Genomic DNA, 57,671 nt, shown 5'->3' with positions numbered 1-57,671 from the left:
AAAAGCTTACGGTTGGAACTACGAAGAAAAATTCTTTGTTCCTGAAGAAGTTACAGCTCGCTTTAAAGAAACAATTGGCGAACGTGGTGAAAAAGAAGAAGCTGCATGGAATGAATTATTTGCTTCTTATAAAGCTAAATACCCAGAACTTGCGCAACAATTAGAAGATAGCTTAAATCATAAGTTACCAGCTGATTGGGATGCAGATTTACCAGTTTATGATGATTCCAAAGCGCTTGCTAGTCGTGCTTCAAGTGGGGAAGTTATCAATGCATTAGCGGGGAGAGTTCCAACTATTTTTGGTGGATCAGCTGACCTTGCTGGTTCTAATAATACAACGATTAAAACAGATGGCGAATTTACAAAAGCAACTCCAGCTGAAAGAAACATTTGGTTTGGTGTGCGTGAATTTGCAATGGGTGCTGCATTAAACGGTATGGCACTTCACGGCGGATTACAAGTATACGGCGGAACATTCTTCGTATTCTCTGATTACGTTCGTGCGGCGATTCGTTTATCCGCTATCCAACATTTACCTGTAACGTACGTTATGACACATGATAGTATTGCAGTTGGGGAAGATGGCCCGACACATGAGCCAGTCGAACAACTTGCAAGCTTACGTGCAATGCCAGGACTTTCTGTTATCCGTCCGGCTGATGGAAATGAAGTAGTTGAGGCTTGGAAACTAGCAATCACATCTACATCTACTCCGCACGTACTTGTGCTTACTCGTCAAGGCTTACCAACGTTACCAAATTCTGCTAAATTAACTGCAGAAGGCGTTAAAAAAGGTGCTTATGTTATCTCACCGGCGAAAGGTGACGTTCCAGCTGCGATTATTCTTGCAAGTGGTTCTGAAGTTAACCTAGCTGTGGAAGCGCAAAAAGAACTTCAAGCACAAGGAACAGATGTATCGGTTGTAAGTGTGCCATCATTTGATCTATTTGAACAACAATCTGCAGAATACAAAGAAAGTGTTCTACCAAATGCTGTTAGAAAACGTGTAGCAGTTGAAATGGGAGCTAGCTTTGGATGGGAACGCTATGTTGGTTTAGATGGAAAAGTTATTGGAATCGACAAATTTGGTGCTTCTGCTCCAGGCGAAACAGTAATTAAGAATTACGGCTTTACTGTAGAAAACGTCGTTAATACAGTAAAATCACTTTAATTAAACAATCAGACCGTTGCTAGTTTTTCTAGAGCGGTCTGTTTTTTTATGCTTTTATAGATTGCGCAGTGATGCCATTAATGTTATAATTACGAGGTTGTTTGCAGCTTTTATTGATAAATTGATCTAGATGATATGTTTTCTTGAAAAGTATTGTCTGTTTAATATAAATCAAGTACAATAAAAGAGGATTTTGTTTCAAGGAGGAGAAAAGAGACTATGTGGATTTACATTCTTGTCGGCATTATTTGTTTACTAGCTGGTCTTGCGGGAGGATTCTTTATTGCAAGACGTTACATGATGAGCTATTTAAAAAACAATCCGCCAATTAACGAACAAATGTTACAAATGATGATGGCGCAAATGGGTCAAAAACCATCACAAAAGAAAATCAATCAAATGATGAGCGCAATGAACAAACAGCAAGAAAAAGAAAAACCAAAAAAAGCTAAGAAATAATTTTTTTAACAAAGTAAAGCCCCTTCTAATTAGATAGAAGGGGTTTTTTATTAGTTTTTAGTCGCAGATATAATCAACATCATTGGGCGGCGGTATTCATCCTGCATTTCTGGTAAATCTTTTAACTCAGGAGCTGGTTCTGGTTCGATGACGCTATTAAGTTGGAAGCCATTTTGTAGCAGTGTTTGGATATAGGTGGTGAGGGTGCGATGGTATTTTTGGACATCTTCACCAAGGAAATGACTTGTGCGAATCGATTCGTTAAAATAGCGATCAACTGGCCAGTGCAGTTTGTTACCAGCGTCATCTGTATACCAATCTTGGCGACCATCCGCTGTAAATACGGGATGCTCTACAGAGAAAATAAAGGAGCCACCCGTTTTTAAGTTAGTGTACACCTTTTGACAGATGTCGTTAAAGGAAGCTACGTAGTGAAGGGCAAGGGAGCTTAGGACGATATCGTAAGTTTCTGGTTCGATGTCGATATCTTCCATTGCTTTTTGCGCATAATGGACCACGGGTGAGGTTGTCTTTTGTTTTGCTTCGGCTAGCATTCGTTCGGATAAATCGATGCCGAGGACTTTTTTTGCGCCATGCTCAGCTGCGTAAATACAGTGCCAGCCAAATCCGCAGCCTAAATCAAGGACTACTTTTTGATGGAAATCAGGGAGTAGTTTTTTAAATTCATGCCATTCTCCAGCGGCTTTTAAACCTTCTTTGGAGCGGGGCATTTGGCTATATTGTTCAAAAAAATGTTTGTCATCATATTTATTTTCTTTCATGTTTGTTCCTCTTTTCTTAAATTAATCAGGTGCTTGGCTGAATTCTTTATCTAGGAAGAGGTGAGCAAGTCCGCTCACTTGTTTTAAGCGTAAGATTTCATTGGCATCCATTCCGATATTTTTCATAATCCAACTATCGGACATGCCGCTATCTGTTAGTTCGCTAACGATATTCGACATTAGTTCTACGTTATGAAACCCACGCGCACGATTATGACGGATAGTTGATGCCATTCGGTTCACGGTATCTTTTTCTAAAATGACTACTGGTAGGAACTCATTTTCTCGTTCTCGAATCCGTTTGGAAGTCGTCATAATAGTGTAACGATGAAACCCGTCTATTATTTCATATTTATCTGTATTTTCCAAGGGATAGCAGACAATTGGTTGTGTAAATCCATCTTCCCAAATTGATTTTTCAAGTAATTTAAGTTCGACTACAGGGACGGTATTTGGATTATAGTTATTTGCTTGGAGTTTCGTGTAGTGGACGGGGGTGACGCTGTATACCGGGCTTTTGTAATTCATTATATCACCTCATAAAATATTATTATATTTTTCTAATGCGTTTTTTCTTTTCTCTAATTCTAGCTTTGTTTGGCCGAATCCCATATATTTACACGTATAATCATTTTTTAAAATGGCGATGCACATCCGTTTATAAGTAGGGACACTGGCGAATTCTTTGATTTTTAGGTCATCAGGATATTCTTTAAAACGAACAATTTCCATAGGGTTCGTATATACGCGATTGTTTGTTGGTTTGCCGAGGAAATCTGCTTGGACATCCAAATTTTTCAATTCTTGGACGGTTTCTACTTTTAAAGCGCCACCTTTTTCAGTCCAGTAGGTGATGCTCGTTTTAAATTTTTTTAAGTAACGTTCTCTTGTGTAGCTTGGTAAAGTGGTGAGTAGGAATTCTAAATACGATTTCCAAGTGTGGTTTTTGGGAAGCTTAATTTCTTTCCAAGCCATTGCAGAAGTGCCGCCATATATCGCAGTAAAATTAGCACCGTTTACTCTGCCAACTAGTTTGGACCAAAGATCCGGTTCGATGACGCGGTAAAGTTTAAGACTTTCTTTTGCAGAATCGTTAAAAGGACTGGCAACGCGCATATCGTGTACGGTTAGACCTGCTTGATAAAATAAATCATAAATTTTATTATAGGACCAATTGAATTTGGCGTTCGCAATCCAAACATCTTCTACGCGCCAATCGTGGATGGGATAGGCATTAAAAATGTTTTTGGAGATTTCGGTGGTCCAATTATATGCCTGATACATGCGCTCTTTTTTATGGATAGCATTATAACGATTCAGCGATTCTTGTTGGCGAATTCCAATTAAAGCGATTGTTTTTTTGGCGTTATTTTTAGTATGTAACCATTGAATTATTTTTTTATTAAATTCGTAGTCCCAAAGATGTTTGAAATCAAAATCGAATGGAGCGTTATCTTCATTAATAACGTGCGGAAAAGTAGGCATTTCTCTTACCCAAATATCTTGCTTGGACTTTTCCCACGGTTTCCAGTGATCATTAAACATCGATACGGCGGATTGAGCTGCGATCGGGAGGCAACACCAAAGCGGTTCGATGATATCTAAATTAGAAGTTAACATTTCGGTAACGAAATCTGTCGTAGCGGTGTATTGGCCTTCGTAATCTAAATGATAGACATAAATTTTTCGGCGAATATTATTTTTTCGCATATAATCAATCAGTAGGTGGAGCATGACCCCGCTATCTTTACCACCTGAAAAGGAGACGATTATATTATCAAATTCGGAAAAAATCACTTCCATTCTTTCTTGGGAAGCATCAAAGACTGTTCTAGAAAGCATCCATTATCACCTCAAAAGAATTTTTTTGTGAGAGCTCTTTTTTGAATTCTTGCAAAAGATTCGTTTTTTTAGAAATATTTGTGTCGATAAGTGAGTCTAGACCGACGTTACCACTTAAATCATGATAGTAGCAGTCTTGCGTTTGGCCTGTTCGGTAAATACGTCTTTCGGATTGGTCGCGCTGTGAATAATCAAATGTTTTATCAAAATAAATAATTTGATTATAAAATTGTAAATTGAGCCCGTAAGAAGATTTGGCGAAAGTAGTGATTTTAACATTTGGAAATGCTTTTTGTAATGCTTCTTCTGACCTTTTATATTTACAAAAAATAATCGTGGTTGCTTCTTTGCCGGCTACTAAAGATTCTGTGATAGTGAATTTTTCAGAGGAGAGGCAATAACAATGTTGCATTACTTGAGACATTTCTAAAAAATTTATATTTATCGTGTATGCGGCCGCTTTTTGGAGATAATCGTCTTTTATTTCATAATATAGCTTTAAAAACTTTTCATCGATCGAAAAATCATGGCGAATATAATGCCATTTGATTGCTAATTCATGTGAAGAACTAAAAATAAAAGGGGAGATTAATTCATATAGATAGTCTAAATTATGATATTTTTTAATAATATCCATAGATTGTTGCTTTGTTTGGGTTAGTTGCGTAATGGTGACATATTCACAAAATGTTTTCTTAAACTGTGGAAAGCTAAGGTTCAATATTTTAGGGGACAAAAATTCTAATTGGGACCATAAATCTAAAATATTTCGGCTAAGAGGAGTGCCATTCATAATTAATTTGTATTTCGCAAAACGCGAAAGTTTGATTGCTCGTTGTGTTCGAAGCGCATGGATGTTTTTAATTTTTAAGCTTTCATCCATTATAATGTAGCTATTGGTTGAATTTTTGAGTTTTTCTCGGCAGTAGAGATATAAACGATCTGAGTTAGAAAGGGATTCGATGCCGATAATTTCTTGCGGGAAATCATAACCCCATTTACTTATTTCAGCCGCGAGATTCTCTTTTGTTTGAAAAGGGGTAATCCATAAAACATAATCTGGCTTTACATCACTAATTAATTCGCAAGCTACGCGCGTTTTTCCGCTTCCGGGTCTCATAAATAATGCGCCAACGTTATATTTTTTAAGTTTCGATAAAGCTTGTTTTTGATTATCTAATAAGGTCATGTTGAATTATCACATCTTTTTCTATTTTTTTAGGGATATGTGTACGAACCTGAACAATGCTGTCATTTACTTTTTTTGTATGAAAAAACTGCATTATTTCTTCACTTTCTTGTTTGAAAAGGAGGATCATTTTCGTGGCGCTCATTTCTTTCTTTTCTGTATGTTTTTTTAGAAAGAAGTTCCACGTGTCTGGAAAATAAAAATAACTGTACTCGGCTGAAATCGAAAATACCATTTTTTTAGGAAGTAAGAAGAAATAACCTTGATATTCACTTTCTGATGGCATCTCAATAATTGTTTGTTTATCCCATTGTTCTACGCGTTCACTATATATATAAATTTTGTGCCATTTTGCCATTTAAATCGAATGCTCCTATGTATTTTGTCATTTTCGTTCATTTTTATCTATTTATGCGTTTATTTTATCACAAATTGTGTTGCTGTATAAGGTAAAAACCTTTAAACAAGGGGAGAAAAGAATGAAATACGGGTAGTTTTATCTATATTTATAAATGTTTTTTTATTTTTTGGTAGAAAACACTTTTGTAATAGCCAGCTTTTTAGTAGAATAGATAATGGTGGATGGAAAACTCTTCTATCTATGAATAGAATATGAAATTGGAGGCTATTATGGATACCCCAGATTATAAACGAGTTGTATTAAAATTAAGCGGTGAAGCACTTGCCGGAAATGATGGCTTTGGAATTAACCCGAGCGTGGTCAATTTGATTTCTGCTCAAATCAAAGAAGTAGTAGAATTAGGAGTAGAGGTAGCTATCGTTGTTGGCGGCGGAAATATCTGGCGCGGTAAACTTGGTAGTGAAATGGGAATGGACCGTGCAGCAGCTGACCAAATGGGTATGCTTGCAACAATCATGAATTCCTTGTCTTTACAAGATTCCCTTGAAAATATCGGAGTTGCAACACGTGTGCAAACATCCATCGATATGCGTCAAATTGCGGAGCCGTACATTCGTCGTAAAGCAATTCGCCATCTTGAAAAAGGTCGCGTCGTTATTTTTGCAGGTGGAACAGGTAACCCATACTTCTCCACAGATACAGCGGCAGCACTTAGAGCAGCTGAAATCGAAGCAGATGTAATCTTAATGGCGAAAAATAATGTAGATGGTGTCTACAATGCCGATCCAAAACTAGATGAAAATGCGAAAAAATACGAAGAGCTATCTTACCTTGATGTAATTAAAGAAGGTTTAGAAGTAATGGATACAACTGCATCGTCTCTAAGCATGGACAATGATATCCCATTAATCGTCTTCTCATTTACAGAACAAGGCAACAATATTAAACGCGTTATTTTAGGTGAAAAAATCGGAACTACTGTTAGGGGGAAAAAATAATGAGTAAAGAAGTATTATCTAAATCCAAAGAAAAAATGGAAAAAGCAGAACAAGCGTTAACAAGACAATTAGGTACAATCCGCGCTGGTCGTGCGAATGCATCCCTACTTGACCGTTTATCTGTAGATTATTACGGTGCTGCTACACCAGTTAACCAAATGGCTTCTATCAGTGTTCCAGAAGCTAGAATGCTACTTATTACACCTTACGATAAAACTATTTTAGGCGAAATCGAAAAAGCTATTTTGAAATCAGACTTAGGTTTGACGCCAAATAACGATGGCTCTGTATTACGTTTATCGATTCCACAACTAACAGAAGAACGTCGTAAAGAGTTAGTAAAAGAAGTGAAAAAAGAAGCTGAAGAAGCGAAAGTTGCCGTTCGTAACATTCGTCGTGAAGCTAATGAAGAACTGAAAAAATTAGAAAAAAGCGGCGATATAACAGAAGACGATTTGCGTTCTTATGGTGAAGACGTTCAAAAATTAACGGACGAAAGCATCAAGAATATCGATAGCATCACGAAAGACAAAGAAGCGGAAATCTTAGAAGTTTAATTGATACTTTTACTAATAGTAACAAATAGGGCTAAACACCTTTTAAGTTGAAATGACATTCCTAATTCTTTCCATACGCGTTGGGTTAGGAATGTTTTTTAATGGGCAATTCCATTTCTCTCATGAAAATCTCATCTGTTCACATGGAATTTTTAGTACATTAATTGATTCTTTTTTGTTATTATAGGTATAGACATGCTCTAAGAAGTGTATCAATTGGAGGATTTATGATGTTTAAAAAGCTATTTCGACAAGATGAAAATATATTAAATAGTGAACTTGCAGAAGATTTACCAATCCCGCGCCATGTAGCTATTATCATGGATGGAAATGGGAGATGGGCAAAAAAACGTTTCTTACCTAGAATTGCTGGGCATAAAGAAGGTATGGATGTTGTAAAGCGAGTAACGCGTTATGCTAATGCAATTGGTATTGATGTATTAACGCTCTATGCCTTTTCAACTGAAAACTGGAAACGGCCTACAGATGAAGTGGACTTTTTAATGAAGCTACCTGTAGAATTTTTTGACTCTTTTGTACCAGAGTTGATTGAAGAAAATGTTCGTGTTAATGTGATGGGGTATCGGGAAAATTTACCTGATCATACCATGCGTGCAGTAGAGAAAGCTATTGCTGATACAGCACACTGTACTGGTCTTACTCTTAATTTTGCGCTTAACTACGGTGGACGTTCGGAAATCATCACCGCGGCAAAAGAAGCAATGAAAGAGTTAGCTAGAGAAGGCAAGTCATCAGAGGATTTAACAGAAGAATTGTTGAATGATCATTTGATGAGTAGCGGTTTAGGTGATCCCGATTTATTAATTCGGACTAGCGGCGAGCTGCGCTTAAGTAATTTTATGCTTTGGCAACTTGCGTATAGCGAGTTTTATTTTACAGAAACACATTGGCCTGATTTTTCAAAAGAAGATTTTTTACAGGCGATTATTGAATATCAAAACCGGTCACGTCGTTTCGGAGGGCTCTAGGGAGGAAAAAAGATTGAAAACGAGAATTATTACTGCAGTTGTTGCGCTTATATTTTTTATTCCATTCGTTGTCTACGGGGGAATTCCATTTGAATTATTAAGTATTTTACTTGCGACGATTGCTTTGTATGAAGTACTTATAATGACAAAACAACGAATTTTTTCGATGAATGGAATAATTACTTTACTATTGATGTGGTTAGTTGTCGTGCCAGATAGATATTTGGACTTTTTAGGTACACTGCATATTACAGAAATGGAAGTTATTTTTATTTTAATGGCTCTATTGCTTGCTAATACAGTGTTTTCGCGAAATAAATTCCATTTTGATCAAGTAGGGATTTGTATGGTTGCGGCTTTTTATACAGGGTTTGGTTTCCATTATTTGGCGCTTACTCGTGAAGCTGGATTAATGTATGTACTTTTTGCTTTATTTATTGTTTGGTCAACCGATACGGGGGCTTATTTTATTGGAAGAGCGATTGGGAAGCACAAATTAGCTCCAAATGTTAGCCCTAATAAGACAGTTGAAGGCTTCGTTGGCGGGATTATTTGTGCGCTTGTATTCGCAGGCGGTTTTTATTATTTTGCGGAACTACCAGGGAATATTGCGCTCGTTTTAGCACTTTTAGTATTTCTATCTATTTTTGGGCAGCTTGGAGATTTGGTCGAATCAGCTTTGAAACGCTTCTATGGTGTAAAAGATTCTGGGAAAATCTTACCTGGACACGGTGGTATTTTAGACCGTTTTGATAGCTTGTTATTCGTTTTACCTCTGCTACATATACTTCAAATTATTTAATTGGAGATGGGATAATGAAGAAAATTATTTTACTAGGTGCAACTGGTTCGATTGGAACACAGACGCTTGCGATTATTCGTGAAAACCCGGAAAAGTTTCAACTGGTTGCGCTTAGTTTTGGGCGTAATATGGAACGGGGTAGAGCGATTATTCAAGAGTTCAAACCAAAAGTGGTCGCAGTTTGGCACACGAGAGATCGTGTTACTCTAGAAGCAGAATTTCCAAATGTGAAATTTTATAATGGTTTAGAAGGACTTAGAGAAGTTGCGACTTATTTAGATGGCGATGTATTGTTAAACGCGGTTATGGGGAGTGTTGGGTTACTTCCAACTTTGGATGCGATTGAAGCGGGCAAAGCGATTGCGATTGCAAATAAGGAAACACTTGTCACAGCTGGTCATTTAGTCATGCGTGCGGCGAAAGAAAAAAACGTTTCGCTATTACCTGTTGATAGTGAACATTCTGCTATTTTACAAGCATTAAACGGAGAAAATCCAGAAAGAATAGAGAAATTAGTTTTAACAGCGAGCGGTGGGAGTTTCCGAGATAAAACGCGGGAACAACTAAGCGAAGTTACAGTGAAAGAGGCTTTAAAACATCCTAATTGGAACATGGGAAATAAATTGACGATTGATTCCGCAACGATGTTTAATAAAGGCTTAGAAGTAATGGAAGCTCACTGGCTGTTTGGGGTAAGTTATGATGATATTGAAGTAGTTATTCAGCGCGAAAGTATTATTCATTCGATGGTGCAGTTCGTGGATGGAAGTTTCATTGCGCAACTCGGCACGCCGGATATGCGGATGCCGATTCAATACGCGTTAACCTATCCTGATAGACTCTTTATACCGTATGAAAAAGAATTCCGGATTACCGATTTTTCCGCACTTCATTTTGAAAAAGTGGATTATGAAAGATTTCCGGCATTGAAACTCGCGTATAATGCTGGTAAAATAGGTGGAACAATGCCGACAGTTTTAAATGCGGCAAATGAAATTGCTGTTGCTGGCTTTTTAAATGGACAGGTAGCTTTTTATAATATCGAAGCACTTGTTGAAAATGCAATGAATCGTCATACTAGCATTTCTAATCCTGACTTGGATACGATTTTACAAGTCGATCAAGAAACACGCGCGTATGTAAAGACACTTTTATAGAGGTGAAGCTATTTTGACAACTATTATTGCTTTTATTTTCGTATTCGGACTGATTGTGTTTTTCCATGAACTAGGACATTTCCTTTTTGCAAAACGTGCTGGCATTATGGTAAAAGATTTTTCAATTGGGTTTGGACCGAAAATTTTTGCTTATCGTAAAAAAGAAACACAATATACGATTCGCTTGCTGCCGATTGGTGGTTATGTTCGGATGGCTGGGGAAGATGGCGAAGAAATTGAGCTGAAACCTGGTTACCGAGTGGGGCTTGAATTAACCCCGGAAGAAACGGTTAGCAAAATTATCGTTAATGGTAAAGATCAATATGTCAACGCACAACCTATCGAAGTATCGCTCTGTGATTTAGAGAAAGAGCTTTTCATCGAAGGTTACGAAGACTACGACGATACGAAAAAAGTCCGTTATCAAGTAGAGCGTGACGCGCTTGTTATTGATGGCAAGATTGAAACAATGATTACGCCATTTGACCGTTCTTTTAATGCAAAATCATTAGGAAATCGGGCAATGACTATTTTTGCTGGACCACTTTTTAACTTTATTCTAGCTATTTTAATTTTTACTGCATTAGCTTTTGTTCAAGGAGGCGTTCCGAGCTCGGACAATACGCTTGGTAATGTTCTGCCGGACGGGGCTGCTGCAGAAGCTGGTCTAAAAAAAGGGGACGAGGTTCTTTCTATCGACGGAAAAGACATGAAATCTTGGACAGATATTGTGCAAAGTGTTTCAGAAAATCCGGGAAAAACACTTGATTTCAAAGTGGACCGCGATGGAAAAACGCAAGATATTGATGTAAAACCAGCAACACAAGAAGAAAATGGCAAAAAAGTAGGGAAAATCGGGGTAGAAACGCCGATGGATACTTCATTTACTGCTAAAATAACCAATGGATTTACGCAAACATGGAATTGGATCGTTCAAATATTTACGATTCTTGGAAATATGTTTACAGGCGGATTTTCACTTGATATGCTAAATGGCCCAGTGGGGATTTACACAAGTACACAACAAGTCGTTCAATATGGCTTTATGACTGTACTGAACTGGACTGCTGTTTTAAGTATTAACTTAGGAATTGTTAATTTGCTGCCGTTACCAGCACTTGATGGCGGACGTTTGATGTTCTTCTTATATGAACTCGTTCGCGGTAAACCAATCGATCCTAAAAAAGAAGGCATTATCCATTTTGCTGGATTTGCACTTTTAATGGTTCTGATGATTCTTGTGACATGGAACGATATTCAACGAGCATTTTTCTAAAAAGAGAAAGACTAATAAAGGGAAAAAGGGGTGTTTTAAATGCGTCAAACGATGACATTTATACCAACATTAAAAGAAGTTCCAGCGGATGCAGAAGTAAAGAGTCACCAATTACTTCTTCGCGCTGGTTTTATAAGACAAACGGCTAGTGGGATTTATAGTTATTTACCACTTGCAACATTGATGCTACGCAAAATCGAAACAATTATCCGTGAAGAATTAGAAGCAATTGGTGCGGCAGAATTATTAATGCCTGCGCTTCAACCTGCGGAACTTTGGCAAGAGTCTGGTCGTTGGAATGATTACGGCCCAGAATTGATGCGCCTAAAAGACCGGGCTTCTCGTGACTTTGCGCTTGGACCAACCCACGAGGAAGTTATTACGGCACTTTTACGTGATGAAGTAAAATCATATAAACGTTTGCCACTTACGCTATACCAAATTCAAACGAAATTCCGTGATGAAAAACGTCCGCGCTTCGGTCTATTACGTGGTCGCGAATTCATTATGAAAGATGCTTATTCTTTCCATGCTACAAGTGAAAGTTTGGATGAAGTGTATAACCTGATGCACCAAGCTTATTCGAATATCTTTACTCGTTGTGGTCTTGAATTCCGTTCTGTTATTGCGGATTCTGGTTCTATCGGCGGAAATGAATCAAAAGAATTTATGGCGTTATCTGATATTGGTGAAGATACGATTGCTTATAGTGATGCTTCCGATTATGCAGCTAACACAGAAATGGCTCCAGTTTTATATATGGAGAAAAAATCGCATGAGTTAGAGAAAGACTTAGAAAAAGTTGCCACTCCTGATCAAAAATCGATTGGAGATATTGTTGAGTTTTTAGAAGTTCCAATTGAAAAAACGATGAAGTCGATGCTTTATCAAGTAGATGAAGAAGTCATTATGGTACTCGTTCGCGGTGACCATGAAGTAAATGATATTAAAATCAAAAATGCATTAGATGCAACAAATGTAGAATTAGTAGACCCAGCTGTTGCAGTCGAACTACTAGGAGCTAACTTTGGTTCACTAGGGCCAATCGGCGTTCCTGAAAATACACGTGTATTTGCGGATAATGCTGTTAAAGATATCGTCAACGCGGTAGCTGGCGCAAACGAAGATGGTTTCCATTATATCAATGTAAATCCAGATCGTGATTTCACTGTAACTAGCTATTTTGATTTACGTATGATCCAAGTAGGCGATTTATCTCCTGATGGTCAAGGCGTAATCAAATTTGCAGAAGGTATCGAAGTTGGTCATATTTTCAAACTTGGAACGAAATATAGCCAAGCGATGAATGCGACAATTTTGGATGAAAACGGTCGTGCGCAACCAATTATTATGGGTTGTTATGGAATCGGCGTGTCCCGTATTCTATCTGCCATTGCGGAACAATCGAATGACGAAAATGGTTTTGTATGGGATAAGCAAATCAGCCCATTTGATTTACATTTAATTCCTGTTAACATGAAGAGCGAAGAGCAAGTTGCTTTTGCAGAAACACTGTATACATCATTACAGGGTGCTGGCTTTAGTGTGTTAATTGATGATCGTGCGGAGCGTGCGGGTGTTAAATTTGCAGACGCAGATTTAATTGGCTTACCAATCCGTATTACAGTTGGGAAAAAAGCAGCAGAAGGTGTCGTTGAAGTGAAAATTAGAAAAACTGGCGAAATGATCGAAGTTCGTCAAGATGAACTTCTAAACACGCTACCTATTCTCTTTGGAGATAAATAATTTATTGAGCTATTCGTGCCAGATGAAACTCCACTCGTTCCTATAAAAAACGGGTCATGAGGGACATCTGGCTTTTATAAATTTGAATGAAGGGGTGTTATTCGGAATGACTGCAAAAGAGGAAGAAAAACAAGAACGATTTCAGCTGTTAATGACACAAATCGGTTTACAAGATGTAACGACATATGAAGAATTCACGAAAGAAGCTAAAATCGAAAAACTCGTTGCCGATAAGAAAAATAAAACATGGCAATTTCATTTACATGTTCCGCAAATTTTTCCAGCAGCACTTTTCCATATGATGGATGTAGGGATGAAGCGCGCATTTAGTCAAATTGCGGAAACCGAAATGCAAATAGTTCCAGAAAACCAAACAATCAATGAAACACTCATTCAAGATTATTGGAACTTAATCGTAGAGCCAATTGGAAAGCAGTCACCGATGATTGGGAAACTTCTAATGGAGCAAAAACCTACGTTTAAAGCGCCACATTTTATTGAATTAGCTGTTCATAATGATATGGAAGAAGCAACTATCCAACAACGTTTTCAAGCGAAAATTATTGAAAGCTATGGAAAAGCTGGTTTTCCACGTCTAGCAATGAAAATGCATATGCTCGACCAATCGGAAACAGAAGAATATAAAGCTTTTGCTCAGGCTAAACAAGAAGAAGATCAGAAAAAAGCGGCAGAAGCTGTTCAAGTTATGCAAAAACGCCAAGCAGAAGGGCAAAGCGGCGGTGGGGCAGCTCCACTTACGGGTCCATTCCAAATTGGTTATAAAATTAAAGACGACGAAGAAGTCAAACGTCTTGGCGATATTTATGATGAAGAACGTCGTATTACCGTCCAAGGTTTAATTTTCGCGACGGAAATTAGAGAGCTTCGCAGTGGTCGTAGCTTATTACAATTTAAAATTACCGACTATACAAGTTCGATGATTATAAAAATGTTTTCTCGCGATAACGAAGATGCCGCGATGTTCCAGAATTTGAAAAAAGGCATGTGGGTTAAAGTACGAGGAAGCGTTCAAAATGATACTTTCGTGCGTGACTTAATTATGATGGCGCAAGATGTTAACGAGATTGCTGGAGTGAAGCGTCTTGATACAGCCGAAGAAAAACGGGCAGAACTACACCTTCATTCTCCAATGAGTCAAATGGATGCGACTTCATCCGTTGATGCGCTATTCAAACAAGCAGCTGATTGGGGCCATAAAGCGATTGCTATTACCGATCACTCTGTTGCCCAATCTTTCCCAGAAGCATACGGAGCAGGTCAAAAATACGGTTTAAAAGTTATTTTTGGCATTGAAGCCAATCTAATAGATGACGGTGTTCCAATTGCGTATAACGACCAACATATCGCCTTACAAGATGCAACCTATTGCGTATTTGACGTTGAGACCACTGGTTTATCGGCCGTTTATGATACGATTATCGAGCTTGCGGGCGTAAAAATGAAAAACGGGGAAATCATTGATAAATTTGAAGCATTTATCGATCCAGGCCATCCGCTTTCTGCAACGACCATCAATTTAACAGGGATTACAGATGATATGGTCAAAGGGTCCGATCCAATTGATGTTGTTTTAAAACGATTCAAGGAATGGAGCGGCGACGATATTCTTGTAGCCCACAACGCTTCCTTTGATATGGGCTTTATTAACACTGCATACGAAAAAGTTGGTCTGGAAAAAGCAGAAAATGCAGTTGTCGATACGTTAGAATTGGCGCGCTTTTTATACCCGCATTTTAAAAATCACCGCTTAAATACTTTAACGAAAAAATTCAATATTATTCTTGAGCAACATCACCGGGCTGTTTTTGATGCCGAAGCAACGGCGTATTTAGCTTGGAAATTAATTAAAGATGCGAAAGAGATGCATGACATCGATTTCCATGATTCTTTAAATGATTATATGGGAGAAGGCGACGCATATAAACGTGCGCGACCATTCCATGCAACGATTTATGCTCAGACAGCTGTCGGGTTAAAAAATCTATTTAAATTAATTACGATGTCTAACATCAATTACTTTTATCGTGTGCCGCGTATTCCGCGCTCACAACTAAAGAAATTGCGTGAAGGCTTAATTATCGGGACAGCATGTAGCCAAGGGGAATTGTTTGAAGCAATGATGCAAAAAGGGATGCAAGCTGCGGAAAAAGTAGCGGAATTCTATGATTTCATTGAAGTACAACCAAAACCAGTATACGCGCCGCTTATTGAGCGTGAACTCGTTCGTGATGAAAAAGCGTTAGAAGAAATTTTGAAAAATATTGTCCGCGTCGGTGAAAAAACAGGCAAACCAGTCGTAGCGACCGGAAATGTACATTACAAAGACCCAGTCGATAAAATTTATCGCAAAATCTTAATTCATTCGCAAGGTGGCGCTAATCCGCTGAACCGCGCTGAATTACCAGATGTCCATTTCCGCACAACAGATGAAATGTTAAAAGAATTTGCTTTCCTTGGTGAAGAAAAAGCGAAAGAAATTGTTGTGACAAATCCTAATGTTGTTGTTGATTGGATAGAAGATTTAAAACCAATCAAAGACGAGCTATACACACCAAAAATTGAAGGGGCAGAAGATGAAGTTCGCGATATGAGTTATGCGATGGCTCACCAATTATATGGTGAAAATCTTCCTGAAATCGTAGAAGCTCGCTTAGAAAAAGAACTGAAAAGTATTATTGGACACGGGTTTGCGGTTATTTATCTTATTTCGCATAAACTCGTTAAGAAATCACTTGTGGACGGCTATCTAGTAGGATCGCGGGGATCAGTTGGTTCTTCTTTTGTTGCGACAATGACCGAAATTACCGAAGTGAATCCATTGCCACCGCATTATCTTTGCCCGAATTGTAAGGATTCTGAGTTCTTTGATGATGGTTCGATTGGTTCTGGTTTTGACTTACCAGACAAAGATTGCCCACACTGCGGAACAGCTTATCGAAAAGAAGGACAAGATATTCCGTTTGAAACTTTCTTAGGATTTAAAGGGGATAAAGTACCCGATATCGATTTAAACTTCTCAGGTGATTATCAACCAGTAGCCCATGCGTACACGAAAGAAATTTTTGGTGAAGATTACGTTTTCCGGGCAGGTACGATTGGTACAGTAGCCGAGAAAACAGCCTTTGGTTATGTTCGGAATTATGAACGTGATATGAATATGACTATTCGCGGGGCGGAAATTGACCGGCTTGTTGCTGGATGTACCGGTGTTAAGCGAACTACTGGGCAACATCCAGGTGGTATTATCGTTATTCCAGATTATATGGACGTTTACGATTTCACACCCGTGCAATTCCCGGCCGATGCGACAGATTCAGAGTGGAAAACAACCCATTTTGACTTCCACTCCATCCATGATAACGTGCTAAAACTCGATATACTTGGGCACGATGATCCGACCGCTATCCGGATGTTACAGGATTTAAGCGGTATCGATCCAAAAACAATCCCAACCGACGATCCAGATGTAATGAAGCTATTCGGTTCTACAGAGTCGCTTGGTGTAAAACCAGCAGATATCGACTCCAAAACCGGAACACTTGGAATTCCAGAGTTTGGGACACGTTTCGTACGACAAATGTTAGAACAAACCAAACCAACAACATTTTCTGAGCTAGTGCAAATTTCTGGTCTTTCCCACGGGACGGACGTTTGGCTTGGTAATGCCGAAGAGTTAATCAAAAATAAAACATGCGAACTACCAGACGTAATTGGTTGTCGTGATGATATTATGGTATTTCTAATTTATCAAGGATTAGAAAGCTCCTTAGCCTTTAAAATTATGGAATCTGTGCGTAAAGGGAAAGGCTTAACAGATGAAATGGAAGAAGCAATGATGGCGAATAAAGTGCCACTTTGGTACATTGAATCTTGTAAAAAAATTAAGTACATGTTCCCGAAAGCCCATGCTGCAGCTTACGTTTTAATGGCAGTGCGGATTGCTTATTTCAAAGTACATCATCCACTATTTTTCTACGCGACTTATTTCACCGTTCGTGCCGATGACTTCGATTTGACGTCCATGGTAAACGGAAAAGAAGCCGTGAAAGCAACTATGAAAGAAGTGAATGATAAAGGTTTAGAAGCCTCCACAAAAGAGAAAAACTTATTAACCGTTTTAGAAATTGCGAACGAAATGCTTGCGCGTGGCTACCATTTCCAAAAAGTCGATTTATATAAATCGTCTGCGGATGAATTTTTAATTGATGGTGATTCACTTATTCCGCCATTTAATGCGATTCCGAGTCTTGGGACAAACGTAGCAAAACAAATTGTTGCCGCTCGTGAAAACGGGGAATTTTTATCCAAAGAAGACTTACAACAACGCGGAAAAGTATCGAAAACGATTATTCAGTACATGGATGATCAAGGATGCTTAGAAGGATTGCCTGATCAAAATCAACTGTCACTGTTCTAAAAATGGGCAAAACTTGCTTGTAGTCACAATTTGTGATAAACTTATTTAAGAAATACTACGATAACTCAGCCAAGCGTGGGCCAATGCCCACGCTTTCGTTTTGCAAATCTGTCAAAGAGTCACCTGTGGCAGAAGTAGGGGACGAATTAGCTGGAAAAGCGTATCTCTTAAGGAGGCTGAAATGAGTAAAGTACTAGAACAAGTAGAAGCAATTGTTGCGCCAATCACGGATGAACTTCAATTGGAACTCGTAGACATTGCCTTTGAAAAAGAAGGGCCAAATTGGTTTTTACGAATTTTTATTGATAAAGATGGTGGCGTAGATATTGATGAATGCGCAGCCGTGAGCGAAAAAGTTAGTGAAAAAATGGATGAAAATGATCCGATTACACAAAACTACTTTTTAGAAGTTTCATCACCAGGGGCTGAACGTCCACTGAAGAAAGAGCAAGATTTTGAAAATGCGGTTAGTAAATATGTCCACGTTACTTCTTATGAGCCAATTGATGGTCGTAAAATGTGGGAAGGCACGCTCGTTAGTTATGACGGAACGACACTTGTCATTACTATTACGGACAAAACACGCAAAATCACTTGTGAAATTCCTAAAGACAAAGTAGCAAAAGCAAGACTCGCAATTCAATTTTAAAAAGCAAAGAATAAGGAGCTGAATAAAAAATGAGCACAGAATTATTAGATGCTCTTCATGTGTTAGAACATGATAAAGGTATTTCAAGAGAGGTTTTAGTGGAAGCAATTGAAGCTGCTCTTACATCTGCATATAAAAGAAACTTCAAAGATGCACAAAACGTACGCGTAGATTTAAATATGGAAAACGGTTCTATCCGTGTTTTAGCTAGAAAAGAAGCGGTAGAACAAGTATTTGACTCTCGCCTTGAAATTTCGATGGAAGAAGCACACAAACTGAACCCTGTATATCAACCTGGTGACGTTGTTGAGCTTGAAGTAACTCCAAAAGATTTCGGACGTATTGCTGCTCAAACAGCGAAACAAGTTGTAACTCAACGTGTTCGTGAAGCAGAACGTGGCATCATTTACGATGAGTTTATTGACCGTGAAGATGACATTATGACAGGTATCGTTGAACGTCAAGATTCTCGATTTATCTATGTAAACTTAGGTAAAATCGAAGCTATTTTGTCTCAAAACGAGCAAATGCCAAACGAAACATACCATGCACATGACCGCATCAAGGTATATTTAACAAAAGTAGAGAAGACGACAAAAGGGCCACAAATTTTTGTATCCCGTACACATCCTGGCTTACTTAAACGTCTTTTTGAAATGGAAGTTCCTGAAATCTATGACGGTGTTGTAGAAATCAAATCCGTTGCACGTGAAGCAGGAGACCGTTCGAAAATCTCTGTTTACACAGCAAACGAAGAAGTTGACCCAGTTGGCGCATGTGTTGGACCAAAAGGCGCACGTGTACAAACTATCGTTAACGAACTTAAAGGTGAAAAAATCGATATCGTTGAGTGGTCAGATGATCCTTTCACATTCGTTGCTAATGCACTTAGCCCTTCTAAAGTGTTAGATGTTATTGTTAACGAAGCAGACCAAGCAACCACTGTAATCGTACCAGACTATCAGTTATCACTAGCAATTGGTAAACGTGGTCAAAATGCCCGTTTAGCAGCGAAATTAACTGGTTGGAAAATTGATATTAAAAGTGAAACAGTTGCAACTGAACTAGGCATCTATCCTCGTAATGGTGTAGAAGCACCCGAAGTAGAAGAAGCAGAGAGCGAAACTTTTACAGAAGATGAAGAGTAAAAAGGAGAATTATCATGCGTAATAAAAAAATCCCCCTTCGAAAATGTATTATTACCGGCGAACGCTTGCCAAAAGGCGAACTTCTTCGTATTGCGTATTCGAAAGACGGAGCGCTTACGATAGATCCTACAGGTAAAGCACCTGGACGCGGTTTCTACATTGTTAAAAGTGTGGAAGCATGTGAAAAAGCGAAAAAGAAAAACGCTATTTTTCATCAACTAAAAATGCCAGAACAAGAGTCCTTTTACGATGAGTTAATCGCTTATGTGAAGTCTCTCGAGGAACCAACTAATGGATAAAAAAGCACTTTCCTTATTAGGCCTCGCGAACCGAGCACGTAAAATTACTACTGGTGAAGAATTAGTATTAAAAGCAGTTAGAAATGGGAAAGCAAAAATGGTTCTCATTTCAGAAGATATATCCGAAAAAACCGAGAAAACAATCCGCAACAAGTGTGAATATTATAATGTTGTCGTGAAAAAAGCCGGCACCCGGGAAATGATAGGGGGTGCAATCGGCAAAGATACACGTGCAATCGTTGCAATACTTGATAAAGGATTTGCTGTTAAATTAGCAGAATTACTCGGTTGAATCTTATACGGAGGTGTACGACATGAGTAAAGTTCGTGTATATGAATACGCAAAAGAACATCAAGTATCAAGCAAAAAAGTCATTGAAGCATTAAAAGACTTAGGTATTGAAGTGGCCAATCATATGTCCACTATTAATGAAAATGCATTAAGACAATTAGATAATGCCGTTGATGGCACAAATAAAAAAGCCGAAGCACCAAAGAAAGAAACTACTAGCAACGAAAATGGAAATAGTAAGGGGCCAAACAAACCGAATATGACAAATAGTAATGAAAAGTCGAATAAACCAAATAAACCAGCAGGACAAGCTAATAAACCAGCCACTGCAAACAAAAGCCAAGGTGCAAAACCAGCAACAAACAAACCAGCAAACACAGGAAACCAAACGCAATCGAGCGGTAACCAACAACAAGCTGGCGGACAAAAACGTAACAACAATAACAACAGCAATCGTCCAGGTGGCGGCAACTCAAACCGTCCAGGCGGTAACAATCGTCCGAATCGTGGCGGCAATTTTAACAATAAAGGCCGTAACACGAAGAAAAAAGGTAAGTTAAACCACAGTACGGTTCCGCCAACTCCGCCGAAACCAAAAGAACTTCCTGAAAAAATCGTTTTCAGCGAATCTTTAACAGTAGCGGAATTAGCGAAAAAATTATACAGAGAACCATCTGAACTTATCAAAAAATTATTTATGCTTGGCGTTGTTGCGACAATCAACCAATCATTAGATAAAGATGCAATCGAACTAATTTGTGACGACTACGGTGTGCAAGTAGAAGAAGAAATTAAAGTCGATGTAACTGACTTAGATGTGTACTTTGAAAATGAACTAAATGAAGCGGTTGACGAGTCTAAACTTGTTGAACGCCCACCAGTTGTTACTATCATGGGACACGTTGACCATGGTAAAACAACATTACTAGATTCCCTTCGTAATACAAAAGTTACTTTAGGAGAAGCTGGTGGTATCACGCAACATATCGGTGCTTACCAATTAGAAATTCATGACAAAAAAATCACTTTCCTTGATACACCGGGACATGCTGCCTTTACAGCGATGCGTGCTCGTGGTGCGCAAATCACGGATATTACGATTTTAGTTGTTGCAGCAGATGATGGCGTTATGCCACAAACAATTGAAGCAATCAACCATGCGAAAGCTGCGGGAATGCCGATTATTGTTGCTGTCAACAAAATTGATAAACCACAAGCCAACCCAGACCGCGTAATGCAAGAATTAACTGAGTATGAATTAGTTCCAGAAGCATGGGGCGGCGATACAATTTTCGCACCAATCTCAGCTAAATTCGGTGAAGGTCTTGAAAACTTGTTAGATATGATTTTACTTGTTTCTGAAGTAGAAGAATTAAAAGCAAATCCAGACCGTCGTGCTATCGGTTCTGTTATTGAAGCAGAACTTGATAAAGGCCGTGGCCCGGTTGCGACTTTACTAGTACAAGACGGAACACTTAATATCGGAGACCCAATTGTTGTAGGTAACACATTTGGTCGTGTCCGTGCAATGGTCAATGATTTAGGCCGTCGTGTGAAAAAAGTGGGACCTAGTACACCAGTTGAAATCACTGGACTAAACGATGTACCACAAGCCGGCGATCGCTTTGTTGTTTTTGAAGATGAAAAAACAGCAAGAAATATCGGGGAAACTCGTGCAAGTCGTGCGCTAGTAGCTCAACGTTCTGCAACAAACCGCGTAAGTTTAGACAACTTATTTGAACATATGAAAGCTGGCGAAATGAAAGAAGTTAACGTTATTATTAAAGCAGACGTTCAAGGTTCTGTAGAGGCTCTTGCCGCATCTCTTCGTAAAATTGATGTAGAAGGCGTTAACGTAAAAATCATTCATACTGCCGTTGGTGCAATCAATGAATCAGATATTACTTTAGCAGCAGCTTCAAATGCAATTGTTATTGGATTTAACGTTCGTCCAACAGCACAAGCGCGTGAAGCAGCAGAAAACGAAAGTGTAGATATTCGTTTACACCGTGTTATCTATAAAGCAATTGATGAAATTGAAGCAGCGATGAAAGGGATGCTTGATCCAGAATTCCAAGAAAAAATTATCGGTCAAGCGCAAGTTCGTCAAACAATCAATGTTTCTAAAGTGGGTACAATTGCCGGCTGTTACGTAACAGATGGTAAAATTACTCGTGATAGCGGCGTTCGTATTATCCGTGACGGAATCGTAGTCTTTGAAGGCGAAATTGCTACACTTAAACGCTTTAAAGATGATGCGAAAGAAGTTGCAAAAGGTTACGAATGTGGTATCACTGTACAAAACTTCAACGATATCAAAGAAGATGATGTAATTGAAGCGTACGTTATGGAAGAAATAGAAAGAAAATGATTCAATCAGTCATTAGTGAATTTTTCATGCAGGAGCCACAAAACCTCAAAGAAAAACGCGCTATACTGAAACGAATTTTAACGAGAGCAAAACAAAAATTCAATATCTCCATTGCTGAAACGGATTATCAGGATTTATGGCAGCGAGCTGAAATAAGCTTTGCTGTCGTATCTTCCTCGCACATCCAAGCTGAAAAAGAAGCTAGAGAAGTACTTGCTTTTCTTGACTCTTTTCCAGAGTGGGAGCGTGCCGAGACGGTTACGGAGAAGTTATAAAAGAGGTGAATACACTTGAACGTACGAGCAAATCGTGTCAGTGAGCAAATGAAAAAAGAATTGGGCGATATTTTAAATCGTAAAATTAAAGACCCGCGCTTAGGTTTTGTAACCGTAACTGGAGTAGATGTTACTGGTGACTTACAAGAAGCTAAGGTGTTCATTTCCATTCTTGGTACCGATAAGGAAAAAGAAAATACGTTACTCGCACTTGCGAAAGCGCATGGCTTTATCCGCTCTGAAATCGGTCGCCGTATTCGACTTCGTAAAGTTCCAGAAATGTCTTTTGAAATAGATAATTCCATCGCTTACGGAAATCGAATCGATGAATTGCTTCGCGACTTAAATAACGATCAATAATAAATAAAAGTTTAAGGCAATCCCTTTATCTTCTCAGTCAAACGGGATGTAAGTGGGTCATTGTCTTAAACTTTTTTTCTTAGAAGGAGGAGCTTGATGAACGGCATTATCCCACTGTGGAAAGAACGCGGGATGACAAGTCATGATTGCGTTTTTAAATTAAGAAAAATTTTACATACAAAAAAAGTAGGACACACTGGTACACTTGATCCAGAAGTAGAAGGTGTGCTCCCAATTTGTATTGGCCGCGCCACAAAACTCGCGGAATATGTAACTGACGAAGGCAAAGTCTATGTAGCGGAAATAACGCTAGGCAAATCGACTACAACAGAAGATGCGACTGGTGAAACAGTTATGACTAAAGAACTAGCCGAAATTTCCGCAGCAGAACTTCAAGCTGCACTTGTAAAACTCACAGGGAAAATCACCCAAATCCCACCAATGTTTTCTGCCGTAAAAGTCAACGGTAAGAAATTGTATGAATATGCAAGAGCTGGAATAGAGGTAGAACGCCCATCCAGACAAGTGGATATTTATTCGTTAACCCGTTTAGATGGCGACACAGCACTAAATGCAACGAATCCAACGTTCCAATTAGAAATCGCTTGCGGAAAAGGAACTTACATCCGCACACTTGCAGTCATGATTGGCGAATTACTAGGCTACCCAGCGCACATGTCCAAACTAGAACGAACTCGTAGCGGCTTTTTCCAAAAAGAAGATTGCTTGACACTCGCAGAAATTGACGAAATGATGCAAGCGAATGACAGCGGCTTTTTATATCCACTTGAAAAAGGCATCGAATCGATGGCAAAATTAGTAATCGATGAAGAAACTCACGCAAAAGTGCTGAATGGCGGGTTATTACCAAACACGTTATTTACAACAGTAGAAAATGAACCGCGTGCAGCGCTCATTTTTAACGATAAATTAACAGCAATATATAAACCACATCCAGAGAAAAAAGACCTTTGGAAACCAGAGAAGGTCATCGAGTTACATCAAGCATAGTTATTGCGACTGCAACGTTCTTATATTATGATATGAGAGGAATTCGAATTTAGAGGAGAAGTGGCAAAAAAATGAAGACGATATACTTACATCATCCGATTACAACGGACGAGTGGACAGACGTGAAAAAAGTAATGGCGCTTGGCTTTTTCGATGGTGTTCATTTAGGGCATCAATCAGTAATTAAACAAGCGAAACAACTTGCTGAACAAAAAGGATTGCAAACCGCAGTATTAACTTTTGATCCGCATCCATCTGTCGTTTTAAGCAATATCCGCAAACAAGTAAAATATCTCACACCACTGGAAGATAAAGCTGAAAAAATGGCGGAACTTGGCGTAGATATTATGTATGTAGTTCGCTTTACAACACAGTTTTCCGAGCTATCCCCGCAAGACTTTGTCGATAATTACTTAGTCGCTTTAAATGTAGAACACGTCGTAGCAGGTTTCGACTATTCTTACGGCAAAAAAGGTGAAGGCAAAATGAACGATTTGGCCGACTATGCCAAGGGTCGTTTTGAAGTGACTGTTGTTGATAAACAAACGGCTGCTAGTGATAAAATAAGCTCGACCAACATTAGACGCGCCATTACAGAAGGCGAACTAGAAGTAGCGAATCAATTACTAGGCTATCCGTACACAACAAAAGGTACTGTCATTCACGGCGATAAGCGCGGGAGAACAATTGGGTTTCCAACAGCGAACATCCGCGTAAATGAAGATTATTTGATTCCGAAGCTTGGTGTCTACGCAGTGAAATTCCGTGTAAATGGAGAAACTCATTTGGGTATGGCAAGCATTGGTTACAACATCACGTTTAAAGATGACCAAGCATTATCCATTGAAGTGTACATTCTAGATTTTCACCGCGAAATTTACGGTGAAGAAGCAGAAATTGAATGGTATCAATTTTTCCGTCCAGAACTTAAATTTAATGGTGTAGAAGGTCTGATTGCTCAGTTAGAAAAAGACGAACAAGATACAAGAGCTTTTTTTGCTAAATTAGAAGATTAAAAGACTATTTCTGCTTGCTTTTAGAGCCTAAATAGTGTATCTTTAAATCTGTACGAACAGAACCATTACTTGGCTTTTGCGACTCACCGACGCTTGGCTCAGTAATTGGGGATATTTTAGAAGGAGGTGGAAAGAAATGGCTTTAACTCAAGAACGCAAAAATGAAATTATTGCAGAGTACCGTGTCCATGATACAGATACTGGTTCACCAGAAGTACAAATCGCTGTATTAACTGCTGAAATCAATAGCTTAAATGAACACGTTCGCGTACACAAAAAAGATCATCACTCTTACCGTGGATTAATGAAAATGGTAGGTCACCGTCGTAACCTATTAACTTACCTACGTAAAAAAGATGTTCAACGTTACCGCGAACTTATCAAACGTTTAGGTTTACGTCGATAAAAACCAGACGAAAGCGGGATACCAAAAGTTCCCGCTTTTTTTTGAGTATTAAGTATACTAAATTTCGGAAAACACGACGAAGAAATGAAACTTTATCGCATGAATCCAAAAACGTGCTTCAGAAAATCGCTATTCGTAGTAGGTTTTTGGATTCATGTGTGCTTTAGAAAATCTAAAGTGTGCGTGAACATTCTTATGCATGGTAAAGTTTCTGGTTCGTGTTTCCTAATCAAAGGAGATTAAAATATGTCTGAAAAACAAGTGTTTTCAACAGAATGGGCAGGTAAAACATTATCTGTTGAAGTAGGTCAATTAGCAAAACAAGCAAGTGGGGCAGCATTAATTCGTTACGGTGATACAGTCGTTTTAACAGCGGCAGTAGGTTCTAAAAAACCACGTCCAGGCGACTTTTTTCCACTAACAGTTAACTATGAAGAAAAAATGTATTCCGTTGGTAAAGTTCCCGGTGGATTCTTAAAACGTGAAGGACGTCCAAGCGACCGTGCTACATTAACAGCGCGTCTTATTGACCGTCCAATCCGTCCATTATTTGCAGAAGGTTTCCGTAATGAAGTACAAATTACTTCTACTGTTTTCAGTGTGGATCAAGATTGTTCTCCAGAAATGGCAGCAATGCTTGGATCTTCTGTAGCATTAGTTATTTCTGATATTCCATTTGAAGGACCAATCGCTGGTGTTGATGTTGGCCGTATCGATGGAAAATACGTTATTAACCCAACAATCGAACAAGCCGAAAAAAGTGATATTAGCTTAACAGTTGCAGGAACTTATGATGCAATCAACATGGTAGAAGCTGGAGCGAAAGAAGTTTCAGAAGAAGCAATGCTTGAAGCAATCATGTTTGGTCACGAAGAAATTAAACGTCTTTGTGAATTCCAACAACAAATCATCGCTGCAGTTGGTAAAGAAAAACGCGAAATCGAACTTTTTGTAAGTGATCCTGAACTTGAAGCAGAAGTAAAAGCAGCAAGTGAAGGCAAAATGAAAACAGCTATCAAAACAGAAGAGAAAAAAGCGCGTGAAGCTGCAATTGATGATGTAAAAGAAGAAATTTTAGAAAGCTATAAAGCGAAAGAATTAGAAAATGAATCTGAAATTCTTAGCGAAGTAGCTCATATTCTTGAAATGATTGAAAAAGACGAAATGCGTCGCCTCATTTCTCAAGACAAAATCCGTCCAGATGGCCGTAAAGTAAACGAAATTCGCCCGCTTTCTTCTGAAGTTGGCATGCTTCCACGTGTCCATGGTTCTGGTTTATTCACTCGTGGCCAAACACAAGCTCTAAGCGTATGTACTTTGGCACCGCTTCGTGAACACCAAATCATTGATGGTCTAGGAACGGAAGAATACAAACGCTTCATGCACCATTACAATTTCCCGCAATTCAGTGTTGGAGAAACTGGTCCTCGTCGTGCCCCAGGTCGTCGTGAAATCGGTCACGGTGCATTAGGTGAACGTGCGTTACAATATGTTATTCCTTCCGAAGAGGAATTCCCATACACAATCCGTTTAGTATCAGAAGTTCTTGAATCTAACGGATCTAGCTCTCAAGCCAGTATTTGTGGTTCTACACTTGCAATGCTTGACGCTGGTGTTCCAATTAAAGCGCCAGTTGCAGGTATCGCGATGGGCCTTGTAAAACTTGGCGATGACTACACAATCCTTTCTGATATCCAAGGTATGGAAGATCACTTTGGCGATATGGACTTTAAAGTTGCTGGAACGAAAGACGGTATTACAGCACTTCAAATGGACATCAAAATCGATGGCTTAAGCCGTCAAATTTTGGACGAAGCATTAACACAAGCAAAAGAAGGACGCTTACACATTCTAGAACACTTAACTAGCACGATTAGCGCACCTCGTGAAGAACTTTCTGCTTATGCTCCAAAAATTATTACGCTTAATATCAAACCAGAGAAAATCAAAGACGTTATCGGACCTGGTGGGAAACAAATCAATGCAATCATTGATGAAACTGGCGTGAAAATCGATATCGAACAAGATGGCACAGTATACATTGCTTCTCAAGATCAAGCGATGAACCGTAAAGCAATTGCTATCATTGAAGACATTGTTCGTGAAGTAGAAGTGGGAGAAGTTTACACTGGTAAAGTTCGTCGTATCGAAAAATTTGGCGCATTTGTTGAATTATTCAAAGGTACAGACGGTCTAGTTCATATTTCTGAATTAGCGCATGAACGCGTTGGAAAAGTAGAAGATATCCTAAAACTTGGTGATGAAGTTACTGTTAAAGTTATCGAAGTAGACCAACAAGGTCGCGTTAACTTATCACGTAAAGCTTTGCTTGAGAAAAAAGAACAACCAGAAGGCGACAAAAAACCACAAGCAGAGAAAAAATTCTATCCAAAAACGAAAAAACCAGAATCTAAATAATACAAAAAGCAAGTAGCCTAAGCTACTTGCTTTTTTTAAACTATTTTTTTGGACGGGTTTTAATATGTTTTCGCATTGATTTTTGAATAACTTTCCTACGATCAAGTTCTTGTTTAGCAAGAGCAGGGCTGTTTTTTCGCGCATGGTAAGACATTTCACGCTGTAATTTCAACCAGTTTTCGTAGTGTTGCATAGATAAACTACCATCATCTAAAGCCGCTTGTACAGCACAACCGGGTTCTTGTGTATGGGAGCAATCATGAAAACGACATCCTTCAGCCAGTTCTTCCACATCAGAAAAAGTTGTTTCTAATCCAGCTTGATTCAAACCGATGCCAAATTCGCGCATTCCTGGCGTATCAATCACAATCCAACCATTATCAAGCAAATGCATTTCTCTGTGTGTAGTCGTATGTTTTCCTTTACTATCATCTTCGCGAATACCAGCAGTTTTCATTAAATCAGCGCCTGCAAGTGAATTAATAAAAGAAGATTTACCAACACCAGAAGATCCAAGTAAGACAAGGGTGCTATTCGGCTTCAAATCGCGTTCTAGTGCTTCAAAACCATTGTGTGATAAATTATCCACATAATACGCTGGGACGCCGTATGCGACAGTTTCGAGCTGCTGAGCATAGGAAGTTAAATCCTCGGCTAAATCTGCTTTCGTCAAAATAATAATCGGCGTGGCGCCGCTATCCCAAGCAACCGTTAAATAGCGTTCTAAGCGATTTAAATTAAAGTCATGATTCAAACTCATCACAATAAGCGCATAGTCGAAATTCGCCGCAATCAATTGTTCCTCAGAATCTTTATTCATTCGAGAAAAGACCGTTTTCCGCTCTAACACGGATAAGATTTGCGCGTCACTGCTCACTTCGACAAAATCGCCAACAGCAGGAAGGGCAGTAGTGGATAATTCATAAAAATTCCCACGTTTAAGGGAAGTTAAAAATTCTCCATTTTCAGTAACCACTCGGTAATAATCTCTAAAAACCGCAGTAACTCTGCCGTAAGAAGAAGTAGTAGCTATTTCTTGTTCGTTAAAAAAACTTGTGAAACCATAATTTTCTAATATCAATTTTTCCGCTCCTTTGTTGTTGGGAGCATTCTATAGGTAAAATACCCCCGTTTTAATTATGAGGTTATTCATTTTTACATTCTCCATAGTTCATCATCCTTTCTTTCTTAAATAATAACATAAAAAAGGAAACAAGCTCTATACTTGTTTCCTTTTTTTGATTAATTTTTATGTGCTAAAATTTTAGCGATTGTTTCGTAGCTCATATCACTTTTGAGAGTATAGCTACCATCACGAATGTATTTTTCGTAATTATTATCTCGTAAGTATTTATCAAAATCTGAAGAACTCTTAACAATACCATTTGCTTGAAGTTCGTCACCAGCTTTAGAAGACGGATCTCCACTAGAAATTGTTAAAGTATAACTTTTAACTTTTTTAGCTTCTTCTGCTTTCTTTTTAGCAGCTTCGTCCGCTTTTTTCTTCGCTTCAGTTTCTTTTGCTTTCGCTACTTCTTGTTCAGCTAATAATTTTTCGTATTTTGTTTTCCATGTGCTTGAATTTTCATCAGAACCAGCTTTTGTTGATGCGGCTTTTGTTTCATCTGCTTTGGTCTGAGTTGAGAAAAACTGATTATAAACCAGTAAGACAACGGCAGATATTAAGAAACCTAGCGCCAACATCCGTAAGTTTTTCTTCACAGATAGGCTCCTCCTTTAAAATTTAAATCAATGTTTTAAATATTCTTCAATGATTTGTTCCACTTCTTCTTTAGGCAAGGATGACTGTTCAGCAATCTCTGATGTTACGATTCCAGAAGTATAAAGTGTAATCACTTGTTTTTTCATCAATTCGCGAACTTTAGGGCTGTCAGGTACTTGTTCAGCCTCAACGATTGGAGTATCCATTTTCATTGCTTTTTCTAGTTCAGTGACGCGTTGTTTTAGTTCAAAGTTTTCTTGCATCCACTGAGCAGCAACATCTTCCAGTTCTTTTTCTAATTGTTTATTGTCGCCTTTTTGAAGAAATGAGATAACAAACAGCGCAATAGCAGCAATTAGTAAGATAATTATGACTGTGGTCATGGGTTTTATACACACCTCTCTTCCATAAACTCTACTACTAGTTATAGCATAATTTACCTTAAAACACCATCCGAAATAAGGTTTTGTAAAGAAAATAAAAAGAAAATGCATAGAGTCCTTGCAACAACTCTCTAAAAATGATATTATTATACAGGTTTAGTAAATAAATTCGTCAGTCGGAGTTGGAGGGAAAAATAATGCGCGTTAATATTACTTTAGAATGCACTGAATGCGGTGATCGTAATTATATCACTACTAAAAATAAGCGTGAAAATCCGGAACGTATTGAATTAAAAAAATATTGTCCAAGATTGCGCCGTGTAACTTTACACCGCGAAACTAAGTAAGCAGCAGGATCTCCATTCTGTTGCTTTTTTTATTATCCGAAAGGGGGAAGTCAAGATGGAAGACAAACGCCTAATTCGAGAGAAAATTTTACGGAATCTAAATAGCATCGATAAAGTAGAACATCGCGAACGTTCTATTAAATTAGCAGAAAAACTATTCTTATTACCGGAATGGAAAAATGCAAAGATAATTGGTATAACTTTAGCGAGACATCCTGAAATTGAAACTGAAACAATTATTCTCCAAGCTAAAAAAGAAGGAAAGACTGTCTTAATTCCAAAAACATATTATCCAAGCAGAAAAATGGAATTTAAAAAGATGAATTCCGCACATCCACTTGCAAAATCTAAGTTTGGAATTTTGGAACCTAATGAACTAGCAGAAACGGTCGATAAGGAAGCAATAGATTTACTAATTGTACCTGGAGTTGCATTTAATAAAGAGCATTATCGAATCGGCTTTGGTGGCGGTTTTTATGATCGGTTCTTAGCGGATTTTCATGGTCCAACTGTATCTTTATACTTGTACGAACAAAAAATGGAGTTTGTACCTGAAAGTCATGATAAACCAGTTTCTATTCTAATTGAAGGATAAGGAAAAATAATTCTATAGAAAATAGGGTGGATTGTTTACAACACCCTTTTTTTTGCGTATAGTAGTAAATATAATTTGTAATGAAAGCAGGGATTTTTTGAGCTTCCAAGAACAATATGTCTTCTGGCGCCTAACTAATTATTTCTTGGGTGTTGAAAAATACCGTTTAATCCATCTTCATGAGGAAAAACAAGAACTTTGGTTGGAAAATACAAGCCAGAAAAAAAGACCAGTCATCCGTATCCAGATGAAAGAACTAAGTTGGGCTAATGTAGTGGAACGCGATGTGACACATACTTTACATGTTACTGAAAATCTTCGTAAGCAAATGGGGCGCTTAAAACTGCCCCTTGTGAATATTTATATAGCACCATTTGAACCAATGGGTGATATTTCGCCTTTTTTTGGACAGGCCATTGCATCTCCAAATGAAAAAGTGAAACTAGAAAATATTTTACTAGCGAACGAACAGATGAGAGAGCATCTAGATATACTTATAGAAACTTTAGAATTACCCGAAGAAGCTTTTGTTCTTCCAAATGAAATAACAAAAGAGCTAGTGGCAAAAGAGCGCGAGCAAGTAATCACGTACATTACGACGAAAGTAAATGAAGAACAAAAAGTTGCCAGAAATTCCAAACCAATTGTTACGTATACGTTCATCGGTCTTTTAATTGCAGCGTATTTATGGCTTGCTTTTCAAGGCGGAACAACGAATTCATTTAACTTAATTAAATGGGGCGGGAAGTTCAATCCACTTATTTATGCCGGCGAATGGTGGCGCTTTATTTCGCCAATCTTTCTCCACGGTGGATTAATGCACTTAGCCTCCAATGCGGTTATGTTATACATTGTTGGGGCATGGGCAGAGCGTATTTATGGAAAATCGCGTTATATCCTGATTCTACTGCTAGGTGGAATTTGCGGGAATATAGCCAGTTTTGCGCTAAATATGAATTTATCTGTTGGTGCTAGTACTGCTGTGTTCGCAGTAATGGGTGCGTTACTTTATTTAGTAGTATTAAAACCCAATCTTTATGCAAAAACTATTGGTGTTAGTATCGCATCACTTGTTGCAATCAATTTGCTTATTGATGTGTTTTCTACGCAAATTGATATCGCTGGACACATTGGTGGATTAGTTGGTGGTTTCTTACTCGCAGGAGCGTTATCGCTGCCGAAGCAATTTTTCCATTGGCGCCGACTTGCATATGGCATCTCCTTGTTGGCGGTAGCTATTTTATTTCTGTATTTTGGCTATCAAAAAGGAGAGAAACCATACGATCCAATGCAAGCTAACGTAGCTGTACAACAATATCTACAAGAACAAAATGAAAAAGAAGCAACAAAAATCACTGATACATTAATTGCAAGCGGAAGCGCTGATGGCTATTCCTATACGTATGCTGCATCGATGGCTTTGCAGAATAAGCAAGTAGATAAAGCGGAAGTGCTGGCTAAAGAAGCAATTAGTATGGATAAAGACATCCCAGAGGCTCATTATTATTTATCTGTCTGTTATAGAATAAAAGGCGATATGCCTAATGCAATCAAAGAAGCAAACAGCGCCAGACAATTATCAAGCAATCCATTTTTTGATTCTTATTACGATGAGTTAGAAAAAATCAAAGAATAAGAGGTTTTTAATGTGAAAACAGTTTATGATGTTGCCCAATTACTAAGAAAGCATGGCATTATTGTTTATTTAGGAAAGCGACAATACGACATCGAAATGATGGAATATGAGATTACAGAACTTTTTAAACATAATATTTTAGATAGAGAAGTATTTGCTAGAGCTAGAAGTATATTGAAGGAAGAATTAATCAAAGAACAACGTAAAAATAGTAGTTTAAATTAAATTGATTATAAGGAGAACAGCAGAATGAACAAAAAATTAATTGGTGTAGATTTAGGCGGGACAACAGCAAAATTAGCTATTTTAACAAAAGAAGGCGACATTGAAGAAAAATGGACTATTGATACTGACATTGCAGATAAAGGCGCCCATATCGTAAAAAATATCGGGGACTCTATCAATCAAAAATTAACGGATTTACAACTGGATAATGATACTTTTTATGGTATTGGCATGGGTACACCTGGAACAGTTAATTATGAAACAGGCACAGTTAAAGGTGCATACAACTTGGGCTGGGCAGAAGAACAAAACGTTAGTGAAGATTTAGAAAATATTACTGGCTTAAAAATAGTATTAGATAATGATGCGAATGTTGCTGCACTTGGCGAACGTTGGAAAGGCGCTGGTGAAGGTGGTGCGAATGTTGTTTTCGTAACACTTGGAACAGGCGTTGGCGGCGGAATTTTTGCAGAAGGTAAAATTTTACACGGTGTCCGCGGAGCAGCTGGTGAAATCGGCCACGTAACTGTAGTTCCAGAAAATGGTTACGATTGTACATGTGGTAAAACAGGTTGTCTAGAAACAGTGGCTTCTGCGACTGGTATTGTTCGAGTAGCGAAGGATTTAGCGAAAGAATTCACTGGCAAATCTGCACTTAAAGAGGCTATTGATAAAAACGAAACGATTACTTCTAAATTGATTTTTGAGCTAGGTGCAGAAGATGATGCTCTAGCAAATGAAACAATTGATAAAATCTCTTTCTATTTAGCTTTAGCGCTTAGCCATATTGGAAACATGTTAAACCCTGAGAAAATTATTATCGGCGGGGGGGTTTCAGCGGCAGGCGACCAATTATTAACACCGGTTAAAGATTATTTTGAAACAATGGTTTTCCCGGCAGTGAAGGAATCTACTAAATTATCTATTGCGACAAAAGGGAATGACGCAGGGATAATTGGAGCTGCATGGTTAGCATTACCAAATGAAGATTAATATTCATTTTTATAAGCTACAATAACACTCCATTATTGTAGCTTGTTTTATCAAGATATCTTTCTATAAAGCATTGTTTTAGCTTCCTATGAAAAGGGTAAAATTTTAGCATAGAGAGATTGGAGGCCAGAGATGAAAAAATCAAATGCTTTTTTGCTGATTACCTTATTGATGGGATTGGTTTTTATCTCTTTTGGTTGCTCGGAGGAAAAAGAAACACCAAAAAAGACTACAAAAGAAGTGCAAGGTGTTCAAATTAAAACAAAAGAATTCCAGCGAGTGGTTGGTTGGCTGTCAAAAGATTCTGTTTTGCTGCAAACAAAAAAGTCTGGAATTACCTATTTTGACGAATTGAATATTTATAACAAAAAGAAACGAGCTATCTTTAATACAAAAGAGTCTATTTCTGAAGTCCAAATTAGTCCGGATTATCGAAATGTCTTGCTTTATTCCGCAGAATCAGATAAAAAAGCGACAATGCGAATAATTGCTTTAGATGATGGGTCAACAGTTGCTTCTCGAGCAACAAAGCCCTTAACGACCACGTTCTATTGGAATGACGAATCACCTGAGAAAATAATGTTTGTAACTTATAGTCCGGAATGGGATTTTCAAATAGAGAATTGGGACTATACGCTAGATCAACTAGACAAAATCGATTTAGCATCTCCTTTTATTTCGTGGTATGGCGATAATTTGGTAATCTCGAATAACAAGGATAAGCGAGACGATGAAACAGGCAACCTTTATTTACAAGATATTAGAGATGAAGCAACTAAAAATTTAATTGTAGCTAATATTATGCAATTTGCTGTACACGATAATGTGCTCTTAACGATTGAGAAATCCTCTGATGAAAAATTATTGTACGATTTTAGAACGATTGGATTCCAGAATTTTTATTCTTATAATGCGGCGCGTGAGTATGACGAATTAGGCACATTTGTCCCGTATTTTGACATGAATTTTGATAAGAATACATTTTTGACTTTTGTTCCATATAAAAATGCCAAAATTAGCGGTGGGCCAAAAGAATATAAATTAGTAAAAATTGATCCAACGAATAAAAAAGAATCGACAGTGTTAGATTTAATGGATAACCAACCTATTTTATCGTACGAAACAGGAGATTTAGTTCTCTATGGTTATTTATTTGACAAAGTTATCGATACAAAAACAGGTAAAATGTATAATTTAATTAACACCCCAACTAAATCTTTTTAAAGCAACGAATTCCTGTATTTTAGGGATTCGTTGTTTTTGTTAATGTGTAACCGTTTTGTAAGATGATTTTGCAGTTAAACTCAGATAAATTGCTATTAGTAGCCTGGCAACTAATATCCGCATCGCTATAGTTGATTTCCAGTTGCTGGGAAAGTTTCGCTGTTTCCTTAGCTTCTAGTAATGCTAGGTTTAACTTGGTGGAAGCTAAATAATAATTTTGAATCATCTTTTCGTATTGGATTTGTGTTTTGAAAATAGAGGCACTACCAGTAACGATTAAAATAGTAATGAACGCAATGAAAATTGTAAATGGGAGTGTAAAAGCATTTCTCCTCATGGGATTTGTTTCGCTTCCGGTAATGGGAATACAGAGGTGTATGTCTTTGCCTGAAAATCTTGCACTTTTAGATGTAATTGACGTTCATTTTTCGTCAGTTGGTAGTCTTTTATTTTAGTGAGTAGCGGCTCGTGGCCTCTTCCGTTTACTTGGCGTCGAATCAAATCATTGTATTTGGAGTAGGTGATTAAATCATTCCCATTAGTGAAAGAAAGTGTATTATCATTCACTTGAATATTGCTGGCTTTCTCTAATTCTAATCGAGTTTGAATTAAAAAAAGTTGCCATTCTGTTGTCTGATCAATATTACTAAGTTGAATGGTTTTGTTATAGCATTCAAAAAATAAAGGAATGAGCGAACTAATACTTAAAATAATTGTGATGGATAATATTGTTTCAAGAAGAGTAAACGCCGAGGAGCCATTTCTATAAGATACATTTTTCTGCCGATTTATTTTTAGCACAGATTTGAATACCTCCTTGATAATGAAAACTTTTAATGTAATCTTCCTCATAGTTTATAGGAATGCTTTTGTGACGAAGTAGTTCGCTATGCTCGAAGATTTGCTGATAGAGCTTACTAGTTTCTTTTTGCTGATCCAATTTTTCAAAAATAGTCATAGCGGTAGGCAATAAAAAACTACATACCATGGAAAATAATAGCAATGAAACCATACTTTCAACTAAAGAGAATCCATTAATTTTATTCAATTCTAAAACGCCCCTTTCCAATTTGGAAGATTAATTTGTAATTATTAGCTGAGCTTGCTAAACGAATAGTTGAAAAACGATTAATGGATCCATCTGAACTGGAAAAACGGAAATTTTCTGTTTTAGAATGCGTTAATTTTATTGTGTCTGCAAAAGAAATAGTGTTTAGTAGTTGTGAGTTAGTTGAAGCGGTAAGCTGATTTTTCACTGGATCAAATGAAATAATGGTAACCTGTTTAGTTGTTACAGCATTTATTTGCGCCAAGTAGATGGTAGCTTTGACTTCTTCTAAAAGTTGTTTTTCCGCAAGTGTGGAAAGGGTGTTGGCGATAGGGAAGATGGTTAAAGTGATGAGCATGAAGCTAATAGATAACACGAGTAACATTTCTAGTAAAGTGAAGCCATTCGTTTTCATTTTTTCTCAGAAACGTTTCCAGAACTATCTATTTTAATGCTATTACCATTAGGGCATGACTTTTGATTTGCTTTTAAATAACCACCGCTTACTAAATCGCCAACAGAAGGAATCGCATTTTTATCTAATTGATAGGACTGAACTTGGCCTTGTACCATCGAAATAAACGCTTCGCAGCCTTTGTTATTGATGGACTTGCTTTGTGTTACGATATTTGGAATGGTTAAAAGTAGTAAAACACTTACAACTAATAACACAATTAACATTTCCACTAAGGTAAAGCCGCTTTCATCTCGCCAATCTATTTTTAGTTTAAACATTCAAACTCCTCCTCTAAATTTGGTTTACCATTGAAAACATCGGATATAAAATGGACAGGTAAATAGATACAATTAAAATGCCGATAATGATAAAAACAATCGGTTGAATAAATGAGAATAATTTTTCTGTCTTTTGAAGTGATTTCTGATGACATAAATTATAATAAAATAAGAATTCTTCTGCTAAATTACCATTTTTCTCTCCATGAATTGCAATATAATAAAGCTCTTTTTCAAATATCGGCATTTTTTCAAGGGCTTTTGTCAGTGATAGGCCTTGCTCCAATATTGGGAGAATCCGCTGAGCAATCGCCTGAAAAAATGGGGGAGATTCCTCTTGCGCGAATAGTTGCATAATATGCGTTATCGATAGCCCACTTTTTAGTAGATAACCTAGTTCTCGTGAAAAGTATTGCGAATAATGAATTCTTAAAAATTGTCGAATATATGGAATACGACAATAAAAATAAGCACGCTCGTAGGCATTTTTTTGATTTTGCTTTCTAATAATAAAACTAATAATAAGAAAAAGGCTGAGTAAAAACAGACCTAGTAAAATCGGAACTTTTTCAAGTAAGAAATAAGTGAAATTAGTTCCCAGCGATCCGCTAGTTGAGAGTTGCGAAAATAAAAGTTCGAATTTGGGTAAGAGGAAAATTCGAAGCAAGAAAAATACAACGATAACGGTGGAGAATAAGACTAAAGGATATTGAAAAGTTTTCAGTAACGCACTTTTTTCTTCGGCTCTTCTTTTCATATGGATACCAGTTTCATGAATTGTTTGCGTAAAGTAACCATGATTAGAAGCATAATGAAGTTGTGTACAAATAAATTCAGGAAATCCGCTTTGCGAAAGTGCATAAGAAAAAGAATTGCCAAGCGCGAGAGAACTGATAATTTGTTCATATCTTTTGCTATATTTTGGTGACGTAATACTTAAATAGCTAATAGATGCATCTAACGAGAACCCCTTTCCGAGCAAACTGGCAATTCTAATTAAAAATTCACCATCGTCTTTCCAATTAATGCGTTGAAAAAAAGCCATATGCAACTCCTTTCTGATAAATAGATGCTACAGGTGATTTTGGTTGAATGGGTTGTTTACTCGTGCGAAAATAGTTGGTTATATCTTGTTTAGTCAACACTTCATACAGTGCCGTTCTTTTTCGCTCTAAATGTGTGCAAAGTGGATGGCATTTTGCGCCACAAAAGGTACAATGAAGATGAACTAGTTGCTGAAAGCTGATTGCAAGCAAGCATTGTGCTAATTCTTCCGAGCTAATACCAAATTCAAGCAATCTTAATAAAACACCATAAGCATCTCCAGCGTGAACGGTGCTCAATACTAAATGGCCAGTTAGAGCGGCACGTGTAACTATTTTGGCAGTTTCTGAATCGCGGATTTCTCCGATGATTAGAATGTCAGGATCATGGCGCAACACAGAACGAATGAGCGGTGCATAGGTAATATTTGCTTTTTCGTTGATTTCAATTTGAAGGAAACCAGGCGAATAATGTTCGACGGGGTCTTCAATGGTAATGATTTGCAAGTCGTTCTTATTTTCTATAGAAGAAACTAAACTATACATCGAGCTTGATTTACCACTACCAGTACTGCCTGAAAAGAGAAATAAACCAGTTTGATTTTTACACTGTTGCACAATTTGCTTTACAGACGTAGGGAATACGCTAGATTTTAAAAATGGAATAGGAAACTTATAACGGAAGATCCGAATGACCATACTTTCATGGAAATCTTTGCTTGGCATCGTAGAAAGTCGTAAAGCGATTTTTTCTGAAGCAGTCGTTTTTTCAAAACTGCCAGATTGAGGTCTTCTTTTTTCGCTTATATCCAAAGCTGCTTGGAATTTAAGGAAAGATATTAATTTCCCACCTACATCTAATGGAAGGTATAGAAGGGGAATTAGCGTTCCATTTACTCTAAGACGAAGCAAATAGCGGTTGGGTAATGGATGAATATGGACATCACTTGCATTAACGCGGAGAGCTTGAGCTATAATATGATCTGTCATTTTTTGTGGCATATGAACCTCCTTACAAGTCATATTCTACACAACTCTCAAAAATCCTTTGAACCGTAGAATTTCACAAAAATGAAAATAGGTTTTTGCTAGCTAAAAAGGAGTAAATCTAACCTAAATTTGGACCAAAAAAAGATTTCTAACTATTTAAAGCCTCCAAAAATCTTTTTTTCGAATTCTCCACTTTTCACAATCTATGTGCAATTAGTAACAAACGTATAATAGAGCATAAATTATTCATTAAAGCCCTTACATTCCGAACCAATAGTAAAAATATCAAAATAATTAGCTTTAAAACTAATTATTTGCCGAACAATACAACTCATGATAAGCTATAGAAAAGGCAAATACATAAAAGAATTAGCGGGTGAATGTAAACAGAGAGACTGCGAAAAGCAGCGCCGACGGGGAAAGCATATTTTATGTGAAACTCTCAGGCAAAAGGATGTTTACGGGACGCAACTCTGGAGTCATTTTTTATGTCACGACAGGGCTTATGAATCAAATAAGCCTTTTTGTTATGTGAAAAAGGAGGATATAATAATGACAGAATTACTAAAAACACCAATTCATCCACTTTATGCAAAATATGGTGCGAAAACCATTGATTTTGGTGGATGGGATTTACCAGTGCAATTTGCTGGGATAAAAGCAGAACATGAAGCCGTGCGAACGGATGCAGGGTTATTTGACGTGTCTCATATGGGAGAAATTTTGGTGAAAGGCCCTGACAGTACTTCTTATTTACAGTATTTGTTATCGAATGACATAGAGAAAATCAAAGTAGGTAAAGCGCAATATAATATCATGTGCTATGAAACAGGCGGAACGGTAGACGATTTAGTGGTTTATAAGAAAGCAGAAACGGAATACATACTTGTCGTTAATGCGGCAAACACGGAAAAAGATTTTGAATGGATGGTAAAGAATGTTCGCGGAGATGTGACTGTTACCAACGTATCTTCAGAATTTGGACAACTAGCTCTTCAAGGACCAAATGCGGAAAAAATTCTTTCCAAGTTAACCGATGTTGATTTGAGTGCGATAAGTTTCTTTGGTTTTGTGGAGGATGCGGATGTAGCGGGTGTAAAAACGATCATTTCGAGAAGTGGTTATACCGGGGAAGATGGATTTGAAATTTACATGCAAAGTGCTGATGCTGGCAAAGTTTTTGAAGCAATTTTAGCTGAAGGTGTAGCGCCGATTGGTCTGGGTGCTCGTGATACGCTTCGTCTTGAAGCCGTACTTGCGCTTTATGGACAAGAATTGAGTAAAGATATTACGCCGCTCGAAGCTGGGTTGAATTTTGCTGTGAAATTGAAAAAAGAAGCAGATTTTATTGGTAAAGAAGCACTTATCGACCAAAAAGAAGCAGGATTAGCAAGGAAATTGGTTGGTATTGAATTAATCGAGCGAGGCATACCACGTCACGATTATCCAGTATTTTTAAATGAGCAAGAGATTGGTGTCGTTACTTCAGGTACGCAATCACCCACGCTTGGAACGAATATTGGTTTAGCTTTAATTGATACGGCATATACAGAATTAGATCAAGAATTAGAAGTAGGGATACGAAATAAAAAAATAAAAGCAAAAGTAGTCCCAATACCATTTTATAAACGCGCAAAGTAAAAAGGAGGAAATAATATGGCAAAACATCGTTATTTACCAATGACGGAACAAGATGAAAAGGAAATGCTTGATGTGATAGGGGTTAAGTCGATTGATGACTTATTTCAAGATATTCCAGAAAAAATTAGATTTAAGCGGGATTATGATTTAAAACCAGCGAAATCAGAACCAGCTCTTTTACGAGAATTGTCTAAACTTGCTTCTAAAAATGCCAATACAACAGAATATGCGTCCTTTTTAGGAGCGGGTGTGTATAGTCACTATATTCCGACTGTGGTAGATCATGTCATTTCACGTTCGGAATTTTATACAGCTTATACGCCTTATCAGCCGGAAATTTCGCAAGGGGAATTACAAGCGATTTTTGAATTCCAAACGATGATTGCGGAATTAACGGGGATGGATTTAGCGAATTCTTCGATGTATGACGGCGGGACAGCACTTGCGGAAGCGGCGATGCTAGCAAGTGGGCATACCAAACGCAAAAAAATTCTTATTTCAGGTGCCGTTCATCCAGAAAGTACGAATGTGTTAAAAACCTATGCAACTGGCCAACATATTGAAGTGGAAGTTATCCCAGAAGTGGATGGCAAAACGGATATCGAAGCTTTGAAAAAAGCTCTTTCGGATGATATCGCAGGTTTTGTTGTGCAATATCCGAACTTTTATGGTCAAGTAGAACCTTTAGCAGAATTAGAAAAATTAGTTCATGAAAATGATTCTTTACTACTCGTTTCTAGTAATCCGCTATCTCTTGGTTTACTCACGCCGCCGGGAGAATTTGGCGCGGATATCGTTGTTGGCGATTCACAAGTATTTGGTATTCCAGAATCATTTGGCGGACCGCACTGTGGTTTCTTTGCTGTAACAACTAAATTAATGCGTAAAGTTCCAGGGCGTTTAGTTGGGGAAACGGTAGATGAAAACGGGAAGCGTGGTTACGTACTAACACTGCAAGCGCGCGAACAACATATTCGCCGCGACAAAGCGACTTCTAATATCTGTTCCAACCAAGCCTTAAATGCGCTAGCTTCTTCTGTTGCTATGGCGACACTCGGAAAAACAGGTCTAGTAGAAATGGCGAAACAAAATCTAGATAAATCTCATTACGCGAAACAAAAATTCCGTGACCATGGTTTTGAAGTGCTGTTTTCTGACGGATTTTTCAATGAGTTTGTTGTGAAACTTTCCAAATCAATCAAAGAAGTGAATGAATCGCTTTTAGATGAAGGAATTATTGGCGGGTATGATCTTGGATTTTATGATGCTAAATACGACCAACATATGCTTATAGCAGTAACAGAAATGCGTACAAAAGAGGAAATTGATGCCTTTGTGGCGAGCTTGGAGGGTGTAAAATGAATTTAGAAGAAACAATGCCGTTAGTATTTGAACGCTCGATTCCGGGAAGAATTGGTTTTAGTTTGCCAGAAAGTGATGTTCCCGAAACAAACGCCTCCGATTATTTTGATCAAGCCTATATTCGTTCCACTCCAGCAGATTTGCCTGAATTGAGCGAACTGGAAATTATGCGTCATTATACGAATTTATCCAACCATAATTTCGGAGTAGACTCTGGTTTTTATCCGCTTGGTTCTTGTACGATGAAATATAATCCGAAAATCAATGAAAAAGTAGCGCGATTCCCCGGATTTGCCAATATTCATCCGAACCAACCAGAAAGCTCTGTTCAAGGCGCACTGGAGTTGCTATATGATTTACAAACAAGCTTAGTTGAAATTACAGGCATGGATGAAGTAACCTTGCAACCAGCCGCTGGAGCACACGGCGAATGGACTGGCTTAATGCTCATTCGTGCTTTCCATGAAAAAAATGGCGATACAAAACGAACCAAAGTAATCATCCCGGACTCAGCGCACGGAACAAACCCAGCGTCCGCAGCAGTTGCCGGATTTGATGTTGTCACGGTTAAATCCAATGAAAAGGGACTTGTCGATGTTGCTGATTTGAAAAAAGTAGTAGGCGAGGATACTGCCGCGCTAATGTTAACAAATCCAAATACACTAGGTCTTTTCGAAAAAGATATTGTTGAAATGGCAGAAATTGTCCATGCGGCAGGTGGTAAATTGTATTACGATGGCGCTAACTTAAATGCAATCATGGCTAAGGTTAGACCTGGAGACATGGGCTTTGACGTTGTACATTTAAATTTACACAAAACATTCACTGGTCCTCATGGCGGCGGTGGTCCGGGTTCTGGCCCAATCGGCGTAAAAAAAGAATTAATTCCATTTTTACCAACACCAGTTCTTACGAAAAAAGAAGAAGTGTACACATTTGATTACAATTATCCTGATTCTATCGGTCGTGTGAAACCTTATTATGGTAACTTCGGCATCAATGTTCGCGCATATACGTACATTCGCACAATGGGGCCAGATGGCTTGAAATTAGTAACAGAGTATGCCGTTTTAAATGCCAACTATATGATGCGCAAACTGCAAGAAGCGTATGATTTACCATTTGAGCAAGTTTGCAAACACGAATTTGTTTTAAGCGGTAATAGACAGAAGAAACTTGGCGTCCGCACCGTTGATATCGCGAAACGTTTGTTAGACCATAATTTCCACCCGCCGACAGTTTATTTCCCATTAATCGTTGGCGAAGCAATCATGATTGAACCAACCGAAACAGAATCGAAAGAAACGCTAGATTCATTTATAGATACGATGCTAAAAATTGCTAAAGAAGCAGAAGAAAACCCTGAGATCGTTCAAGAAGCGCCGCATAGCACGTATGTGAAACGCTTAGATGAGACAAGGGCTGCGAGAAAACCAATTTTACGTTATCAAAAAGAAGTTTAAAAAAAGCCTTGCTGTGAAATATCACGGCAAGGCTTTTTCTTATTTAGATTTAGTTTTTCCTGTCCATCTACGGTAACCGCCTTTAAGCTGATACACTTGTTTGTAGCCGCGTTTATAAAGCATAATTGCTGCGCGGTTACTACGTTGTGCAGTTTGGCAGTACAAGTAAACTGGTAAATCTTGACGAATTTCTGTTGTACGGTTTTTCATTTGTGTAACTGGAATATTTCTAGCTCCAAGAATATGTCCAGCATCGAATTCATTTGGCTCGCGAACATCAATTAACTGTGCTTTACGATAACCTTTTTTAAATTCTTCTTCTGTTAAAACTTTTAGTGCTTTGCGTCGCATTACAAACTGGTAAATTTCGTATCCTAAAAGAATAACCAGAATGATAATTGCTATAATCCAACTAATCAATTGTGTAAACCCCTTTCATCCTGAAAACTGCTTTTTCTAAAGCATCCTTTTCTATTATAACTTATTTTTTGCCACCATCAATCACTTTGAAAGAAGATTTTCGTTTTTTCTTTGTTTTTTTCTTCGGATCATGTAAGTTTTTGGATTGTTTCACCGCTTTTTGATAATTGCTATCTGTTTTTCTATTAGCAAAAAGTCGTAGCAGTAGGGTGAAAATCAGTGTTCCGACTAAAACGGAAATAATCAATACGAGAAATGATTTAAAACCACCCATCAAAAGTCCGATACCAACGAGCGCAAGTAAAACGATAACAATAAGAGGATATTTCTTCAAATCAATTCACTCCTATTCTAAAAGTTCCAGATTCTCCGGTTCAGTTGCATTTACTGGTGCACCTTCTTTTTCAACGCGTAAAAGTTCATTAAATGATGCGATGGCAACTTCTACTTGATCATCAGATGGCTCTTTGGTTGTAAGAAGTTGTAGCCATAACCCTGGAACACCTAAATATTTAAGCACAGGAATATTACGACATTTATTCGTTAATTGTAACACTTCGAACGCTACGCCAAGCACGACAGGAATAAGTAAAATCCGGTCGACAACGCGAAGCCAAAGCGGATCTGTCGGTACGAGTAAATAAATAAACATACCAACAATAACCGTAAATAAAATAAAACTACTACCACAACGATAATGCAATCGCGATTGTTTTTGTACATTTTCAACTGTTAACGGTAAATTTTCTTCATAACAATTGATTACTTTATGCTCAGAACCGTGATATTGAAAAACTCGCTTAATAATTGGAGTCTGAGAAACAGCGAAAATATAAGTTAATAGAAGAATTAATTTGAAAAAGCTTTCTAAAAATACTTGTGCTGTATCCCCAGGAACGATTGGACGGAATAACTCTGCTAAGAACACAGGGATGAGCGTCATCACAAATTTAGCAAAAACGAACGATAAGATACCAATGACCGCAACGCCTAACCACATCGCGACTTTTGATTCTTTCTTTTCAATTTTTTCTTCTTCTACGGGATTGTTTGGATCTTCATCATATCGGTCTGTCGCAAAAGCGAGATGTTTGGAACCGATGGCGCTAGATTCAATTAATGCAACAATACCTCTTAAAAAAGGAATTTTTTTCATTCGCATAACCCAAACTGGACTATGTTTTTCTAAATAAAAATATTCTAATGAACCATCTATACGTCTAACTGCTGTTACTGTCTGTTTTCTGCCGCCAAACATGACGCCTTCTACTACAGCTTGTCCACCATAAGATGGTACGTTTTGTTTGCTCAAAGTTTTCACCAGCCTATTCATGTTTACTAATATGTTATTTTACGCTAAAAACAGTTTTTCGTATAGCGCAAAACGTCTAAAAAAAGTTATTTTTTCTAAATTGTGATAAAATAGTTTCGAACGCGTCTAATAATGCGATTTTTGCGCGCCGAAAATTTTAAAAAAGTGGGGGAATAGAAATGTCTAATTTAACTAAAATTCAAGAAACACTAGGCAAGGAAAAGATAGAAGCGGCTCTTGTCACAAGTGAATTTAATAGAAGGTATGTATCAGGTTTCACTGGAACGAGCGGTGTAGCACTTATTTTACCGGAAAAAGCTTATTTTGTAACAGATTTCAGATATACAGAACAAGCAGCGAAACAAGCAGAAGGATATGAAATTGTTCAACACGCGGGTCCGATTTTTGATACGGTAGAAGAGTTATTAATTAAACACGATACAAAAACACTTCATTTTGAAGCAGATTATGTGACTGTATCTGAATTCAAACAAATGGAGCGTGTATTTAACCGCCAACTGATTCCGCTAACTGGCTTCTTTGAAGAAATGCGTAAAGTAAAAACGGCGAGTGAACTTAAAGCAATTCGCACAGCTTGTGATATTGCTGATGCTGCTTTTGCGCACATCATTAAATTCATCAAACCAGGCATGGCAGAAATCGAAGTATCGAATGAGTTAGAATTCTTCATGAGACGTGCCGGAGCTACTTCCTCTTCTTTTGATACAATCGTTGCCTCAGGTGTTCGTTCTGCGTTACCTCATGGTGTTGCATCAGATAAAAAAATTGAAGTTGGCGATTTTGTCACAATGGATTATGGTTGTTACTATGATGGTTATTGCTCAGACATGACTAGAACTATCGCGATTGGTGAACCTGCTGAAAAACTAAAAGAAATCTATCAAATCACTTTAGATGCACAATTAAAAGTAATTGATAGCTTAAAACCAGGTATGACTGGAATTGAAGCTGATGCGATTGCACGTGATTATATCGCTTCTTTCGGATACGGCGATGCGTTTGGCCACTCATTAGGTCATGGTATTGGACTAGAAATTCACGAAGGACCAAACTTATCATTCAAAAGCCCGCAAAAATTAGAAGTTGGCCACGTAGTTACGGATGAACCAGGTATTTATTTACCAGGAATCGGCGGCGTTAGAATTGAAGACGATCTATTAATCACAGAAACAGGTAATGAGATTCTTACCCATTCATCAAAAGAATTAATTATTTTATAAAATTCCTTTGTAACTTTGCTTATTTTATGGTTAAATAAGGAAGAATGAGCGTATTTTTAAGCTCCCAAATAAAAGATATTTTTCAAATTACAGGAGGATAAACATGATTTCAGTAAATGATTTTCGGACAGGTTTAACGATAGAAGTAGACAACGGTATTTGGCGCGTGCTAGATTTCCAACATGTAAAACCAGGTAAAGGCGCAGCATTCGTGCGTTCCAAACTACGTAATCTTCGTACTGGGGCAATCCAAGAAAAAACATTCCGTGGCGGCGAAAAAGTAGCAAAAGCACAAATCGATAACCGCAAAATGGCTTACTTATATGCTGATGGAACGAATCATGTTTTCATGGATAACGAATCTTATGAACAAATTGAACTTCCAGAAACACAAATTGCACACGAACTTAAATTCCTAAAAGAAAATATGGAAATTAATATCGTTATGTACCAAGGCGAAACAATCGGAATCGACTTACCTAACACAGTAGAATTAGTTGTTGCGGCAACTGATCCTGGAATTAAAGGTGATACATCTTCAGGTGGTTCTAAACCAGCTACACTTGAAACAGGACTTGTTGTACAAGTACCATTTTTCGTTAATGAAGGTGACAAACTAGTTATCAATACAACCGAAGCATCGTATGTTTCTCGGGCGTAAGAAAGAATCATTTACTACAGCTGGAGTTAATTCTTCAGCTGTTTTTCTATTTATGAGCGCTTCTGGTACACCTTTTGAATAAAAAGTATGGTACAATAAGGACAATGCGTGATTAATGCAATTTTTTATTTTTAGTATTATTAAGGAGTGTAAATGGTATGTTATCAATAGATGAAATTAAACAGCTAATTGAGCTGATTGACGAATCAACCCTAGATGAATTTGAGTTAGAAACGAAAGATAGTAAGATTTTGCTTAAAAAGAATAAAACAGTTGTTACCCAAGCTGTTCAAGAAGCGGCAGTTATTGCCCAAGCACCAATTCAAGCAGCAGTGGCTCCTGTTCAAGCAGCAGCTCCTCAAGCAGAAGCTAGTGCAGCAGAAGATGCGAATCTAGAAGTAATTACATCTCCAATGGTTGGGACTTTTTATGCGTCTGCTTCACCAGAAGATGCTAATTTTGTTAGCGTTGGGTCTAAAGTATCCGCACAATCTGTTGTATGTATTGTAGAAGCAATGAAATTATTCAATGAAATTACTGCTGATATCGACGGAGAAATTGCAGAAGTGCTTGTTTCAAGTGGCGAATTAGTCGAATTTGGACAACCACTTTTCAAAGTTAGAAAAAAATAAGGGGTCGAAAAACATGATTAAAAAAGTACTGGTAGCGAACCGTGGAGAAATCGCTGTCCGTATCATTCGCGCTGCAAAAGAACTTGGAGTGGAGACAGTGGCGATTTATTCGGAAGCAGATAGAGAAGCGCTACATATTCAGCTAGCGGATGAAGCTTATTGTGTAGGTCCTGCGGCAACAAAAGATAGTTATTTAAATATGTCAAACATTATTAGCCTTGCTGTTTTAACAAACTGTGACGCTATTCATCCTGGCTATGGTTTCTTAGCCGAAAATGCAGATTTCGCCGAACTGTGCGAAGACTGCAATATTACTTTTATCGGACCAAGTGCTGCCGCTATTTCGCAAATGGGTACAAAAGACGTTGCCCGCGAAACAATGCGCAAAGCAGGCGTTCCAATCGTTCCTGGTTCACAAGGGATTGTTGCGGATGTGGAAGACGGTAAAAAAATCGCCAAGAAAATCGGTTATCCGGTAATCATTAAAGCAACAGCTGGCGGTGGCGGTAAAGGTATTCGTGTAGCTGAAAATGAAGAGAAATTAGTCTCTGGTATTCATACGACGCAACAAGAAGCCGAAGCAGCATTTGGTGATCCAGGTGTTTACCTTGAAAAATATATTCAAGATTTCCGCCATGTCGAAATTCAAGTGCTTGCCGATAACCATGGTAATGTTATCCATCTAGGGGAACGTGATTGTAGTATTCAACGTCGCTTACAAAAGCTAATTGAAGAATCACCATCACCTGCCATTGATGAAAAAACACGCCAAAAAATGGGTAAAGCAGCCGTTAAAGCTGCCAAAGCCGTGAATTATTCTGGTGCAGGAACAATCGAATTTATTTACGATCATCACGAAAATAACTTCTACTTTATGGAAATGAATACTCGTATCCAAGTAGAGCATCCTGTAACTGAGCTTGTAACTGGAATTGATTTAGTTAAACAACAATTTTTAGTTGCTTCAGGCGAAGAGCTTGAAATTAAGCAAGCAGATGTGAAATTAACAGGTTGGGCAATGGAATGTCGGATTAACGCTGAAAATCCGGAGAAAAACTTTATGCCAGCTCCAGGAGAAATTAAATTTTATCTTCCTCCAGGTGGCTTAGGTGTCCGAATTGATTCCGCAGCTTATCCAAACTACAAAATCCCGCCATATTATGATTCGATGATTGCTAAAGTAATTTGTTACGCAGAAACACGTGAAGAAGTTATTCAAAAAATGAAACGTGCATTGTCGGAATTTGCTATTGATGGTATTCCTTCGACAATTCCATTCCATTTACGCGTGTTAGATAATGATGTATTTTTATCAGGCGATTTCAATACAAAATTCTTGGAGCAAAACGATGTAATGAATCTTTCTAAGGAGGGCTAAATAATGGCTTATACAAAAGATTTGCGAAAACAAAATGATGCACCGCTTGGCAAAATTGAGATTGCACCAGAAGTAATCGGCGTAATCGCTGGACTGGCTGCAAGTGAAATTGAAAACGTTGCTTATATGCAAGGTGGCTTCGCGACAGAAATGCGCGAAAAATTCAGTGGTGCTGTAAACTACCGTAAAGGCGTAAAAGTAGAACTAACCGAAGAAGGAATTCTAATCGAACTTTATTGTTCAGTCTTATTTGGCGCAACAATTCCACTTGTTGCTCAAAATATTCAAGATGCTGTCAGAGATACCATTTTTAATATGACTGGTTTAAATGTACTCGAAATCAACGTTCACATCGTTGGAGTACAATTTGAAAAAACAGAAACACTTTCCTTCGATGATTTTGAGCTATAAAATTCAAGGAACAAAAGGAGCAGCTTTAACATGAAAAGAAGAGAGGCGCGCGAGAAAGCACTTCAAGCACTATTCCAAATAGAGCTAAACGAAATGTCGCTAGATCAAGCAATTAAAAACATCATGGAAGACGAACAAGACGACTATATGGAAAAATTAGTCGAAGGTGTTATGGCTAATAAAGCAGAAATTGATGCTATCATTGAGCCTAACTTAGACAATTGGCGTATGGATCGTTTGAGTAAAGTCGATTTATCTTTACTTCGCGTGAGTGTTTATGAAATTAAGTACTTGGATGATGTGCCAAATAGAGTTAGTTTGAATGAGTCCATCGAAATTGCAAAAATTTACAGTGATGAAAAATCAAGTAAATTTATTAATGGCGTACTTGCTAATATTGCACCTGAAGATAAATAAGCTTGACTGAGTGCAAGGGGATTCTCTTGCACTCCCTTATTTCGTGATTTTTTAAGGATAATTACGTTAAAAGTATTTTTAAGGGGGCAATACTCATGGGAGAAATTATTGACGGCAAAAAGTTAGCAAAAGAAATTCAAGAAAAAGTTACGAGTGAAGTAGCTGAATTAGCAAAAACAGGTAAAAAACCAGGCCTTGCAGTCGTGCTCGTAGGCGACAATCAAGCATCACGTACATATGTAAGAAATAAACAAAAACGCACAGAAGAAGCAGGAATGAAATCCGTTTTAATTGAACTTCCAGAAAATGTAACAGAAGAGAAATTATTATCTGTAGTGGAAGAATTAAACGAAGACAAAACAATCCACGGTATTCTCGTGCAGTTACCATTACCAAAACATATCTCAGAAGAAAAAGTAATTGATACAATTAGCTATGACAAAGATGTTGACGGTTTCCATCCAGTGAATGTAGGTAACTTATTCATCGGAAAAGATTCTTTTGTTCCTTGCACACCAGCAGGAATTATTGAGTTAATAAAATCGACCGGCACTCAAATAGAAGGTAAACGCGCGGTAGTTATTGGTAGAAGTAACATTGTAGGTAAACCAGTAGCACAATTACTGTTAAATGAAAATGCGACAGTAACGATTGCGCACAGCCGCACAAAAGATTTACCACAAGTAGCGAAAGAAGCGGATATTCTTGTTGTTGCAACAGGTTTAGCTAAATTCGTGAAAAAAGATTACATCAAACCAGGTGCGATTGTTATTGATGTTGGCATGGACCGAGATGAAAACAATAAATTATGCGGTGATGTTGATTTTGATGAAGTTGTGGAAGAAGCGGGATTCATTACGCCGGTACCAGGTGGTGTTGGCCCAATGACAATCACGATGTTACTTGCTAACACATTAAAAGCAGCGAAACGCATTTGGAAAACGAATTGATTAATTGGATGTGAAATGATGGAGCAAGATAAATATTTGACGGTAGCAGCAATAACCAAATATATTGAAAAAAAGTTTGAAGTAGATCCTTACATGAAACAAGTTTTTGTGCGCGGAGAAATTTCGAATTTAAAACAACCGGCGAGTGGACATCTATATTTTACGGTAAAAGATGAATTTGCGATGCTTCGTTCTGTCATGTTTCACAAAGCAGTTCAAAAGATTGGTTTTGTCCCAGAAGATGGTATGAATGTACTTATCACAGGGCGAATTGGCGTATTCAACAAAGCTGGACGTTATCAGTTTTACGCAGAACATATGGAACCAGATGGCGTTGGCGCGCTTTATATTCAATTCGAGCAATTAAAAGCACAATTAGAAAAGGAAGGGCTTTTTGCGGAAACGCATAAAAAAGTGCTTCCTTCTTTCCCGTCCAAAGTCGCTGTAGTTACATCAAAAACTGGTGCAGCTGTTCGCGATATACTGACGACGATTCACCGCAGAATGCCTTCCGTAGAAGTGATTGTCTACCCGACGATTGTTCAAGGGGAGAAAGCAGCTCAAAAAATTGTCGAAAACATTGGCCGTATTAATCAACGGAATGATATAGATGTCATGATTATTGGGCGTGGTGGTGGCTCACTGGAAGAACTATGGGCTTTTAATGAAGAACCAGTTGTTCGAGCAGTATATGATTCCGATGTACCAGTTATCTCGGCAGTAGGACATGAAACCGATTTTGCTTTAAGTGATTTTTCTGCCGATGTCCGGGCGGCAACACCAACTGCAGCAGCTGAACTTGCTGTTCCTGACTATCGTGATTTAGAAGAGCGGTTAGCAGAACGCAAATACCGATTACGCGCAGTAACAAGACAACTATTAGAAAGAAAAGAACGTTCATTAGAGCAACTGAAACAACATTTAATGCTAAATGGTCCCAAGCATCAATTAGAGCAACAAATGGAACGAACAGATTATTTTGCCGAACGATTAAATAATGCTTTTTCCAAACAAATATTTGTCAAACAAACAGCGTTCCAGCGATTAAATGACCGGTTACATTATTACCATCCGAAAAAAGAAATCGAACTTCAAAAAGAACAGATCGCGTTACGCCAACAAGCTTTAGATAAAGCAATGAAACAACTTTTGAAAGATAAACAACAAACTTTCTTTAGGCAAGTCGATGCGCTAGAACATCTAAGTCCTCTTTCTTTATTGAAGCGGGGATTTGGTGTAACGTATAAAGAAAATATACTGGTTAAATCGGTGAAAGAGCTGGAAGTTGGCGATAATATCCAAGTGAAAATGCAAGGCGGACACATAGATGCACTCATTACCGCAAAGGAGGAAGATACAAGTGGCAACTAAAAAGAAAACTTTTGAAGAAGCAATTGCAGAACTAGAAACAATCGTAGAAGCGCTCGAAAATGGTAGTGCCTCACTCGAAGATTCTCTCGACATGTATCAAAAAGGAATCGAATTAACGAAATTGTGCCAAGATAAATTACAAGCAGCAGAAAAACGAATGGCAAAAGTAGTCACAGATGCAGGAGAAGAAATTCCTTTTGAAGCGGATGGTGAATAAATTTGCAGGATTTAACAGTTTTTCTAGAACATTATAAGAAAGTAATCGATGAGTCGCTTTTTAAAGAAATAAGCGCACGTAATATCGAGCCGAAATTAAAAGAGTCGATGTTGTATTCAGTTCAGGCAGGTGGAAAGCGAATACGGCCGATGCTTGTTTTCGCAACGCTACAGGCTTTAAATGCAGATCCACTTTTAGGCGTAAGAACGGCAACTGCATTAGAAATGATTCATACGTATAGCTTAATTCATGATGATTTACCAGCAATGGACAATGATGATTATCGTCGCGGAAAATGGACCAATCATAAAATTTTTGGCGATGCGACAGCCATTTTAGCGGGGGATGCTTTGCTTACGCTGGCATTTTCCATTTTGGCTGAAGATGAAAATCTATCTTTTGAAACGCGTCTATCTTTAATTAAGGAAATTAGTTTTAGCAGCGGGGCAGAAGGAATGGTTGGCGGACAGCAAGCGGATATGGAAGCCGAAAACAAACAAGTGACGCTAGAAGAGCTATCATCTATTCATGCACGGAAAACGGGTGAATTATTAATTTTTGCAGTAACTTCTGCTGCGAAAATTGCGGAAGCGGATCCGGAACAAACAAAACGATTACGGATTTTTGCAGAAAATATCGGGATTGGTTTTCAAATTAGCGACGATATTTTAGATGTAATTGGCGATGAAACAAAAATGGGTAAAAAGACAGGGGTGGATGCTTTTCTGAATAAAAGTACCTATCCCGGATTACTCACGTTAGATGGTGCCAAAAGGGCATTAAATGACCATATGTCAATTGCAAAGTCAGCGCTTTCAGGCCATGATTTTGATGATGAAATTCTCTTGCAACTTGCTGATTTAATCGCACTTAGAGAAAATTAATCATAATTATCTAGTAATTTCAAAAAAATTTCACATATATAATTCAATTTGATTTGCTTTTCCTAAAATACCGTGTTATACTAATGTAAGATTATTTTTGTGGGTGAAAGATACGATTGTGAACAACTTTCCATCTCGTGCCGTTAAGCAAGAATAGTAAATAATTAGTGTGCATAACACACGAGGAGGAACATGAACATGGAACAAGGTACAGTAAAATGGTTTAACGCAGAAAAAGGATTTGGTTTTATCGAACGCGAAAACGGTGACGATGTATTCGTACATTTCAGCGCTATCCAAGGCGACGGATTCAAATCTTTAGACGAAGGTCAAGCAGTAACTTTCGACGTTGAAGAAGGCCAACGCGGACCTCAAGCAGCTAACGTTCAAAAAGCGTAATTCTATTTTTTGAATAAGAAAAAGCAAATCATTTCGGTGATTTGCTTTTTTATTTGCCTAAAATTACTTTACCTTGTTTGGTTTAACTGCAATTGTTTGCTATAATAAGAACAATTAATTGAGAAAAAAGACCTTGCACGTATTCATGCGAGTGGCTCTTTGGAAAGTGAGTTGTTTTTATTTGGATCTTTTAAAGATAAAGGATCCCTCCTTTATTAAACAGTTGGATATACAAGAATTAGAAGCACTTGCGGCAGATATACGCACTTTTTTAATTACTTCTACTTCCAAATCAGGTGGGCATATTGGCCCGAATCTTGGTGTGGTAGAACTAACGATTGCGCTGCATTACACTTTTAATAGTCCAACAGATAAATTTATTTGGGATGTTGGCCACCAGTCTTACGTGCATAAAATTTTAACTGGAAGGGCGAATCAATTTGATACATTACGCCAGCACGGTGGTTTAGACGGATTTCCGAAGCGAAAAGAATCTGTTCATGATGTATTTGAAACAGGCCACAGCTCGACTTCTTTGTCTGCAGCGGCCGGAATGGTCATTGCGAGAGATATAAAAAAAGAGGATTTTTATGTAATTCCGATAATTGGTGATGGCGCGCTAACTGGCGGCATGGCCCTGGAGGCTTTGAATCATATAGGCGATATGGACAAAGATATGATTGTGATTTTAAATGATAATGATATGTCGATTGCGCCGAATGTGGGTGCGCTCCATAACGTACTTGGAAAACTAAGAACATCCGATAAACCCCAACGGACAGAAACGAATGTTGGTAGTACTTTTTTTGAAGAATTAGGATTTATGTACCTCGGGCCAATTGATGGGCATAATGTAGAAGATATTATTACTAACTTAGAATTTGCTAAACGCACGAAAGGGCCTGTACTCCTCCATGTCGTTACGAAAAAAGGAAAAGGGTATCAACCGGCCGAATTGGATTCTCGTGGAACCTGGCACGGTACAGGGCCATATAAAGTGGAAACAGGTAGTTTTATTAAGCCGGTTAAGCGAGCACCGTCATGGAGTTCAATTATTAGTAATGAATTAATACGTTTAGCGGAAAGCGACGAACGGATTGTTGCGATAACTCCAGCGATGCCAGTCGGCTCCAAACTAGAAAAATTTGCGCAAGCTTTTCCAGAGCGGTTTTTTGATGTCGGAATTGCCGAACAGCATGCGACAACGATGGCGGCTGGTTTAGCTACCCAAGGAATGAAACCGTTCCTCGCAATCTATTCCACTTTTTTGCAAAGAGCTTATGACCAATTAGTTCATGATGTTAGTCGGCAAAAATTGAATGTTGTCATTGGCATCGATCGAGCTGGTCTCGTTGGTGCTGATGGCGAAACACATCAAGGTATTTTTGATATTTCATTTTTGAATAGTATTCCGAATATGACGATTACGATGCCGAAAGATGAAGTCGAAGCGAGGCAGTTAATGGATACAGCTTTTGCTTATGATGATGGGCCGTTTGCGATTCGTTATCCGCGTGGAAATGGACCTGGCGAAGCATTTACTGGAGCTAGCAAGCTTATACCAATTGGACAGTGGGAAACGCTCATTCAGCCTGTTGATGCCGTTATTGTAACTTTTGGACCAACCATTCAACTAGCGCTTAAAGCGGCGAAACAGTTAGAGGCAGAAGGACGTCACGTTGGAGTAATTAATGCGCGTTACATTAAACCGCTAGACGAAGCACTCCTACACCAAATTTTAAAGCGAAAAATCCCTATTTTAACAGTGGAGGAATCGTTATTAAAAGGCGGATTTGGCGCGAGTGTGTTAGAATTTATTGAAGCAAATAATTATACGGATGTAGCGATACACCGAATTGGATTACCAGACGAATTTATTAGCCATGGTTCAGTGCCGTTAATATTGGAATCGTTTGGCATATCGGATGCTGGAATTGTATTAAAAATAAAAGAAATGCTCGCACAAAGCGAGAAGTTAAGGGCGAAGAAACTATGACAATAAAAAAAGAACGCGCAGATATTCTGCTAGTAGAACAAGGACTATTTGAAACAAGAGAAAAAGCAAAACGCGCTATTATGGCGGGGATTGTTTATCGAAAAGAAGAGCGTGTAGATAAACCGGGAGAAAAAATCCCTGTTGATAGCGAACTTCAAGTAAAAGGAAAGCAAATGCCTTATGTGAGTCGCGGCGGCTTAAAGCTAGAAAAAGCCTTACAAGTATTTGATTTCGATGTAAAAGACAAACTAATGCTGGATATTGGGGCTTCAACAGGTGGCTTTACGGACTGTGCTTTGCAAAATGGAGCAAGACATTCGTATGCATTAGATGTTGGTTATAATCAGCTTGCATGGAAACTACGTAATGATGACCGTGTGACTGTGATGGAACGAACCAATTTCCGTCATGTAACGCCAGCTGATTTTGGAGAAGGTTTAGCTGATTTTGCGACAATTGATGTTTCCTTTATTTCGCTCAAACTGATTTTACCGGTACTTAGAACGGTGCTTGTGACGGGTGGCGATGTGATGACGCTTATCAAACCGCAATTTGAAGCCGGACGGGAACAAGTTGGCAAAAAAGGGATTATTCGCGATCCAGCAGTACACACATCTGTTGTGGAAAATATCGTTCAATTTGCGCTAGATAATGGCTATGACTTGATGGGACTTGATTTCTCACCTATTACAGGCGGCGAAGGAAACATCGAATTTATCGCACATCTTAAGTGGACTGGCGAAGAAACTGGAACAAGTCATTTGGAACCAGATGCGATTGCAAAACTTATCACAAAAGCACATACAAAATTAGATAAATAATGTATACCGGAAAGCAGCGATGTTTTCCGGTTTTTGCTTTTACCATGCTATTTCGGCTCGTTTCGCAATGTATTTCTTATGTATAAAGTATTAAAGAAACTTTTCTTGCATAAATTTGCACTAATTCCGTGACTTTATGCGTTTTTTCGGATAAGATGTAAGTAGAAAATTATCGTGAGGTGAAGAAGGAATGAATAAAGGTCATCGTCATATTATTATTCGAGAATTGATTACATCTAATGAGATTGACACGCAGGAAGATTTAGTAGAACTTCTATTAGAACGCGATGTTAAAGTCACCCAAGCAACCGTTTCCCGTGATATTAAAGAACTTCATCTTGTCAAAGTTCCAACACAAACAGGCGGATATAAATATAGTCTACCTGCCGATAATAGTTTCAACCCACATCAAAAACTAAAACGCGCTTTGATTGATTGCTTTATTGGCATTGATAATGTGCAATTTATGATTATTTTAAAAGTAATGCCGGGAAATGGGAACTCTGTTGGTGCGCTAATAGATAACCTCGACTGGCCAGAAAAAGCTGGAACTATTTGTGGAGACGACACGTGTTTAATTATTTGTCGCTCAGAAGAAAATGCGAAAACATTAACAGATCGTTTTATAGATATGCTTTAAAATTTGTTGGAGGTGAAAGATTTTGCTTCAAGAAATGACAATTAAAAACTTTGCTATCATCGAATCGCTTTCATTAACTTTTCAAGAAGGGATGACGGTATTAACAGGGGAGACCGGCGCTGGTAAATCAATTATTATTGATGCGCTTGGTCTTCTTGTTGGCGGACGTGGTTCGGCAGACTTTATCCGTCACGGCGAGGAACGCTTGGAACTTCAAGGGCTATTCGGATTAGCTGAGGATAATCTCGCTTGCCGCAATGCACTTTTAGAAAATGGGATAGATGCTTCAGATGATATGGTCGTTTTGGAACGTAGCTTGTTTCGCTCAGGGAAAAATAGTTGCCGAATTAACGGAAAACTAGTTACAACGGTTCTCTTGCGCCAAATCGGTTCTAAATTAATCGATATTCATAGCCAACACGAACATCAGGAATTGATGAATGAGGAGTTTCATTTATCGTTACTAGATCGTTTTGCTTCTGACAAAATTAAGCCGGCACT

The 57,671-nt window shown here is 38.1% G+C and carries 63 protein-coding genes and 1 riboswitch (2 of these 64 running past the window's edge); of the genes, 45 read left to right on the top strand and 18 right to left on the bottom strand.

Translation table 11 applies throughout. The features are described 5' to 3' along the window. Together tkt and HCJ55_RS07350 are read left to right on the top strand one after the other, a co-directional pair. Nucleotides 1–1,171: the 3' portion of a transketolase gene (gene tkt / locus HCJ55_RS07355; protein ID WP_185517606.1), read on the top strand. Its footprint begins 824 nt before the window's first position; the window shows 1,171 of its 1,995 coding nt (coding positions 825–1,995); its start codon lies beyond the left edge, outside the window; its stop codon occupies nt 1,169–1,171. Between the two features lie 219 nt (nt 1,172–1,390). Next, nucleotides 1,391–1,630, top strand: coding sequence for a YneF family protein (locus HCJ55_RS07350; protein ID WP_003723442.1), 240 nt, complete (start codon nt 1,391–1,393; stop codon nt 1,628–1,630). 50 nt (nt 1,631–1,680) lie between these two features. On the opposite strand, the gene HCJ55_RS07345 is transcribed toward HCJ55_RS07350, so the two are convergent. Genes HCJ55_RS07345 through HCJ55_RS07325 form a run of 5 tightly spaced genes read right to left on the bottom strand, consistent with a single transcriptional unit; the run spans nt 1,681 to nt 5,801 of the window. Next, nucleotides 1,681–2,412 carry a class I SAM-dependent methyltransferase gene (locus HCJ55_RS07345; RefSeq protein WP_185506794.1) on the bottom strand — a complete coding sequence of 244 codons (732 nt, stop codon included), beginning with the start codon at nt 2,410–2,412 and terminating at the stop codon, nt 1,681–1,683. Nucleotides 2,413–2,433: 21 nt separating this feature from the next. Further along, complete coding sequence (locus HCJ55_RS07340; protein ID WP_008947690.1) at nt 2,434–2,940, bottom strand: IbrB-like domain-containing protein; 507 nt, start codon at nt 2,938–2,940, stop codon at nt 2,434–2,436. 9 nt (nt 2,941–2,949) lie between these two features. Further along, nucleotides 2,950–4,254 (bottom strand): phosphoadenosine phosphosulfate reductase, encoded by a 1,305-nt coding sequence (locus HCJ55_RS07335; protein WP_185517604.1) that lies wholly within the window; start codon nt 4,252–4,254, stop codon nt 2,950–2,952. Then, entirely contained in the window at nt 4,244–5,443 is a 1,200-nt protein-coding gene (locus HCJ55_RS07330) for an SNF2-related protein (protein ID WP_185517602.1), read from the bottom strand. The genes HCJ55_RS07335 and HCJ55_RS07330 overlap by 11 nt, the downstream gene beginning before the upstream one ends. Further along, a complete protein-coding gene (locus HCJ55_RS07325) occupies nt 5,427–5,801 on the bottom strand; it encodes a hypothetical protein (protein WP_185503600.1) in 375 nt (124 codons plus the stop codon). Before HCJ55_RS07325 ends, HCJ55_RS07330 begins: the two co-directional genes overlap by 17 nt. 272 nt (nt 5,802–6,073) lie before the next feature. Here HCJ55_RS07325 and pyrH point away from each other — a divergent pair, with 272 nt between their 5' ends. The 19 genes from pyrH (at nt 6,074) to pnp (ending at nt 28,012) form a co-directional block, all read left to right on the top strand. Beyond that, the gene (gene pyrH / locus HCJ55_RS07320) at nt 6,074–6,802 is read left to right on the top strand and encodes a UMP kinase (protein WP_003723449.1); all 729 of its coding nucleotides are present in this window, start codon (nt 6,074–6,076) and stop codon (nt 6,800–6,802) included. Next, a complete protein-coding gene (gene frr / locus HCJ55_RS07315) occupies nt 6,802–7,359 on the top strand; it encodes a ribosome recycling factor (RefSeq protein WP_003729925.1) in 558 nt (185 codons plus the stop codon). Before pyrH ends, frr begins: the two co-directional genes overlap by 1 nt. A gap of 230 nt (nt 7,360–7,589) precedes the next feature. Continuing rightward, the gene (gene uppS, locus HCJ55_RS07310) at nt 7,590–8,348 is read left to right on the top strand and encodes an undecaprenyl pyrophosphate synthase (RefSeq protein WP_185502159.1); all 759 of its coding nucleotides are present in this window, start codon (nt 7,590–7,592) and stop codon (nt 8,346–8,348) included. Between the two features lie 13 nt (nt 8,349–8,361). Continuing rightward, nucleotides 8,362–9,150 (top strand): phosphatidate cytidylyltransferase, encoded by a 789-nt coding sequence (locus HCJ55_RS07305; protein WP_185517600.1) that lies wholly within the window; start codon nt 8,362–8,364, stop codon nt 9,148–9,150. Nucleotides 9,151–9,164: 14 nt separating this feature from the next. Next, complete coding sequence (locus HCJ55_RS07300; RefSeq protein ID WP_185502161.1) at nt 9,165–10,307, top strand: 1-deoxy-D-xylulose-5-phosphate reductoisomerase; 1,143 nt, start codon at nt 9,165–9,167, stop codon at nt 10,305–10,307. A 13-nt stretch (nt 10,308–10,320) separates the two neighbouring features. Continuing rightward, on the top strand, nt 10,321–11,583 hold the full coding sequence (gene rseP / locus HCJ55_RS07295) for an RIP metalloprotease RseP (protein ID WP_008947697.1): 1,263 nt from the start codon (nt 10,321–10,323) through the stop codon (nt 11,581–11,583). Between the two features lie 39 nt (nt 11,584–11,622). After that, nucleotides 11,623–13,329: a proline--tRNA ligase gene (locus tag HCJ55_RS07290; RefSeq protein WP_185391275.1), complete on the top strand. Its 1,707-nt coding sequence runs from the start codon at nt 11,623–11,625 to the stop codon at nt 13,327–13,329. Between the two features lie 106 nt (nt 13,330–13,435). Next, the gene (locus HCJ55_RS07285; RefSeq protein WP_185503598.1) at nt 13,436–17,767 is read left to right on the top strand and encodes a PolC-type DNA polymerase III; all 4,332 of its coding nucleotides are present in this window, start codon (nt 13,436–13,438) and stop codon (nt 17,765–17,767) included. A 181-nt stretch (nt 17,768–17,948) separates the two neighbouring features. After that, nucleotides 17,949–18,416 carry a ribosome maturation factor RimP gene (gene rimP / locus HCJ55_RS07280; protein ID WP_003732818.1) on the top strand — a complete coding sequence of 156 codons (468 nt, stop codon included), beginning with the start codon at nt 17,949–17,951 and terminating at the stop codon, nt 18,414–18,416. A 29-nt stretch (nt 18,417–18,445) separates the two neighbouring features. Then, complete coding sequence (nusA, locus tag HCJ55_RS07275) at nt 18,446–19,564, top strand: transcription termination factor NusA (protein WP_008947703.1); 1,119 nt, start codon at nt 18,446–18,448, stop codon at nt 19,562–19,564. Nucleotides 19,565–19,578: 14 nt separating this feature from the next. Further along, nucleotides 19,579–19,863 (top strand): RNase P modulator RnpM, encoded by a 285-nt coding sequence (gene rnpM / locus HCJ55_RS07270; RefSeq protein WP_003722454.1) that lies wholly within the window; start codon nt 19,579–19,581, stop codon nt 19,861–19,863. Further along, entirely contained in the window at nt 19,856–20,155 is a 300-nt protein-coding gene (locus HCJ55_RS07265; protein WP_003722455.1) for a YlxQ family RNA-binding protein, read from the top strand. Before rnpM ends, HCJ55_RS07265 begins: the two co-directional genes overlap by 8 nt. A 22-nt stretch (nt 20,156–20,177) precedes the next feature. Further along, nucleotides 20,178–22,526, top strand: a complete 2,349-nt coding sequence (gene infB / locus HCJ55_RS07260; RefSeq protein ID WP_039176374.1) for a translation initiation factor IF-2 — start codon at nt 20,178–20,180, stop codon at nt 22,524–22,526. Next, nucleotides 22,523–22,801, top strand: coding sequence for a DUF503 domain-containing protein (locus tag HCJ55_RS07255; RefSeq protein WP_008947707.1), 279 nt, complete (start codon nt 22,523–22,525; stop codon nt 22,799–22,801). Before infB ends, HCJ55_RS07255 begins: the two co-directional genes overlap by 4 nt. Nucleotides 22,802–22,816: 15 nt before the next feature. After that, a complete protein-coding gene (gene rbfA, locus HCJ55_RS07250) occupies nt 22,817–23,161 on the top strand; it encodes a 30S ribosome-binding factor RbfA (RefSeq protein ID WP_003719600.1) in 345 nt (114 codons plus the stop codon). Between the two features lie 96 nt (nt 23,162–23,257). Next, a complete protein-coding gene (gene truB, locus HCJ55_RS07245; RefSeq protein WP_185503597.1) occupies nt 23,258–24,172 on the top strand; it encodes a tRNA pseudouridine(55) synthase TruB in 915 nt (304 codons plus the stop codon). 71 nt (nt 24,173–24,243) lie between these two features. Next, the gene (locus HCJ55_RS07240) at nt 24,244–25,188 is read left to right on the top strand and encodes a bifunctional riboflavin kinase/FAD synthetase (protein ID WP_008947709.1); all 945 of its coding nucleotides are present in this window, start codon (nt 24,244–24,246) and stop codon (nt 25,186–25,188) included. Between the two features lie 136 nt (nt 25,189–25,324). Next, entirely contained in the window at nt 25,325–25,594 is a 270-nt protein-coding gene (gene rpsO / locus HCJ55_RS07235; RefSeq protein WP_003719603.1) for a 30S ribosomal protein S15, read from the top strand. 246 nt (nt 25,595–25,840) lie between these two features. Next, complete coding sequence (gene pnp / locus HCJ55_RS07230; protein WP_008947710.1) at nt 25,841–28,012, top strand: polyribonucleotide nucleotidyltransferase; 2,172 nt, start codon at nt 25,841–25,843, stop codon at nt 28,010–28,012. 40 nt (nt 28,013–28,052) lie between these two features. Here pnp and rsgA read toward each other — a convergent pair whose 3' ends face one another. The 3 genes from rsgA to HCJ55_RS07215 all read right to left on the bottom strand — a co-directional run bounded on the left by rsgA (nt 28,053) and on the right by HCJ55_RS07215 (nt 30,118). Then, entirely contained in the window at nt 28,053–29,093 is a 1,041-nt protein-coding gene (rsgA, locus tag HCJ55_RS07225) for a ribosome small subunit-dependent GTPase A (protein WP_185517598.1), read from the bottom strand. A gap of 161 nt (nt 29,094–29,254) precedes the next feature. Then, a complete protein-coding gene (locus HCJ55_RS07220; RefSeq protein WP_185502171.1) occupies nt 29,255–29,734 on the bottom strand; it encodes an MltG/YceG/YrrL family protein in 480 nt (159 codons plus the stop codon). Nucleotides 29,735–29,761: 27 nt separating this feature from the next. Continuing rightward, the gene (locus tag HCJ55_RS07215; RefSeq protein WP_008947711.1) at nt 29,762–30,118 is read right to left on the bottom strand and encodes a hypothetical protein; all 357 of its coding nucleotides are present in this window, start codon (nt 30,116–30,118) and stop codon (nt 29,762–29,764) included. Nucleotides 30,119–30,315: 197 nt separating this feature from the next. Between HCJ55_RS07215 and rpmG the strand changes: the two genes are divergently transcribed. The 6 genes from rpmG (at nt 30,316) to HCJ55_RS07185 (ending at nt 35,138) form a co-directional block, all read left to right on the top strand. After that, nucleotides 30,316–30,465, top strand: coding sequence for a 50S ribosomal protein L33 (rpmG, locus tag HCJ55_RS07210; protein WP_003719608.1), 150 nt, complete (start codon nt 30,316–30,318; stop codon nt 30,463–30,465). A 55-nt stretch (nt 30,466–30,520) separates the two neighbouring features. Next, complete coding sequence (locus HCJ55_RS07205) at nt 30,521–31,060, top strand: 5-formyltetrahydrofolate cyclo-ligase (RefSeq protein WP_185517596.1); 540 nt, start codon at nt 30,521–30,523, stop codon at nt 31,058–31,060. Between the two features lie 97 nt (nt 31,061–31,157). Further along, on the top strand, nt 31,158–32,696 hold the full coding sequence (locus tag HCJ55_RS07200; RefSeq protein ID WP_185517593.1) for a rhomboid family protein: 1,539 nt from the start codon (nt 31,158–31,160) through the stop codon (nt 32,694–32,696). Nucleotides 32,697–32,708: 12 nt separating this feature from the next. Beyond that, entirely contained in the window at nt 32,709–32,921 is a 213-nt protein-coding gene (locus HCJ55_RS07195; protein ID WP_008947715.1) for a YqgQ family protein, read from the top strand. A 24-nt stretch (nt 32,922–32,945) separates the two neighbouring features. Continuing rightward, the gene (locus tag HCJ55_RS07190; protein WP_185502173.1) at nt 32,946–33,914 is read left to right on the top strand and encodes an ROK family glucokinase; all 969 of its coding nucleotides are present in this window, start codon (nt 32,946–32,948) and stop codon (nt 33,912–33,914) included. A gap of 132 nt (nt 33,915–34,046) precedes the next feature. Then, nucleotides 34,047–35,138: a YqgU-like beta propeller domain-containing protein gene (locus HCJ55_RS07185; RefSeq protein WP_185517591.1), complete on the top strand. Its 1,092-nt coding sequence runs from the start codon at nt 34,047–34,049 to the stop codon at nt 35,136–35,138. Between the two features lie 19 nt (nt 35,139–35,157). Here HCJ55_RS07185 and HCJ55_RS07180 read toward each other — a convergent pair whose 3' ends face one another. From HCJ55_RS07180 to comGA, 7 genes are read right to left on the bottom strand one after another with little or no spacing between them, the layout of a single operon-like run. Next, nucleotides 35,158–35,475 (bottom strand): hypothetical protein, encoded by a 318-nt coding sequence (locus HCJ55_RS07180; protein WP_008947719.1) that lies wholly within the window; start codon nt 35,473–35,475, stop codon nt 35,158–35,160. Then, complete coding sequence (gene comGF, locus HCJ55_RS07175) at nt 35,472–35,990, bottom strand: competence type IV pilus minor pilin ComGF (protein ID WP_221643846.1); 519 nt, start codon at nt 35,988–35,990, stop codon at nt 35,472–35,474. The genes HCJ55_RS07180 and comGF overlap by 4 nt, the downstream gene beginning before the upstream one ends. Next, on the bottom strand, nt 35,902–36,186 hold the full coding sequence (gene comGE / locus HCJ55_RS07170; RefSeq protein ID WP_185502176.1) for a competence type IV pilus minor pilin ComGE: 285 nt from the start codon (nt 36,184–36,186) through the stop codon (nt 35,902–35,904). Before comGE ends, comGF begins: the two co-directional genes overlap by 89 nt. Continuing rightward, nucleotides 36,179–36,601, bottom strand: a complete 423-nt coding sequence (gene comGD, locus HCJ55_RS07165) for a competence type IV pilus minor pilin ComGD (RefSeq protein ID WP_185517589.1) — start codon at nt 36,599–36,601, stop codon at nt 36,179–36,181. The genes comGE and comGD overlap by 8 nt, the downstream gene beginning before the upstream one ends. Beyond that, a complete protein-coding gene (comGC, locus tag HCJ55_RS07160) occupies nt 36,598–36,921 on the bottom strand; it encodes a competence type IV pilus major pilin ComGC (RefSeq protein ID WP_185502178.1) in 324 nt (107 codons plus the stop codon). The genes comGD and comGC overlap by 4 nt, the downstream gene beginning before the upstream one ends. Before the next feature lie 13 nt (nt 36,922–36,934). Further along, the gene (gene comGB, locus HCJ55_RS07155) at nt 36,935–37,966 is read right to left on the bottom strand and encodes a competence type IV pilus assembly protein ComGB (protein ID WP_185506803.1); all 1,032 of its coding nucleotides are present in this window, start codon (nt 37,964–37,966) and stop codon (nt 36,935–36,937) included. Then, complete coding sequence (comGA, locus tag HCJ55_RS07150) at nt 37,944–38,966, bottom strand: competence type IV pilus ATPase ComGA (protein WP_185517587.1); 1,023 nt, start codon at nt 38,964–38,966, stop codon at nt 37,944–37,946. Before comGA ends, comGB begins: the two co-directional genes overlap by 23 nt. Before the next feature lie 364 nt (nt 38,967–39,330). Further along, nucleotides 39,331–39,422: riboswitch (glycine riboswitch) on the top strand. Nucleotides 39,423–39,506: 84 nt separating this feature from the next. Between comGA and gcvT the strand changes: the two genes are divergently transcribed. The 3 genes from gcvT to gcvPB are packed head-to-tail and all read left to right on the top strand — an operon-like array spanning nt 39,507 to nt 43,420. Continuing rightward, on the top strand, nt 39,507–40,595 hold the full coding sequence (gene gcvT, locus HCJ55_RS07145) for a glycine cleavage system aminomethyltransferase GcvT (protein ID WP_008947726.1): 1,089 nt from the start codon (nt 39,507–39,509) through the stop codon (nt 40,593–40,595). A 15-nt stretch (nt 40,596–40,610) separates the two neighbouring features. Further along, on the top strand, nt 40,611–41,957 hold the full coding sequence (gene gcvPA, locus HCJ55_RS07140; protein ID WP_185503587.1) for an aminomethyl-transferring glycine dehydrogenase subunit GcvPA: 1,347 nt from the start codon (nt 40,611–40,613) through the stop codon (nt 41,955–41,957). After that, nucleotides 41,954–43,420: an aminomethyl-transferring glycine dehydrogenase subunit GcvPB gene (gcvPB, locus tag HCJ55_RS07135; RefSeq protein WP_185517585.1), complete on the top strand. Its 1,467-nt coding sequence runs from the start codon at nt 41,954–41,956 to the stop codon at nt 43,418–43,420. Before gcvPA ends, gcvPB begins: the two co-directional genes overlap by 4 nt. Before the next feature lie 39 nt (nt 43,421–43,459). Here gcvPB and HCJ55_RS07130 read toward each other — a convergent pair whose 3' ends face one another. The 3 genes from HCJ55_RS07130 to HCJ55_RS07120 form a co-directional block, all read right to left on the bottom strand. Beyond that, nucleotides 43,460–43,840 (bottom strand): rhodanese-like domain-containing protein, encoded by a 381-nt coding sequence (locus HCJ55_RS07130; protein ID WP_008947730.1) that lies wholly within the window; start codon nt 43,838–43,840, stop codon nt 43,460–43,462. A gap of 61 nt (nt 43,841–43,901) precedes the next feature. Further along, nucleotides 43,902–44,174, bottom strand: a complete 273-nt coding sequence (locus HCJ55_RS07125; RefSeq protein WP_185502184.1) for an AC76 family protein — start codon at nt 44,172–44,174, stop codon at nt 43,902–43,904. 12 nt (nt 44,175–44,186) lie between these two features. Beyond that, on the bottom strand, nt 44,187–45,152 hold the full coding sequence (locus HCJ55_RS07120) for a DUF1385 domain-containing protein (RefSeq protein WP_185502185.1): 966 nt from the start codon (nt 45,150–45,152) through the stop codon (nt 44,187–44,189). A gap of 179 nt (nt 45,153–45,331) precedes the next feature. On the opposite strand from HCJ55_RS07120, the gene HCJ55_RS07115 reads away from it, so the two are divergent. From HCJ55_RS07115 to recN, 15 genes are all read left to right on the top strand, one after another. Continuing rightward, nucleotides 45,332–46,393 (top strand): M24 family metallopeptidase, encoded by a 1,062-nt coding sequence (locus HCJ55_RS07115; protein WP_185503585.1) that lies wholly within the window; start codon nt 45,332–45,334, stop codon nt 46,391–46,393. A gap of 103 nt (nt 46,394–46,496) precedes the next feature. Then, nucleotides 46,497–47,054 (top strand): elongation factor P, encoded by a 558-nt coding sequence (gene efp / locus HCJ55_RS07110; RefSeq protein ID WP_008947734.1) that lies wholly within the window; start codon nt 46,497–46,499, stop codon nt 47,052–47,054. 158 nt (nt 47,055–47,212) lie between these two features. After that, complete coding sequence (gene accB / locus HCJ55_RS07105; protein ID WP_185502187.1) at nt 47,213–47,686, top strand: acetyl-CoA carboxylase biotin carboxyl carrier protein; 474 nt, start codon at nt 47,213–47,215, stop codon at nt 47,684–47,686. Nucleotides 47,687–47,699: 13 nt separating this feature from the next. Further along, nucleotides 47,700–49,064, top strand: coding sequence for an acetyl-CoA carboxylase biotin carboxylase subunit (accC, locus tag HCJ55_RS07100; RefSeq protein ID WP_008947736.1), 1,365 nt, complete (start codon nt 47,700–47,702; stop codon nt 49,062–49,064). A gap of 3 nt (nt 49,065–49,067) precedes the next feature. After that, entirely contained in the window at nt 49,068–49,475 is a 408-nt protein-coding gene (locus tag HCJ55_RS07095) for an Asp23/Gls24 family envelope stress response protein (protein WP_003722485.1), read from the top strand. Nucleotides 49,476–49,505: 30 nt separating this feature from the next. Continuing rightward, the gene (gene nusB, locus HCJ55_RS07090; protein WP_008947737.1) at nt 49,506–49,892 is read left to right on the top strand and encodes a transcription antitermination factor NusB; all 387 of its coding nucleotides are present in this window, start codon (nt 49,506–49,508) and stop codon (nt 49,890–49,892) included. A 95-nt stretch (nt 49,893–49,987) separates the two neighbouring features. Then, a complete protein-coding gene (gene folD, locus HCJ55_RS07085) occupies nt 49,988–50,842 on the top strand; it encodes a bifunctional methylenetetrahydrofolate dehydrogenase/methenyltetrahydrofolate cyclohydrolase FolD (protein WP_185502188.1) in 855 nt (284 codons plus the stop codon). An 18-nt stretch (nt 50,843–50,860) separates the two neighbouring features. Continuing rightward, entirely contained in the window at nt 50,861–52,213 is a 1,353-nt protein-coding gene (gene xseA / locus HCJ55_RS07080) for an exodeoxyribonuclease VII large subunit (protein ID WP_185517663.1), read from the top strand. Then, nucleotides 52,203–52,430, top strand: coding sequence for an exodeoxyribonuclease VII small subunit (locus HCJ55_RS07075; RefSeq protein WP_008947740.1), 228 nt, complete (start codon nt 52,203–52,205; stop codon nt 52,428–52,430). Before xseA ends, HCJ55_RS07075 begins: the two co-directional genes overlap by 11 nt. A 2-nt stretch (nt 52,431–52,432) precedes the next feature. Then, nucleotides 52,433–53,314: a polyprenyl synthetase family protein gene (locus HCJ55_RS07070; RefSeq protein WP_185517583.1), complete on the top strand. Its 882-nt coding sequence runs from the start codon at nt 52,433–52,435 to the stop codon at nt 53,312–53,314. A gap of 198 nt (nt 53,315–53,512) precedes the next feature. Then, nucleotides 53,513–53,713 carry a cold-shock protein gene (locus HCJ55_RS07065; protein WP_003719639.1) on the top strand — a complete coding sequence of 67 codons (201 nt, stop codon included), beginning with the start codon at nt 53,513–53,515 and terminating at the stop codon, nt 53,711–53,713. 166 nt (nt 53,714–53,879) lie between these two features. Continuing rightward, nucleotides 53,880–55,709 carry a 1-deoxy-D-xylulose-5-phosphate synthase gene (gene dxs / locus HCJ55_RS07060; protein ID WP_185517661.1) on the top strand — a complete coding sequence of 610 codons (1,830 nt, stop codon included), beginning with the start codon at nt 53,880–53,882 and terminating at the stop codon, nt 55,707–55,709. Further along, nucleotides 55,706–56,530, top strand: a complete 825-nt coding sequence (locus HCJ55_RS07055) for a TlyA family RNA methyltransferase (RefSeq protein WP_008947744.1) — start codon at nt 55,706–55,708, stop codon at nt 56,528–56,530. Before dxs ends, HCJ55_RS07055 begins: the two co-directional genes overlap by 4 nt. A gap of 190 nt (nt 56,531–56,720) precedes the next feature. Further along, nucleotides 56,721–57,170, top strand: coding sequence for a transcriptional regulator AhrC/ArgR (gene ahrC / locus HCJ55_RS07050; protein WP_003722493.1), 450 nt, complete (start codon nt 56,721–56,723; stop codon nt 57,168–57,170). A 22-nt stretch (nt 57,171–57,192) separates the two neighbouring features. After that, on the top strand, nt 57,193–57,671 hold the 5' portion of the coding sequence (gene recN / locus HCJ55_RS07045; RefSeq protein ID WP_185517581.1) for a DNA repair protein RecN. The gene runs 1,213 nt beyond the window's last position; 479 of the gene's 1,692 nt are visible here — the first part of the coding sequence; the start codon lies at nt 57,193–57,195; the stop codon falls past the right edge of the window.

It is taken from the genome of Listeria marthii, assembly GCF_014227425.1.
In the GTDB taxonomy this organism is placed as follows: domain Bacteria; phylum Bacillota; class Bacilli; order Lactobacillales; family Listeriaceae; genus Listeria; species Listeria marthii.
The sequence above is the reverse complement of the archived record's forward strand: the minus strand, read 5'-3'. Positions and strand labels throughout refer to the sequence as shown.

Coding starts and splice junctions, on each gene's coding strand:
- gcvT (WP_008947726.1), top strand. CDS start 39,507: ATGACAGAATTACTAAAAACACCAATTCATCCACTTTATGCAAAATAT.
- HCJ55_RS07335 (WP_185517604.1), bottom strand. CDS start 4,254: ATGCTTTCTAGAACAGTCTTTGATGCTTCCCAAGAAAGAATGGAAGTG.
- HCJ55_RS07190 (WP_185502173.1), top strand. CDS start 32,946: ATGAACAAAAAATTAATTGGTGTAGATTTAGGCGGGACAACAGCAAAA.
- accC (WP_008947736.1), top strand. CDS start 47,700: ATGATTAAAAAAGTACTGGTAGCGAACCGTGGAGAAATCGCTGTCCGT.
- HCJ55_RS07300 (WP_185502161.1), top strand. CDS start 9,165: ATGAAGAAAATTATTTTACTAGGTGCAACTGGTTCGATTGGAACACAG.
- rimP (WP_003732818.1), top strand. CDS start 17,949: ATGAGTAAAGTACTAGAACAAGTAGAAGCAATTGTTGCGCCAATCACG.
- pyrH (WP_003723449.1), top strand. CDS start 6,074: ATGGATACCCCAGATTATAAACGAGTTGTATTAAAATTAAGCGGTGAA.
- efp (WP_008947734.1), top strand. CDS start 46,497: ATGATTTCAGTAAATGATTTTCGGACAGGTTTAACGATAGAAGTAGAC.
- comGD (WP_185517589.1), bottom strand. CDS start 36,601: ATGAAAACGAATGGCTTCACTTTACTAGAAATGTTACTCGTGTTATCT.
- HCJ55_RS07285 (WP_185503598.1), top strand. CDS start 13,436: ATGACTGCAAAAGAGGAAGAAAAACAAGAACGATTTCAGCTGTTAATG.
- HCJ55_RS07205 (WP_185517596.1), top strand. CDS start 30,521: ATGGAAGACAAACGCCTAATTCGAGAGAAAATTTTACGGAATCTAAAT.
- gcvPA (WP_185503587.1), top strand. CDS start 40,611: ATGGCAAAACATCGTTATTTACCAATGACGGAACAAGATGAAAAGGAA.
- nusB (WP_008947737.1), top strand. CDS start 49,506: ATGAAAAGAAGAGAGGCGCGCGAGAAAGCACTTCAAGCACTATTCCAA.
- HCJ55_RS07180 (WP_008947719.1), bottom strand. CDS start 35,475: ATGAGGAGAAATGCTTTTACACTCCCATTTACAATTTTCATTGCGTTC.
- rnpM (WP_003722454.1), top strand. CDS start 19,579: ATGCGTAATAAAAAAATCCCCCTTCGAAAATGTATTATTACCGGCGAA.
- pnp (WP_008947710.1), top strand. CDS start 25,841: ATGTCTGAAAAACAAGTGTTTTCAACAGAATGGGCAGGTAAAACATTA.
- HCJ55_RS07185 (WP_185517591.1), top strand. CDS start 34,047: ATGAAAAAATCAAATGCTTTTTTGCTGATTACCTTATTGATGGGATTG.
- truB (WP_185503597.1), top strand. CDS start 23,258: ATGAACGGCATTATCCCACTGTGGAAAGAACGCGGGATGACAAGTCAT.
- nusA (WP_008947703.1), top strand. CDS start 18,446: ATGAGCACAGAATTATTAGATGCTCTTCATGTGTTAGAACATGATAAA.
- infB (WP_039176374.1), top strand. CDS start 20,178: ATGAGTAAAGTTCGTGTATATGAATACGCAAAAGAACATCAAGTATCA.
- HCJ55_RS07290 (WP_185391275.1), top strand. CDS start 11,623: ATGCGTCAAACGATGACATTTATACCAACATTAAAAGAAGTTCCAGCG.
- rpmG (WP_003719608.1), top strand. CDS start 30,316: ATGCGCGTTAATATTACTTTAGAATGCACTGAATGCGGTGATCGTAAT.
- comGA (WP_185517587.1), bottom strand. CDS start 38,966: ATGCCACAAAAAATGACAGATCATATTATAGCTCAAGCTCTCCGCGTT.
- frr (WP_003729925.1), top strand. CDS start 6,802: ATGAGTAAAGAAGTATTATCTAAATCCAAAGAAAAAATGGAAAAAGCA.
- HCJ55_RS07325 (WP_185503600.1), bottom strand. CDS start 5,801: ATGGCAAAATGGCACAAAATTTATATATATAGTGAACGCGTAGAACAA.
- folD (WP_185502188.1), top strand. CDS start 49,988: ATGGGAGAAATTATTGACGGCAAAAAGTTAGCAAAAGAAATTCAAGAA.
- HCJ55_RS07055 (WP_008947744.1), top strand. CDS start 55,706: ATGACAATAAAAAAAGAACGCGCAGATATTCTGCTAGTAGAACAAGGA.
- HCJ55_RS07065 (WP_003719639.1), top strand. CDS start 53,513: ATGGAACAAGGTACAGTAAAATGGTTTAACGCAGAAAAAGGATTTGGT.
- HCJ55_RS07340 (WP_008947690.1), bottom strand. CDS start 2,940: ATGAATTACAAAAGCCCGGTATACAGCGTCACCCCCGTCCACTACACG.
- xseA (WP_185517663.1), top strand. CDS start 50,861: ATGGAGCAAGATAAATATTTGACGGTAGCAGCAATAACCAAATATATT.
- HCJ55_RS07345 (WP_185506794.1), bottom strand. CDS start 2,412: ATGAAAGAAAATAAATATGATGACAAACATTTTTTTGAACAATATAGC.
- gcvPB (WP_185517585.1), top strand. CDS start 41,954: ATGAATTTAGAAGAAACAATGCCGTTAGTATTTGAACGCTCGATTCCG.
- HCJ55_RS07215 (WP_008947711.1), bottom strand. CDS start 30,118: ATGACCACAGTCATAATTATCTTACTAATTGCTGCTATTGCGCTGTTT.
- HCJ55_RS07265 (WP_003722455.1), top strand. CDS start 19,856: ATGGATAAAAAAGCACTTTCCTTATTAGGCCTCGCGAACCGAGCACGT.
- HCJ55_RS07350 (WP_003723442.1), top strand. CDS start 1,391: ATGTGGATTTACATTCTTGTCGGCATTATTTGTTTACTAGCTGGTCTT.
- ahrC (WP_003722493.1), top strand. CDS start 56,721: ATGAATAAAGGTCATCGTCATATTATTATTCGAGAATTGATTACATCT.
- HCJ55_RS07330 (WP_185517602.1), bottom strand. CDS start 5,443: ATGACCTTATTAGATAATCAAAAACAAGCTTTATCGAAACTTAAAAAA.
- accB (WP_185502187.1), top strand. CDS start 47,213: ATGTTATCAATAGATGAAATTAAACAGCTAATTGAGCTGATTGACGAA.
- comGC (WP_185502178.1), bottom strand. CDS start 36,921: ATGTTTAAACTAAAAATAGATTGGCGAGATGAAAGCGGCTTTACCTTA.
- comGF (WP_221643846.1), bottom strand. CDS start 35,990: ATGAGGAAGATTACATTAAAAGTTTTCATTATCAAGGAGGTATTCAAA.
- rpsO (WP_003719603.1), top strand. CDS start 25,325: ATGGCTTTAACTCAAGAACGCAAAAATGAAATTATTGCAGAGTACCGT.
- HCJ55_RS07095 (WP_003722485.1), top strand. CDS start 49,068: ATGGCTTATACAAAAGATTTGCGAAAACAAAATGATGCACCGCTTGGC.
- HCJ55_RS07240 (WP_008947709.1), top strand. CDS start 24,244: ATGAAGACGATATACTTACATCATCCGATTACAACGGACGAGTGGACA.
- comGB (WP_185506803.1), bottom strand. CDS start 37,966: ATGGCTTTTTTTCAACGCATTAATTGGAAAGACGATGGTGAATTTTTA.
- HCJ55_RS07255 (WP_008947707.1), top strand. CDS start 22,523: ATGATTCAATCAGTCATTAGTGAATTTTTCATGCAGGAGCCACAAAAC.
- uppS (WP_185502159.1), top strand. CDS start 7,590: ATGTTTAAAAAGCTATTTCGACAAGATGAAAATATATTAAATAGTGAA.
- HCJ55_RS07115 (WP_185503585.1), top strand. CDS start 45,332: ATGTCTAATTTAACTAAAATTCAAGAAACACTAGGCAAGGAAAAGATA.